The sequence below is a fragment of the Salipiger sp. ABN3_019 genome (genome assembly GCF_056158605.1).
The window spans coordinates 952,501-1,010,171 of record NZ_JBSWTP010000009.1 but is presented as its reverse complement, the minus strand read 5'-3'; the positions used below and the strand labels follow the sequence as shown (position 1 = coordinate 1,010,171).

Below are 57,671 nucleotides of genomic sequence, written 5' to 3'. Positions count from 1 at the left end.
CGAAACGCTCGACCTGCTGCATCTGGGCGATCTGCCCACACGCTTCGAGGACCGGCTCTATCTTGCGGGCCCTTCGGCGCTGCTCAAGAGCCTGCAGGCCGCCACCGGAACCACCGTGCTGATGCTCGCGCATAACCCCGGCATCTGCGATTTCGCCAATGCCGTTGTCGCGCGCGGCCCCAACCACCCGCGATTCGCCGACTACCCGACGGGCGCAACCTTGGTGGCGGATTTCGACATCGACGAGTGGACGGATGCGCGTTTGGGCAATGCGACGAGCCACGCCTTCACCATCCCACGCGAATTGGTCTGACCCTGCACGCAGGTCCCACGCGGGCCAAGGACAGTCCCGAAGATAAAGCGCCTGAAAATAAAGTGGCGCCCGCGATCCCCCTCCCAAAGGACCACGAGCGCCGCTGTAGCCGGTCACGGTTTGAAGAGACCATTCGAAAGGTCCGGGTCAGCCATATCAGATCGCGCATCCTCCCACGCAACGATCCGAACGCGGGCGACACTCGGACGACCTTTCGCGGATCGTCCCCTCATGAAACCGGCACAGATTGCATCCGATCAGAGACCGGAGGAGCCGCCGTGCGACTCCGTGTCACAGAACGTAACACAAATGATAAAAAAACGAGCCCCAAAATTAATGGGACTCGCTGAAATAATGCAGATTTTTTAGGCGTTAGTGCCCAAGGATCTGGCTAAGGAACAACTTCGTGCGCTCGTGCTGCGGATTGTTGAAGAATTCCTCGGGCTCGTTCTGTTCGACGATCTGTCCGGCGTCCATGAAGATGACCCGATTCGCGACCTGACGGGCGAATCCCATCTCGTGCGTGACGCAGAGCATGGTCATTCCCTCTTCGGCCAGTTCGACCATCGTATCGAGCACTTCCTTGATCATTTCCGGGTCGAGCGCCGAGGTCGGCTCGTCGAACAGCATGATCCGCGGCTTCATGCACAGCGAGCGGGCGATGGCCACACGCTGCTGCTGGCCCCCCGAAAGCTGGCCGGGATATTTGTTGGCCTGCTCGGGAATCTTCACCTTCTCGAGGAAGTGCATCGCCGTTTCTTCCGCCTGTTTCTTGGGGATCTTGCGAACCCAGATCGGCGCCAGCGTGCAGTTCTCGAGGATGGTCAGATGCGGGAAGAGGTTGAAGTGCTGGAAGCACATGCCGACCTCGGAGCGGATCTTGTCGATGTTCTTGAGATCCGAGCTCAGCTCGATCCCGTCGACCATGATGCTGCCCGCCTGATGCTCTTCAAGGCGGTTGATGCAGCGGATCATCGTCGACTTGCCCGAGCCCGAAGGTCCGGCGATGACGATCCGCTCACCGCGGTAGACGGTCAGATCGATGTCGCGCAGAACATGGAAAGTCCCGTACCACTTGTTCATGTTCGTGATCTGGATGGCCACCTCATCGGAGACCGTCATCTGGCTGCGATCGACTTCGCGTGTTGCAAGTTCAGACATGTTGGTCTCCTTAGCGGTGCTCTCTGCGGAGCTTTTTCTCGAGGAAGAGCGAATAGCGGCCCATGCTGAAGCAGAAGATGAAGAAGCACAGACCGATAAAGACGAAGAGTTCCCAGTAGACACCGTTCCAGTCGGTGGTCGCCCGGATCGAGTTGGACAAGCCGATGGGGTCCAGCAGGCCGATGAAGACGACCAGCGTGGTATCCTTGAACAGGCCGATGAAGGTGTTCACGATCCCCGGGATCGAGATCTTCAGCGCCTGCGGCAGGATGATCAGCCGCATGGATTTCCAGTAGTCCAGACCCAGCGCATCCGCAGCCTCATACTGCCCTTTGGGAAGGGCGGCGAGACCACCGCGGACCACCTCGGCGATATAGGCGGCCGAGAACAGGGTAACCATGATGATGACGCGCAGCATCAGGTCAAAGTTGGTGCCCGGCGGCAGGAAGTAGTTCAGCAGCAGCGAAGCGGTGAACAGCCAGACGATCAGCGGCACGCCGCGGATGATCTCAATAAAGGCCACCGAAAACTTGTTGATGATGAACATGTCCGACTGACGCCCGAGCGCCAGCAGGATGCCCAGCGGCAGCGACAGGACGATGCCCGACACGCCGATGATCGTGGCCAGCATGAAGCCGCCCATGTTCTGCGTCGGCACGCTCTGCAGCGCCAGCGGCAGCACGGAGGCAAGCCCCGATGCCAGCGGACCGGCGACGAAGAGCCAGTAGAGCACCGGAACGATGATGGTCAGGATCACCGCCCCCAGCGAGCCGATCTTCGGCGCGGCAAAGGTCATGATCGCCCAGCCGATGACGAAGCCGAGGATGGCCGCGATCGGCCCCCAGAGCGACCCGCCCCAGAGCAGCCAGAACAGCGCGAAGGGCGCAAGCGCGGTCACCCAGAGCGCCTTGCGCGGCACCGAGCTGAACAGCACCGGCGCGACCGCCACGAGGAACAGCAGGAAGGCGAGGATCGGGCGCCAGTAGAGGTCTTTGGGATAGAAGCCAAAGATCAGCTGCGGCCAGCGCTCGGCCAGCACCGCCCAACAGGCCACCGAGGCATCGGCCCCGTAGAGCTCGTCGCGGATGGCGCGACATTCACTGAGGCTCGAGGCATCCCAGATGCCGCGCAGGGCCCAGGGCAGCAAGTGGCTCAGGGCGGCATAGATGACCCAGAGCGAGAGCAGGGTGAGCAGGATGTTGAGCCAGCCGGAGAACAGGTTCTCGCGGATCCATTTCACCGCACCGACTTGCGTCAGCGGCGGGTCCTGCTGGTCAATCATCGAGTCCCGGACATAGGCGACGGTTTGTGCGTGTGTATCGCTCATGTCACCGCTCCTTCAGCTTCACGGAGGAGTTGTAGATGTTCATCACGCCCGAGATCAGCAGGCTCAGCACCAGATAGAACAGGCCCAGCAGCAGCATGCCTTCGAGCTCACGGCCGGTCTGGTTGATGGTGATGCCGCCCAGGGTCGAGCGCACGTCCATGTACCCCACGGCGATGGCGAGCGAGCTGTTCTTGGTCAGGTTGAGGAACTGCGAGATCAGCGGCGGGATGATCACCCGCAGCGCCTGCGGCAGGATCACGAGGTTCATCGTGGTGCCCGGACGCAGACCCAGCGCATAGGCGGCCTCGGTCTGGCCTTTCGAGATGGCGAGGATACCGCCACGCACGATCTCGGCGATGAACGCGCCGGTGTAGAGCGACAGCGCCAGCCACAGGGCGATCAGCGAGTTGCGCAGATGCACGCCGCCGTCGAAGTTGAAGCCGCCCAATTCAGGCTTGTCGAGAGACGCGCCCAGCAGGAGCAGCACCACGATCACCGGCACAAGCACCGAGGCGATCTGGAAAGGCAGCGTCATGGGGCGCTTGCCGGTTGCTTCCTGAATATGGGTCGCGCGCGTGCCAAGCACCTTGGCACCGACGCCCCCGGCGATCAGCACGGCGAGGATCAGCAGCCAGTCCCAGACCGAAGAGGTGGGGATGACCTCTCCGCCCTCACCTGCCTCAGCGTCCCCCGAGGCGTCGTCTGCTGCGGTGGAGGTGGCGGCATTGGTCTGACCGGTCTGCACGCCGGCCCCGCCGGTGGCGATGCGGCTGGCGCCATAGGTTCCGGCCATATTGGTGCTCGGGCTCGCGGCTGCGGCGGGCGCTTCCGCTTCGGGCGCAGCAACCTCGTTGCCGCCCAGAGAGCGGCTGAACACCACATTGGGAATATAGACCCCGCGGTTGGTGATCGCGACGCTGTCGCCCAGAATCATCGAAGACCCGTCTTCGCCGCGGAAGTCCCGCGGTGTCGGCATGGATTCGGTCATCAGCGCGAAGATCAGCACGATCCACAGCAGCAGCGGCACGTTGCGGAAGCCTTCCACGTAGACCGCGGTCAGGCGCGAGACGACCCAGTTGTTCGACAGGCGCAGAACGCCCGCGATCACCCCCAGCACGGTGGCGAGGGCACAGCCCAGAACGGCCACCAGCAGGGTGTTCAGAATGCCCACCAGCGCCGCACGTCCGTGGGACATCTGGTTGTTGTAGTCGATAAGCTGCTGGTTGATGTCATAGCCTGCAGGCTGGCCGAGGAAACCGAAGTCGAAATCCTTGCCCAATGCCTCGAGGTTATGGATCGTGTTCGAAATCAGCCACGACAGCAAAAGCGCAATCAGGATCATTGCCACCACCTGGATGGTCATCGATCGATAGCGCGTGTCGAAAATGAGCTGACTCAGCCGGAAGCCTCGCTCCGGCGGATCCGTCATGGTCGCCATAAATGTCTCCCCGGACATTTGCTGTGTGGGCTACCGCAGCGGTTGATCCGCCGTCCGTCCCCTCACGCAAACGCGATGTTTTTCTTGTTTAGGTGGAAAGGGGCGCAGGTTTCCCTGCGCCCCTCGCCGTAGTCTATCTTAGCGGAACGGCGGGCTGTAGAGCAGGCCACCTTCGGTCCACTGCGCGTTCAGACCGCGCGACAGGCCGATCGGGGTTGCTTCGCCGATGTTCTTCTCAAAGAGCTCACCGTAGTTGCCGCCCGCCATGATGGCGCGCTTGGCCCATTCTGCGTCGAGGCCGAGCATCGCGCCCAGTTCACCTTCGGTGCCGAGCAGACGGTTGATCTCGGGGTTGTTCGTCGGAGCCGAGGACAGCTCTGCGATGTTTGCCGAGGTCACGCCGTATTCTTCAGCGGCGACCAGTGCGTTCAGAGTCCAGCGGGCGATGTCGCCCCACTCGTTGTCGCCGTGGCGAACCAGCGGGCCGAGCGGCTCTTTCGAGATGATTTCCGGCAGGATCACGTGATCGGCCGGGTTCTCGAACGTGGCGCGGGTCGCTGCGAGGCCCGAGGCGTCGGTGGTGTAGACGTCACAGGCGCCAGCCAGATACTGCTGCTGCGCTTCGGCGTTGGTCTCGATCGGAACCGGCTCGTAGCTGATGTTGTTGGCGCGGAAGAAGTCCGCGAGGTTCAGCTCGGTGGTGGTGCCGGTCTGGATGCAGACGGTGGCGCCATCGAGTTCTTTCGCCGAGGCGATGCCCAGCGACTTCGGTGCCATGAAGCCCTGACCGTCGTAGTAGTTCACGCCGATGAATTCGAACTTCAGGTCGACATCGCGCGAGAAGGTCCAGGTGGTGTTACGCGCCAGAACGTCGATCTCGCCCGAGGCCAGCGCGGTAAAGCGGGTCTGGCCGGTGGTCTGGGTGAACGACACAGCCATCGGGTCGCCCAGCACGGCTGCGGCGAGCGCGCGGCAGTACGCCACGTCGAAACCCTGCCACACGTTGTTTGCATCGGGTGCCGAGAAACCGGCCAGACCCGTCGACACACCGCACTTCAGCTCCCCAGCCGCTTTCACGTCGTCCAGGGTCGCAGCACCTGCAGCGCCAGCCGCGAAGGCGGCAGCCGTCAGAGCGCCCAGAGTTACGGTTTTTTTCATGTTAACCTCTTCCTGTTGCCCGGCCCCTTGTGGACCGGCTCTTGATCCTTGCTGGATCGGTTTGTGCAGCCAGGGGCTCCCTCCCTGTGCTGGGGGGAGTTTGGGAGGAAACTTTCGGCAAGGTCAAGCCGGTGCGGCGCGAAAAAGGCATGCAAATGCCTGCATCTTACGCAACAACTCGGGAAGAGATATACGTTTAGGCAGTCCCGCAGAGGGCAAAGAAGCGGTGCGCGTGCAGAAAGGCATCGCGTTTGATCTCAGCGGCTTCCGTGGCCTCTGCGTCCTCGCCCCAGAGTTCCGCCTGAAAGCTCTCGTCCAGCCGCGACAGCGCCCAGATTTCCTCGGCGTCATGCGCCTTGCCGGTGGCGGCGAATCCTAGCACCAGCGAGCCGGTGAGCGCCACGAGATCGTGGAAGGCCGCCAATTCGAACGGGCTGAGCGCATGGGTACGCTCGCGCAGCACCCGCAGCGCGGGCTCGGGCTGCGGCGCGTGCATCAGTCCCTGCCGCGTTTCGAGCCGCGCGCCAAGTTCGCGCTCGGCCCAATCCAGCAGCGGATCCCATTGCGCCTGTTGGCGCTGCACCAGCACGTCGGGGCTGTCGGCGCGGTAGCACAGCAGATCGCTGTCGCCGTATTCGGCCAGCATATCCGCCACATCCGCGTGCTGCGTCGCCACCTTGTCGATGGCGCTGTTGGCGGTGCGGGTGAAGGGCATGGTCGCGGGGTCGATCTTCTCGTCCTGCGCGCGCCACTCCTCGGCCATGGCCTCGGCGATGGCGCGGCTCGGCACCACCAGCGCGGCCTTGCCCGGCGTGCGCAGCGGGCGCCCGTCAAGGTGCACGGTGAAACCACCTTCGGCCTCTTCGACCGTGGCGTCCTTGTAGAAGCGGCGGGGGGCCCATTCGCTCATGCGGCTTGGCTCCAGAGTTGGTCCAGCAGCGCCGGAAGCGCGCGGATATCGTCGATGATGCTGCGCGCCGAGGCAAGGCGCGCGCGGTCGTGATAGCCCCAGCTGACGCCGATCCCGTGGATCCCGGCGGCGGCGGCCATATCCATGTCAAAGCTCGTGTCGCCCAGCATCACCGCGTCGCGGGCATCCACGCCCGCTTCGGCGAGCGCGGCCTGCAGCATGGCGGGATGCGGCTTCGACGGGTGATCGTCGGCGCATTGCTGGGTGACAAAGAGGTTGCGGATGCCGTGCCCGTCGACCAGCTTGTCGAGCCCGCGGCGCGACTTGCCGGTGGCGATGCCAAGCAGCCATTCGGGCCGCGCATGCAGCGCCTCCAGCATCTCGCGCACATGCGGATAGAGCGGCGAGCTGACCGGCGTGCCCGATTGCGCGCGCAGGCGCATGTAGGTGGTCTTGTAGCCCTCGACCATTGCCTCGACGGTGCGCGCATCGGCCTGCGGTGCCAGTTGCGCCACGGCCACCGGCAGCGACAGCCCGACGATGCCGAGAATCTCTTCGCGGCTCGGCGTCTCGATCCCGACCTCGGCGAAGGCGCCGCGCATCGACGCGAGAATATCCGCCTGACTGTCGACCAGCGTGCCGTCGACGTCGAAGATGATCAGTTTCAGGTCCATCGCTCAGTGCAGCTCTTCGAAGGGATCGTCCGCTGCCAGATCCTCGGTCCAGCCGAAGGTCTCCCAGCTTTGTGTCATATGCTCGGGCAGCGGCGCGGTGACGGTGACCGGCTTCTTGGTCACCGGGTGCAGGAAGGTCATCGAGCGGGCGTGCAGATGCAGCTTCTTCGAGATGATGCCGCCCAGTTGCGCGCCCCAGCCATCGCCGAGGTTTTCCTGACCGGAGCCGCCGTATTTGCCATCGCCGATGATCGGATGGCCGATCTCGGCCATATGCGCGCGCAGCTGGTGGGTGCGCCCGGTCACCGGCTCCATCGCCACCCAGCTTGCCCGCCCCGCGACCCGGTAGAGCGTGGCATAGAGCGTATGGGCGCGCTTGGCGCCGGGGGTGCTGTCGATCTCGCGCGGGTGGATGGCGCGCATCTTCTCGCCCTCGCCGCCCTTGCCGTGACCGCCAGCCTTCACCAGCCCGTATTTGATCTCGCCGAGATACGGCGTCGGCACACCGGCCACCAGCGCCCAGTAAATCTTGCGCGTTTCCTTGTGGCGGATGGCCGCGGTGAGCGCCTGCGCCATCTCGCGGGTCCGCGCCAGCAGCAGCACGCCCGACGTGTCCTTGTCGAGCCGGTGCACGAGGCGCGGCTTCTCGTCGAAGCCGAACTTCAGCGCTTCCGCCAGCCCGTCCACATGGCGTGTCTGCTTGCTGCCGCCCTGCGTCGGCATCCCCGGCGGCTTGTTCAGGGCGATGATGTGATCGTCCTTCCACAGCACGCAGGACTGGATCAGCTTGCTGTCGGCCTCCGAGACCTTCGGCTTTGCCGGGGCGGTCTTGGCCATTTCCTCGGGCTCGGGCAGCGGCGGCACGCGCACCTGATTGCCCACCGCGAGGCGGGTCGAGGCTTTCACCCGGCCACCATCCACGCGAATCTCGCCCTTGCGGCACATCTTCTCGATGCGGCCCTGCGGCACATGCGGGAAGTGGCGCTTCATCCAGCGGTCGAGGCGCTGATCGCCATCGCCCGGCCCCACGGTCACGGTCTGTACTCGGCTCATGCGAAGAAACTCCTGGTGATCAGCAGGCCAGCAAAGAGCGCTGCAAGCGAGACAGCCACTGAGACCGCCACATAGGCCCCGGCGACGGCCACGTCGCCACGCTCATAAAGCGTTGCGAAGTCGAGGGAAAACGCGGAAAACGTGGTAAAGCCCCCAAGCACGCCGGTCATCAGGAAGGGCGCGAAACGGTTGGCCGAAAGATTGCCCAGCAGCACCACGACGACGCCCATGGCGAAGGAGCCGACGATGTTCACCGTCAGCGTACCCCATGGGAATCCCTTGCCAAGCAGGCGCGCCATGGCAAGCCCGGTGAGATAGCGCCCGCTGGCACCCAGCGCTCCGCCGAGCGCGACCTGTAAAACCGTGAGGATCATGCGCGGGAAATGTCCTGCATGTGGGGAATTGTCAAGTTTCCGGGGCCGCGGCGCAAAGTGGGGGCGTTGCCGCTGCCCTGCCGGAAGAGGGGGGCTCTGCCCCCTCGGCGCTGCGCGCCTCACCCCCGGGATATTTGCGCCAAGAGGAAGATCAGGGCTTTCGCTCGCGGCGCAGCTTCTCGAAATAGTCGACGCGCTTTTTCAGGTCGCGCTCGAAGCCGCGTTCGACCGGCGCGTAGTAGCTGCCGCGCTCCATGGCCTCGGGGAAGTAACCCTGCCCCGAAAACCCATCCTCGGCGTCATGGTCATAGGCGTATCCGCTGCCATAGCCCTGATCCTTCATCATCGCGGTCGGCGCGTTGAGGATATGCTTGGGCGGCATCAGCGAGCCGGTGCGCTTGGCGGCGCTTCTGGCGGCCTTATAGGCCACATAGGCGGCGTTGGATTTGGGGGCCAGTGCGAGGTAGATCACCGCCTGCGCGAGCGCCAGTTCGCCCTCGGGGCTGCCCAGCCGCTCGTAGGTCTGCCAGCTGTCGATGCAGATCGCCTGCGCCTGCGGATCGGCCAGACCGATGTCCTCGACGGCCATGCGGGTCAGGCGCCGGGCAAGGAAGCGAGGGTCCTCGCCGCCCTCCAGCATCCGCGCGAACCAGTAGAGCGCGGCATCCGGGTCCGAGCCGCGCACCGCCTTATGCAGCGCCGAGATAAGGTTGTAATGGCCATCGCCGCTCTTGTCGTATTGCGCGGCGCGGCGCATGAGCCGGGCCGAGAGCGCCTCGGGGGCCAGCGGCGCGTCAACCTTCCACGCCATGATCTGCTCGATGAGGTTGAGCAGCGCGCGGCCATCGCCATCGGCCATCTCGAGGAGCGCCGCACGCGCGGCAGCATCAAGCGGCAGGCTGCGATCCAGTTCCCGCTCGGCGCGCTGCGCGAGGCTTTCAAGATCGGCAAGGCCCAGACGTTCGAGCACCAGCACCTGCGCACGCGACAGGAGCGCCGCATTGAGCTCGAAACTGGGGTTCTCGGTGGTGGCCCCCACAAGCAGGATGGTGCCGTCTTCCATATGCGGCAGGAAGCCGTCCTGCTGCGCCTTGTTGAACCGGTGAATCTCGTCGACGAAGAGCAGCGTGCCCTGCCCGTTGGCGTGGCGGTGGCGCGCCGCCTCGAAGACCTTGCGCAACTCGGGCACACCGCTGAAGATCGCGCTGATCTGCACGAAATGCAGGTCCGTGGCATCGGCCAGCAGCCGCGCGATGGTGGTCTTGCCCACCCCCGGCGGCCCCCAGAAGATCAGGCTGGAGAGCGCCCCCGACGCCAGCATCACCCCAAGCGGCGCCTCGGGGCCGAGCACCTGTTGCTGGCCGATCACCTCGCCCAGCGCCTTGGGGCGCAGGCGGTCCGCCAACGGACGAGGTCCGGACTGTGCCGGCGTCGCAGCCCCGGCGGGGTCATCGAATAGATCGGCCATCTGTGTCGGCCCCTCCCATGGCCATGTTTTGCTCGTCCCGCGTCAGGCCCTGAAGCGCAGCGAGATGCGGCCATTGCCGCGCTGCGCGTCGATCTGGATGCGCGGCGCCGCGTCCTTCAGCAGCCCGTCAACATCGCCGGGCAGCGCGATCTGATGGCCGTTCACTGCCCGCAGCAGATCTCCGCGCTGCAGGCCGATCCGCGCGCCCCATGGGCCGGGATCGACCACCACGACGCCGTCGCTCCCCGCAAGCGGCAGGCCGAGCTCGGTCTGCACCGCCGGGTTCAGCCGTGCCAGCGTCAGCCCCGGCAGCACCGCCCGCTCGTCCAGCGTGACGCGCTGCTGCGGCGGCTCGTCGGGCGCGGCGATCATCGCGACCTTGGCTTCTTTCTGCGCGCCGTTATGAAGATAGGTGATCTGCGCCTTATGGCCCAGCCCCGTCACCGACATGCGGTAGAGCATCTCTGCCGGCGTGTTCACCGGCTGGTCGTCGACCTCGAGCACCACATCCCCCACGTCGAGCCCGGCCTTGGCGAAGGGGCTGGCCTCATGCAGCTCCGAGATTAGCACACCGCCGGGCAGCCCCATGCCAAGACTTTCCGACAGATCCGCATCCACGCTCTGCCCGGTCATCCCGGCCCAAGGCCGCTCGAAGGAGGTGTTGCCCGCCTGCGCCTGTTCGACGAATTGACTCACCAGCGCCGAGGGGATGGCGAAGCCGATGCCGTTCGAGCCGCCCGAGCGGGTGAGGATCGAGGTGTTCACGCCGATGAGCTGGCCCTTCACGTCGATCAGCGCACCGCCAGAGTTGCCCGGGTTGATCGGCGCATCGGTCTGGATGAAATAGCCGCGCGCGTTGCCGGTGGCTGTGCCCGAGCGGGCAAGGCCCGACACGATGCCCGAACTGACGGTCTGACCCACGCCGAAAGGGTTGCCGATGGCCAGCGCCAGTTCGCCCACCTCGACGGAATCGCTGTCGCGCAGCGGCAGGAAGGGCATGCCCTTGGCGCCGTCGAGCTTCAGGATCGCCAGATCGGCTTCCTCGTCGGCCAGCAGAACCTCGGCGTCATACTCGGCGCCATTGTTGAGCACCACGCGGATGTCGGTCGCCTGCCCCACCACGTGGAAATTCGAAACGACGATGCCATCCGCCGACAGGATCACCCCCGAGCCCAGCGAGTTCTGCACCCGCGGCCGCCCGCGAAAATCGCTGAAGAGGTTGCCGAAGAGCGGATCGCCCGCGAAAGGGCTTCGCGCCTCGACCACGCGGCTGGCGTAGATATTGACCACCGCCGGGGTCGCCTTTTTCACCAGCGGCACAAATGAGAGGGAAATCTCCGCCTTGCTTTGCGGCACCTTGGCCGAGGTCTCGGCAAGCGCCGGCACGGCTGTCAGGGCAAGGCTGAGGGCGGGAACGATCAGGATGTTTCGCAGCATGTAGCGGTCCTCCAGTACCTCTTGGGATATGTCGAGCGGATCTTTGGAATGCAAGTCACGCCCCGGTGCGCGCGCCGTGCGCTTTGCGTGTGCGAGGCGCGGCCAAGACCGGAGCTGCTAAGACTGGAAATGCCGCGCGCGCCGTGTCAGAAGCCGCCGCGTCAGTCATTGGAGTGCCCTCATGCAGATCGTCTCGCTCATCGCCCGCCCCGGCACGCTGGATACCGCGCTGGTCGACAGCCTGCGCAACGCCTTCGGCGGTGGCCCCGTCACCGTGCTGTCGGATGGCGAAGCGGCGGAGTTCCCGATCGAGACCGCGCCCGGCAACTTCGAGGAGGTGCGCGCCTCGCTCGCCGATCAGGCAGACGTGAACCTGCTGCCGGGCAAAGGCCGCCGCAAGAAGATGCTGCTGGCGGATATGGACAGCACGATGATCCAGCAGGAATGCATCGACGAGCTGGCCGAGGAAGCCGGGGTCGGCGCGCATGTGAAGGAGATCACCGCGCGGGCGATGAACGGCGAGCTCGACTTCGAAGGCGCGCTGACCGAGCGGGTGGCGCTGTTGAAGGGCTTGCCGGAGAGCGTCATCGACAAGGTGCTCGAGACCCGCATCACGCTGATGCCGGGCGGCCCTGCCCTCGTGGCGACGATGAAGGCCAACGGTGCCTATGCGGCGCTGGTCTCGGGCGGCTTCACTGCCTTCACCGGCAAGGTGGCGGCGCAGGTTGGCTTCGACGAGAACCGCGCCAACACGCTGCTGGTCGAGGACGGCAAGCTCACCGGCATCCCGGCACGGCCCATCCTCGGGCGCGAGGCAAAGGTACAGGCGCTGGAAGAGATCACCGCGCGGCTCGGCATCACCGAGGCCGACGTGCTCGCTGTGGGCGACGGCGCGAATGATCTGGGGATGCTGGGCCGCGCCGGGTTTGGCGTCGCGCTGCATGCCAAACCCTCGGTGCAGGCGGAATGCGCGCTGCGGGTGAACCTTGGCGATCTGACCGCGCTGCTGTTCCTGCAGGGCTACGCCCGCGACGAATTCGCCGGCTGAGAGCTGGGAGGAGGGGGCGCTGCCCCCTCGCCGCTGCGCGGCTCACCCCCGGCGTATTTTCAAAGAGAAGAAGACCCCGCGGTCACGCCGCGAAGAGCGTGTCCAGCGGCCGGATTTCCCCGGTGAGATGGCCTGCGAAATTGCGCAGCTCGGGGTTCAGAAAACGGTGCACGTCGGGATGCGCCGGGTCCGCCACGCCAAGACGCACCAGCAGCGCGGCCATCACGCATTCCGCTGCGCGCGTCGCGCCATCGATGATCTTGACCGCAACGCCCAGACCGCGTTCCGGCAGGATGGCGACGAAATAGCCCTCGGCCCCGGTCTTGATCGCCAGCGGCTCCAGCGCGGCGCGCATGAGCAAGGTGCAGGCACGGCCCTCGCCCGCCACAAGATCGGGATAGGCATACATCGCCTCCACCAGCTGCGCGCCGGCGCGGCTGAGCGTATCGCCGCGCTGCTGCGCGCTGGCGAACCACGCCATGGCCCGCGCCATGCCTGCCATCGTGGTGGCGTGGTTGGGGGCCGAGCAGCCGTCGATGCCGAAGCAGGGGCTACCCGCGCCGGTCACCTCCTCGAAGGCATCGCGCACCGCCACCTGCACTGGATGCTCTGGCAGCACATATTCGGGACCGGCCCCCAGATACTGGCTGAGCGTCAGGAAGCCCGCGTGCTTGCCCGAGCAGTTGTTGTGCAATTGGCAGGGGCTTTCGCCCTCGCGGATCATCTGCAGCTTCAGAGCCTTGTCGCGGCTCGGCTGGGCGCCGCAGCGCAGGTCCGCCTCCGAAAGTTCCAGATCCGCCAGCCACGCTTCGACCGCCGCCACATGAATTGGCGCGCCCTGATGCGAAGCGCAGGCGAGTGCCAGCTGCGGCGGGGTCAGATGCCATGCCTCGGCAGCACCCGAGGCGACCAGCGGCAGCGCCTGAATCATTTTCGACGAGGAGCGCGGATAGACCACCGCATCCGGATCGCCCCAAGCGTGTACGATGCTGCCGGAGGCGTCACAGATCACCGCGTGCCCCATATGCAGGCTTTCCGCGAGCGGCCCGCGACGGACCTCCACCAGAGGTACGGCGGCGGTGATGGGCTCTTGACGCATGGGGGTCCTCACAAACGAGCGATAATCTGCCATCGGGGCTTTCTCGCCCCGCGTGTTTCGGTCTATTGTCCCGCCGTCGAGCACGAATGGTCGCGCCGGTCAAGGGACCGGAACAGGTTGGAGGCGCGCCACACATCTAGAGGCAAGCACGGCTGGAGGCTGCAGGTATGAAGTCAATTCTCGGTGGGGTTCTGGGCGCAGCGATGGCGCTGACCGCAACGGCGGGTGTCGCGCAGGAAGAAAGCACCAACCGGGTGAATGCGATCACCGACTGGTCGGTGTTCGAAGGCAACAGCCCGCGCGAATGCTGGGCGGTGACCACCTACAAGGAAAGCGTCAACACCAAGGACGGCCGCGTCGTCTCGGTGAAGCGCGGTGATATCCTTTTGATGGTCTTCTACCGCCCCGAGGCCAATGTCATGGGCCAGGTCGCCTTCACCGGTGGGTACCCGTTCGCGGGCGGCTCGACCGTCGAGGCGAATGTCTCGGGCGAGACCTTCGAGCTCTACACAGAGGGCGAATGGGCATGGCCCGCAACGCCGCAGGACGATGCCAAGATCATCGCGGCGATGAAGCGCGGCGCCGATGCCACGCTGACCGCGCGGTCAAGCCGTGGCACGCAGACCAAGGACACCTTCTCGCTGCTGGGCTTCACCGCCGCGGTCGAGGATGCGGAGAAGCGCTGCACCAACTAAGCCGGTAGCGCGGGAGTATTTGGAGAAAGATGAAAGGCACCCCGAAGCGCTTTCATCTTTCCGAAAATACTCAAATTCCGGCGCAGCCACGCACAGGCCGGTTGAAATTTCAGGGGCCATCCACAGATGAGCTTCACCGAGGGAACGCGCCTGCGCGTTCCCTTTGACTTTTTGCAGGCGAATCCTGTATGGAGAGGCCTTCTTTTTCCGAGGATGACGAGATGACCGCCAGCGCGCCGATCACCCAGGACGTGGTGACGATCCCCCGCAAGCAGCCCGAAGAGGGCAAGGTGAACCTGATCGGGCTCACCCGTGACGCCCTGCGCGCCGCCCTGATCGAGGCTGGCACGCCGGAGAAACAGGCGAAGATGCGGGTCGGCCAAATCTGGCAGTGGGTCTATCACTGGGGCGTCCGCGACTTCTCGGCGATGACCAATCTCTCCAAGGATTACCGCGCGCTGCTCGACGAGAAATTCGCGATCTCGCTGCCCGAGATCGTCTCGAAGCAGGTCTCGGCGGATGGCACCCGCAAATATCTCGTGCGCATCGCCGGCGGCCACGAGGTCGAGGTGGTCTACATCCCCGAGGAAGATCGCGGCACGCTCTGCATCTCCTCTCAGGTCGGCTGCACCCTCACCTGCTCGTTCTGCCACACCGGCACGCAAAAGCTGGTGCGCAATCTGACCGCCGGCGAGATCATCGGTCAGGTCATGCTGGCGCGCGACGATCTTGGCGAATGGCCCGAGCCGGGCACCGGCACCGGCGAGAGCGGGCCGCGCCTGCTGTCGAACATCGTGCTGATGGGCATGGGTGAGCCACTCTACAACTTCGACAACGTGCGCGACGCGATGAAGATCGCCATGGACGGCGAGGGCATCGCCCTGTCGCGCCGCCGCATCACCCTGTCGACCTCGGGCGTCGTACCGGAGATCGCCAAATGCGCCGAAGAGATCGGCTGCCTGATGGCGGTCAGCTTCCACGCCACCACCGATGAGGTGCGCAACAAGCTGGTGCCGATCAACAAGCGCTGGAACATCGAAGAACTGCTGAACGCGCTGCGTGAATATCCGCGGCTGTCGAACTCCGAGCGCATCACCTTCGAATATGTGATGCTCAAGGATGTGAACGACACCGATGCCGACGCGCGCCGTCTGGTGAAGCTGATCTCGGGCATCCCGGCCAAGATCAATCTCATCCCGTTCAACGAATGGCCCGGCGCGCCCTACCAGCGCTCGGACTGGGAGCGGATCGAGCGGTTCGCCGACATCATCTACAAGGCTGGCTACGCCTCGCCGATCCGCACCCCGCGCGGCGAGGACATCATGGCCGCCTGCGGTCAGCTGAAATCGGCCACCGAACGCGCCCGCAAATCGCGCAAGCAGATCGAGGCCGAAAGCGGCATCGGCGGCGCGGCTTGACTTACCTGATTTAATTAATCAGGATTACCTCACCCAGCCAGTCCCGCCTCCGGGACAGCCCGGATCGACGGCCCCATCGGGGCGACTGGCTGGGAGAGGTTCCATGCGACATGAACGGTTCGACCTGGTGGCGTTGCGCCCCGCGGAAGCGCGGGTGGTGCGGCTGCTGAGGCTGTGGCGCGAGAATGACGAAGCCACCGCGCAGCTCGAATTGCGCGACGCGCTCGGCTTCACGCGCGTCCGCGCCTGCCTGCGCGCCTTGGGTGATTTCGCGGATTTGCTCACCACGCACGGGTGGCACGCTCCGCTCATCCTCCCGCCGGAGGCGACCGGCCTCTCCGACGATGAGCGCGCCATTGCCCGTTTTGTGCTGACCGCCACCGAGCAAGACCGCGATCTGGCGCTGGCCGAGGCCACCATGCTGGTCACACCCATCCATATTCTGACGCTGACCAACGCCGCCGAGCGGCTTGGCCTGCCGCTGCTCTGCGAGGAATGCCGCGCGCGCCTCGACTGCCGCCTGAACTGATCCCCCATCACGGACGCGTGCCAAGTGAAAGCGTGCCCTTGACCTTCCAGTGACTGGAAGCCTTATGTTGTGAGGCGACCAAGATTGGAAGGAGTTGCATCATGGCCGACGGAAGCCTGCGCTTCGAAGTGACGAAGATGACCTGCGGCGGCTGCGCGGGACGCGCGCAGAAGGCGCTGGCCGGGGTCGAGGGCGTCACCGACGCCTCGGTGAACCTCGCAACCAAGATGGCGCATGTGGAAGGTAGCGCCGGGGTGCCCGCGCTGCGCGCGGCGCTGGACAAGGCGGGCTACCCTGCCGGCGAGTCGACCATGCGCCTCGGCATCGAGGGCATGAGCTGCGCCTCCTGCGCGGGCCGTGTCGAGCGGGCGCTGGCCGATGTGCCCGGCGTGCTCTCGGCGAACGTGAACCTCGCCAGCGAGACCGCCGAGGTGAAGCTGCTGAGCGGCTCTGCCGAGGCCCCGGCGCTGATCCACGCGGTCGAAGGCGCGGGCTATAAGGCCAGCCTCGCCAGCGACGACAGCGCCGAGCAGGAAGCCCGCAAGAGTGCCGAGCAAACGGCGCTGAAGCGCGACCTGATCGTTGCCGCCGTGCTGACCGCGCCGGTGTTCATTCTGGAAATGGGCGGCCATTTCATCCCCGGTTTTCACGAGCTGATCGCCGGGACCATCGGAATGACCACCTCTTGGCTGATCCAGTTCGTTCTGGTCACCACGGTGCTGGTCTGGCCGGGGCGGCGGTTCTACCAGATCGGCCTGCCGCTGCTGCTCAAGGGCGCGCCGGACATGAACTCACTGGTGGCGCTCGGCACATTGGCGGCCTGGCTCTACTCCACCGTCGCGCTGTTCCTGCCCGGGCTACTGCCCGAGGGCACGCGGGCGGTCTATTTCGAGGCGGCGGGCGTGATCGTCACGCTGATCCTGCTGGGCCGCTTCCTGGAGGCGCGCGCCAAGGGCCGCACCGGGGCGGCGATTAAGCGGCTGGTCGGGCTGAAACCCTCGACCGCGCGTGTCGAGCGGGAAGGCGAGATCACCGAACTGCCCATCGCCGAGGTGGTGCAGGGCGATGTGCTGCACGTCCGTCCGGGCGAGCGCATTGCCGTCGATGGCGAGGTGCTGACCGGGCGCTCTTATGTCGATGAGAGCATGATCACTGGCGAGCCGGTGCCGGTGGAGAAATCGGAAGGCGCCACCGTGGTTGGCGGTACGGTCAATGGCGCGGGCGCGCTCAGCTTCCGGGCCACCGCGGTGGGCGCCGACACTATGCTGGCGCGGATCATCGCCATGGTCGAAGAGGCGCAGGGCGCCAAGCTGCCGATCCAAGCGCTCGCCGACAAGGTGGTGATCTGGTTCGTCCCCGCCGTCATGGCCGCCGCCGCGCTCACCTTCCTTGCGTGGCTGATCTTCGGCCCCTCCCCTGCCCTGACCTACGCGCTCGTGGCCGGGGTCTCGGTGCTGATCGTCGCTTGCCCCTGCGCCATGGGGCTCGCCACGCCGACCTCGATCATGGTCGGCACCGGGCGGGCCGCCGAGCTGGGCGTGCTCTTCCGCAAGGGCGACGCGCTGCAGCGGCTGGAAAGCGTCGGCATCGTCGCCTTCGACAAGACCGGCACGCTGACCGAGGGGCGGCCCGAACTGGTGCGCACCTCCGTCGCTCCGGGTTTCGACGAGCATGAAGTGCTGCGCCTTGCCGCCAGCGCCGAGCAAAGCTCGGAGCACCCGATCGCGCGGGCGCTGGAGCGCGCCGCCGAGGGCACCCTGCCACAGGCCGAAGAGGTCGAGGCCATCGCCGGCCACGGCCTCAGTGCCCGCGTCGAGGGACGGCGTGTGCTGGTCGGCGCCGCCCGGCTGATGGCGCGCGAGGGGATCGACCTTGGCGCGCTGAGCGCCGCGCACGACGAGATCGCCGGGGCCGGGCAAACGCCGGTGCTGGTCGCCGTCGACGGGCAGGTCGCCGGAGCGCTGGCCGTGGCCGACAAGGTCAAACCCGGTGCCAAGGCCGCCATCGCCAAGCTGCACGACATGGGGCTGAAGACCGCGATGATCACCGGCGACACCCGTGCCACGGCGCAGGCCATCGCCGCCGAGCTGGGCATCGACCATGTGGAGGCCGAGGTGCTGCCCGAGGGCAAGCGCGACGCGGTGCGAGCGCTACGCGACGCGCATGGCGCTGTGGGCTTCGTCGGCGATGGCATCAACGACGCCCCGGCGCTGGCCGAGGCCGAGGTCGGCCTCGCCATGGGCACCGGCACCGATGTCGCCATCGAAAGCGCCGATGTGGTGCTTGTCTCGGGCGACACGCGGGGCGTTGTCGAGGCCGTGCACCTGAGCCGCGCCGTGCTGCGCAACATCCGTCAGAACCTCTTCTGGGCCTTCGGCTACAACGTGGCGCTGATCCCGGTGGCGGCTGGGGTCTTTTACCCGGCCTTCGGCACGCTGCTTTCGCCGATGCTGGCGGCGGGCGCGATGGCGCTGTCGTCGGTCTTTGTCCTAAGCAACGCGCTGCGTCTGCGCAGGCTCGCCCCGGCCATGGCGCAGGAGCGTGCCGCGCGCCCGGCGCAGTCTGCCGCACCGCAGGAGGCCGAGGCATGAATATCGGAGATGTCGCCACCCGCGCCGGGCTGCCGCCCAAGACCATCCGTTATTACGAGGATATCGGCCTCGTGACGCCGCACCGGGGCGCCAACGGCTACCGTGCGTTCACCGAGCAGGACGTGCACAAGCTGGCCTTCCTCGCCCGCGCGCGGACGTTGGGTTTTACCATCGAAGACTGCCGCGCGCTGCTGGCGCTCTACGAAGACGAAAGCCGCGCAAGCGCCGAGGTGAAGCATATCGCCGAGGACCATCTGGCGCAGATCGACGAGAAGCTGGCGCAGTTGCAGCAGATGCGCGACACGCTGGCGCATCTCGTCCACGCCTGCCACGGCGACGACCGCCCCGATTGCCCGATCCTCAGCGATCTGGCCTCAGAGCCCTGCAAAGCACCGTCCGAGCCCTAGGGCGCTTGGGTCTCAAGCTCGAGCAGCGCCCGGCGGGTCGCCTGCCAAACCGGCATCACCGCGTCGAGGCTGCCGGGCGGCAGCGTCTCACTCGACCGGGCGCGCTCTTCCTCGACGCGCAAGGCGGCGTGCAGGGCACTGGCACCAAACACCGCGGCGGATCCCGCGATCCGGTGGACCTTCTCGGCATAGCGCGTCGGGTCGATCCCGGCGCGCATTTCCTTTGCCAGTTCGCGCAGACCGTCTTCGGTCTCGGACACGAAACGGTCGCGCAGCGAGGCGAAAAGCTCTGCCCCCAACGTCGTCGCCGCGGCGTCGAGCGCCACGTCGTCCAGCACCGGGGTGTCCTGCGGATCCATATCCGCCGCACTCTGTGCCTCGGGGAGCGGAGCAGCAACCGGGGCGATCCCCGCAATCGCTTCGGTCAGCGCCCGCCATGTGATCGGCTTGGTAAGGGTCACTTTCATGCCCGCCTCGCGGAAGCGCGCGATATCGGCGGGCAGCGCATGGGCGGTGAGCGCGACGATGGGCGTTTCGGCGTTCGGCCCGCCCCCGGCGCGCAGACGGCGCGTGGTTTCGACACCATCAAGGCCGGGCATCGAGATATCCATCAGCACAAGGTCAAAGGCCTCTTCCGCCGCGATCTTCAGCCCCTCCGCGCCGTCGCGTGCCTCGATCACCGTATGCCCCATCTTGCGCAGCATGGCGTTCGCCACGAGGCGGTTCACCGGATTGTCCTCGACCACGAGGATGCGTGAAGGGGCCATCTGAGGGTTCTGCACCGGGGCTGGCGGCAGCGCCTGAAGTGGCGCACGTTCGGCAGGCAGCGCAACGCTGAAGCGCGTGCCCATCCCCGGCGTGCTTTCGACCGAGACCTCGCCGCCCATCGCATTGACCAGCCGCCGGACGATCCCCAGCCCCAGCCCGGTGCCCTCTGCCGCGCGCATGTAAGAGGAGTTGAGCGTCACGAAATCCTCAAAGATGCGCTCCTGCTGGTCCTCGGCGATGCCGATGCCATTGTCCGCCACCTCGAAATTCAGCGTGCCGGTCCGGTCGGGACAATCCAGCGTGAGGTGAATTTCGCCATTCTCGGTGAATTTGATCGCATTGCCCATGAGGTTGACCAGCACCTGTCTCAGGCGCGTCGGGTCCCCCATCATCAGCGGGCAGCCCCCTTCGGGCAGCGAGACCTGCAGCATGTTGCCGCGCGCCGCCGCCGTGGGCCGCAGCACGTCCACCACTTCCCGCGCAAGCTCCACCGGATCGAAGGGGGCGCGGGCAAAGCTGAAACGCCCGGTCTCCAGCCGCGTATGGTCGAGCACGTCGTTCACATGCTGCAAAAGCACATCCCCGGCACGGCGCAGGATCTGCAGATATTCGCGCTGGTCACGGTTCAGTTCCGTTTCGGTCAGCAGTTCCAGCGCACCGATCATACCGTTCAGCGGCGTGCGCATTTCGTGGCTCATGATGGCGATGAAATGCGCCTTGGCCTTTTCGCCCTCAACCGCCTTGTCGCGCGCCTCGACCAGTTCTTCCTCGGCGCTGATGTCGCGGGTGATGTCGCGGAAATAGACCGCGCGCAGCATGTCGCCCTCATGTTCCGTCTCGGTCACCGAAAGCTCCATCGGGTAGCGCGTGCCATCGGCGCGCAGCCCCTCGCAGCGCACCCGGCCTCTCCCGGCATGTCTCGAAAGGGTCAGATCACGCGCCTCCGGGCTGCCGGGCGGGAACAGCAGTTCGGAGGCCGGACGGCCCAGCGTCAGATCGCGGCCATGGCCGGAAATGCATTCCGCCGCACCGTTGAACTGCAGGATCCGCCCCGCGCCATCGGTCACCACGATCCCGTCAAGCGCCGTCGAGACCACCGCTTCGAGCCGGTGATTGGCGCGGGCCCGGCGCTGCGCCTGATCGCGGGCCACATGCATCAGCTGCCAGAGCGCCACCACGCCGAGCGCAAGCGCCAGCACGAGGATCAGCGCCATTCCCGAAAGCCGCACCAGAGAGTTCATCACCCTGCGCCGCTGGGTGTCGGAGGCCGCCGAGAACGCCCGTACCCCCGACAGAGAGACCTCGCGGATCGCCAGCCGCACCGGCTCTGCTTGCTCACGCAGCTCCGGCAGCGCCGCCAGCAGGTCTTCCTCGGGGCCGTCGATCAGCGGCACGGTGTCTTGCAGAAACTCGCGCACGGTGCGCATCGGCCCTTCTGCGGTGGGCGTGTTGACGATATCGGCGTAGAGCGCGCCGCGAGAAATCGTCTGGTATCGGCTGTAAAAAATGTCGAACGCCAGCCGCAGCGCCTCTGGGTCGGTATAGCCTTCGGGCTTATCAAGCTCGGCCTGCAGGCTGCCGAACTCCACCTCCATCTGCGCCAGAGACCACTGGCCGTTGTCCGAGTTGGCCGTGGCGAGCCCTTGAATCTGCCGCGCCGCGTCCACCGTCAGCAGCACCAGCGCGGCAAGGCACAGCACGATGAAAGGCGCGCTCAGCGCCGCCCAGCGTTTCCGGTTCGGCAGGCTGCTGCCGGAAGAAGGGTCGCTCGCGTCGCTCACGGTTCGATTTCGATCCTTCGCAATTGCCAGATGCTGCGAGAGAAGATGATCTCGCTACGATACTCGGGATTGTCGTCATAAGGGTAGACCACCCAGAGCGGCCCCTTGTCGCGTACGCTCATCGGCTTGCCGTTGCGGGCCCATGCGATGATCGGCCCATCGGGTTCGGCATCGCTGACCGGGATCTCGACCCAATACTCGTTGATCGCCACGGCACGGAGACTGCCCTCTTCGACCCCAAGCGCATCAAGCAGCCGGTGCAGCGAAACACCGGTGAAGGTCTGCTCTCCCTCGGTCCAAATCGTCTCGGTGGTGAAGCTGGTCTCGCCAAGTGCCTCGAGCATGGGCAGATCGAAGGACGCCCCCTCGGGCACGTTTCTGACTGACAGAGGCCCACCTACGGTCAAAAGCACCGGGCCGCTTGGTGTGCGCAGCGTTTGCGCCCAAGCGGTCGAGCCGGAAAAAGCCCCGAAAAACAGGCAAACGAACATCAAAACCACCCAGCGGCACATCAGTGGCCAACCTCCTTGCGAACTTCGTTGCCGGTCAATATCATACGTCGCTGTTACCCAAGCGCAAAGACGTACCAGATTGCCAGTGCCCAAACTAGTTTTCGAAACTAAGCGGTAAGAATTTTGCGCCAGAACTTGCTTGCTGCAAGCAGAGGTCTTGGCAGGAGGACACATGCGTATTCTGGTCGCTGATGACCACGATCTCGTCCGCGAGACGATCGCCGCCTTCCTCCGCTCGGAAGGTATCGACGAGGTGTTCACCGCCGCAACGCTGGACGAGGCGATCGCGCTGGTCGAGCGTGGGCTGGCCTTCGATCTGATCCTGCTCGATTACAACATGCCCGGCATGGCTGGTCTTTCGGGCCTCGACCGGATGCGCGACGTCTGCGGCGGCGTGCCCGTCGCCCTGCTCTCGGGCACCGCAACCGCCGATATCGCTCAGGCCGCGATCCGCTCGGGCGCCGCCGGGTTCATTCCCAAGACCCTGCCGTCCAAAACCATCGTCAGCGCCGCGCAGGTGATGGCGGCGGGCGAGATCTTTGCCCCCTACAGCTTCATGACGCAGGCCCCCGACGGCAAGGCCGCCGAACTGACCCCGCGCGAACGCGAGGTGTTGCGCGGGCTCTGCGAGGGCAAATCCAACAAGGAAATCGCCCGCGACCTCGATCTGCAGGAAGTGACGATCAAGCTGCATGTGAAGACGCTCAGCCGTAAGCTGGAGGCGCGCAACCGCACCCATGCAGCGATGATCGCCAAAGAGCTGAACCTGGCCTGAGCGGCGCGCTGGGGGGCTCTGCGCCCTAGACCCGCGCCCTAAATCCAGCCGCCCTAAATCCAGCGCAGGCGGCGCAGGATCAGCAGTTGCAGCCCCACCACCACCGCCAGACCGCCGCAGAACATCCAGAAGGCCATGGGCTCTCCCGCGCCCGGCATCCCGGCGACGTTGATCCCAAAGAGCCCCGTGAGAAAGCCCAGCGGCAGGAACAGCGCCGACAGCACCGACAGCATATACATGTTGCGATTGAGCCGGTCCGACAGTTGCCCGGCCAGTTCATCGCGCACAAGCGCCATCCGCTCGCGCATCGCATCCGCGTCTTCGACCACACGCTCGATCGCGTCCAGTTCCTCTTCCATCTGGCGCAGGTCGTCGGCTTCTAGCCAATTGGGATGGCTGGTTTGCAGCACCTTCAGCGCGTCGCGCTGCGGCAGCAGGTAACGGCGCAGGATGATCGCACGGCGGCGCAATTCGACCAGTTGCTGGCGCATGGCGTCATGGGTCTCTTCCAGCACATCCTCTTCAAGCTGGTCGGCCTCCTCTTCGATGCCGCGCCAGAAAGATTCGATCCGGTAGGTCAGGCGCTCGACCAGCAGCGACAGAAATTCCGCGCAATCCTTCGGTCCGCCCCCAAGCTCGAGCGCATGTGCAATATCGTCCACCGCCCTCACCTTCCGCCGCGACAGGCTGACGATGCGCTGCTGGTCGATCCAGAGGCGGATCGAGACCATGTCTTCGGGGTCGTCGCCCTCGATCGTGTTGATCCCGCGCAGGATGACGATCAACCCGTCGCCAATCCGCGTGATGCGCGGCCGGGTCTCTTCGGCGACCAGCGCGTCGATGATCGTCGGATCGAGATACGACAAATTCTCGACGATCCATCCCGGAGCATCCGCGTGTGAGGCTTTGAGATGAACCCAGCCCAAAGTCTCGCTGCGCAGCACCTCGGGGGCCTCAGCGGGCGTTAATCTGCGCCCCGCGTTCGGCCCGTCGAGGACGAATCCGGTTTCGATAAGATCTGCGGGGCGCGGCACAAGGTTTTGCATGGCGAAAAGGTACATTGGCCGCCGCAAAGGGCAAGTCCCGCCAGGTCATGAAATGTTACTTAAATTTCATGCAGTTGTCGCGTCACCGCCACCTTCCCCGCGCATCTGTTCATTTTCGCACAGCATCTGGTTCTTTTTTGGAAACCCCGGGGTTTTCGAACTCATCTTCACGAAAATGGACAGACTAAAACTAAACCCGGCAGTTCAATTGCTCCTATTTTGTGCAGTTTATGAACTCATTGGGATTTGCGTGCTCACTTTCAAGTGCACGCTTTCGCGATCCGCTGTGAGCGCTCCCGTGATTTGCTAAATGGCCGTGGAATAACGATTTATCACTCATCCCGAAACGAAACGGGACGCGGCGACGCCTGACGCCACCGCTGATCCAGGAGTAAAAAGGAACGTCGTTATGAAAACTCTTATCGCATCCGCCCTCGTTGCAACCGCAGCTCTGACCGGCGCCGCTTCGGCTGCTACCGCTACCGCAGCTCCCGCACAGAAAGAGCTGCAGCAGCTCGTGCCCGGCACCAACCTGTCCGGCCTGACCGACGCCGAGCTCATCTCGGTTGTGCAAACCGTGGATGACCTCGACAACGCCTCGCAGAAAGCAGCCGTCGCAAAGGCACTGATCGAGACGCTGAATTGATCGCCTGCCACGCCCGTCGCGGCGTGAGCTCGCCGACCAGACGGATGGGCCAGCCGCTCTGACCGGCCCGTCCGCCAAGCCCCCCGCGCCCAAACGCGCATCAAAGCACAATGGCATCGCAGAATGCCCGCTTCAAAGTTACGGAAGGAACCTCCCATGAAAACGCTTATCGCATCCACTCTCATCGCCACCGCAGCCCTCACCGGCGTCGCCTCCGCAGCCCCCTCCGCCGCCGCAAACGCCGCGCGCGTGATCGAGGCGAACGTGCCGAACGCCGACCTCTCGGGCCTGAGCGACCAGCAGATCGTCGCCGTGGCGCACACGCTGCAGCAGACCGAAGGCGCAGCCAAGAAAATCGGCGTGACCGAAGCGCTGATCCAGTCGCTGAACTAAGCTCCGCCGGTCGCGGCCTGAAGGCCGCGCCAGCACAGCTTCACAGCACCAGACGCAACGCGCCCCCGCAGAGCCCTGCGGGGGCGCAGTTGTGTTTGAGGCCTATCAGTCCGGCGACGATGCGGCCTGCGCCCTCTGCCGCCCGCAGCGCTCCCCCACGAAGGCGGCCTGGCACATCCCTTCACCAACGAAAAAGGGCCGCCCTGGGGCGACCCTTTCCCGATCTGCTACCCGGCGTAGCTGCCGGGCGCGCATGCATCACTCGAGGATTTTCGAGACGACGCCCGAACCCACGGTCCGGCCACCTTCACGGATGGCGAAACGCAGGCCGTCTTCCATCGCGATCGGTGCGATCAGTTCGACGGTGAACTTCAGGTTGTCGCCCGGCATGACCATCTCGGTGCCCTCGGGGAGGGTCACGGTGCCGGTCACGTCGGTGGTGCGGAAGTAGAACTGCGGACGGTAGTTCGCGAAGAACGGCGTGTGACGGCCACCTTCTTCCTTGGTCAGGATGTAGACCTCACACTCGAACTTGGTGTGCGGCTTCACCGAACCCGGCTTACACAGAACCTGACCACGCTCAACGCCTTCACGGTCGATGCCGCGCAGCAGGGCGCCGATGTTGTCGCCTGCTTCACCGCGGTCGAGCAGCTTGCGGAACATTTCCACACCGGTGCAGGTGGTCTTCTTGGTGTCGCGGATGCCGACGATTTCCAGTTCGTCGCCGACGTTCACAACGCCACGCTCCACACGGCCGGTCACAACGGTGCCGCGGCCCGAGATCGAGAACACGTCTTCGATCGGCATCAGGAACGGCTGGTCAACGGCACGCTCCGGCTGCGGGATGTACTCGTCCACAGCAGCCATCAGTTCCTTGATCTTCTCTTCGCCGATTTCCGGATCGCGGCCTTCCATTGCGGCCAGAGCCGAGCCTGCGATGATCGGAATGTCGTCGCCCGGGAAGTCGTACTCGGACAGCAGCTCGCGGACTTCCATTTCCACCAGCTCGAGCAGTTCCGGATCGTCCACCTGGTCGACCTTGTTCAGGAACACGACCATGGCGGGGATACCCACCTGGCGGCCCAGAAGGATGTGCTCGCGGGTCTGCGGCATCGGGCCGTCAGCTGCGTTCACAACCAGGATCGCGCCGTCCATCTGCGCCGCGCCGGTGATCATGTTCTTCACGTAGTCGGCGTGACCAGGGCAGTCCACGTGTGCGTAGTGGCGTGCTTCGGTCTCGTATTCCACGTGCGCGGTCGAGATCGTGATGCCGCGTGCTTTTTCTTCCGGCGCGCCGTCGATCTGGTCGTACGCACGGAAGTCACCGAAGTATTTGGTGATCGCTGCGGTCAGCGTGGTTTTGCCGTGGTCAACGTGACCGATCGTGCCGATGTTGCAGTGCGGTTTGCCGCGCTCAAACTTTTCCTTTGCCATGATGGCCTCCTTGGTCGGTGGCGGTGCGTGCGTGCACGCACCCTACTTGGGTAGGGTGCGGGGCCGAGCCCCGCACCGCTGCTTATGCGTATTTCGCCTGGATCTCGTCCGAGATGTTCTGCGGAACCGGATCGTAGTGGTCGAACTGCATCGTGAACTGCGCGCGGCCCGAGGACATCGAGCGCAGGGTGTTGATGTAGCCGAACATGTTGGCCAGCGGCACGAAGGCCTGAACTGCGACGGCGTTGCCGCGCGGCTCCTGACCCGACACCTGACCACGGCGGGAGGTGAGGTCACCGATGATCGAACCGGTGTACTCTTCCGGCGTGATCACTTCGACCTTCATCATCGGCTCGAGCAGCTTCGCGCCAGCCTTGCGCAGACCTTCGCGCATTGCCATCCGCGACGCGATTTCGAAGGCCAGAACCGAGGAGTCCACGTCGTGGAACTTACCGTCGATCAGCGCGACCTTGAAGTCGATCACCGGGAAGCCTGCCAGCGGACCGGAGTCCATGACCGACTTGATGCCCTTTTCGACGCCCGGGATGTATTCCTTCGGAACAGCACCGCCGACGATCTTGCTCTCGAACGAGTAGCCTTCGCCCGCTTCGGTTGGGCTGATGACCAGCTTGACCTCTGCGAACTGACCCGAACCACCCGACTGTTTCTTGTGGGTGTAGGTGTGCTCGATCTCGTGACCGATGGTCTCGCGGTAAGCCACCTGCGGCGCACCGATGTTCGCCTCAACCTTGAACTCGCGCTTCAGACGGTCAACGAGGATGTCCAGGTGAAGTTCGCCCATGCCCTTCATGATGGTCTGACCGAACTCGAGGTCGGTCTCCACGCGGAAGGAGGGGTCTTCTGCGGCCAGACGGGCCAGACCCTGGGACATCTTCTCTTGGTCAGCCTTGGTCTTCGGCTCGACCGCGATCTCGATAACGGGATCGGGGAAGGTCATGGTTTCGAGAACGACCTGCTTCTGCGCGTCGCAGAGGGTGTCACCGGTGGTGGTCTCTTTGAGGCCGGCCAGCGCGATGATGTCGCCTGCGAAGGCTTCTTCGATCTCTTCCCGGTTGTTCGAGTGCATCATCATCATACGACCGATGCGCTCTTTCTTACCCTTGGTCGAGTTCATGATCGAATTGCCCTTCTTCATCGTACCGGAGTAGATACGGGTGAAGGTGAGCGAGCCCACGAAGGGGTCGTTCATGATCTTGAACGCGAGGCCCGAGAAGGGCTCTTCGTCCGAAGCACGACGCTCGATGTTCCGGGTCTCGGTCTCGTCATCCGGCGAGAAGCCCATGTACGGCGGAACGTCGAGGGGGCCGGGCAGGAAGTCGACCACAGCGTTGAGCAGGGGCTGAACGCCCTTGTTCTTGAACGCCGAGCCACCCAGAACCGGAACGAAGGACAGCGACAGCGTGCCCTTACGGATCAGGTTCCGCAGGGTGGGAACGTCGGGCTCTTCGCCTTCGAGATAGGCTTCCATCGCCGCATCGTCCTGCTCAACAGCATTCTCGATGAGGTGCGAACGCCACTCGTCTGCCACGTCTTTCAGGTCGTCGCGGATCGGCTGACGCACCCAGGATGCGCCGAGGTCTTCACCCTGCCAGACCCACTCTTCCATGGTCACGAGGTCGACGATGCCTTCGAGCTGGTCTTCTGCACCGATCGGGAAGTTGACGGGGACCGGGGTTGCGCCCGTACGGTCCTTGATCATCTTCACGCAGTTGAAGAAGTCAGCGCCGATCTTGTCCATCTTGTTGACGAACACGATGCGCGGCACCTTGTAGCGGTCAGCCTGACGCCACACGGTCTCGGTCTGCGGTTCCACACCGGCGTTGCCGTCGAGGAGACAGATCGCACCGTCGAGCACGGCCAGCGAACGCTCGACTTCGATGGTGAAGTCAACGTGGCCGGGGGTGTCGATGATGTTGTAGCGGAATTTCGTGTCCGAGGTACCTTCCTCGGTCGGATCTTCCTGCCACTGCCAGAACGTGGTGGTCGCGGCGGACGTGATGGTGATGCCGCGCTCCTGCTCCTGCTCCATCCAGTCCATGGTGGCTGCGCCATCGTGGACTTCGCCGATCTTGTGCGAACGGCCGGTGTAATACAGGATGCGTTCCGTCGTCGTGGTCTTGCCCGCGTCGATGTGGGCCATGATCCCGAAGTTGCGGTAACGCTGGAGGGGATATTCGCGTGCCATGTTGGTTTGCCTTTCCGGAGCTTACCAGCGGTAGTGGCTGAACGCTTTGTTCGCGTCGGCCATCTTATGGGTGTCTTCGCGCTTCTTAACAGCGGAGCCACGCGATTGCACGGCGTCCAGAAGCTCACCCGCGAGACGCTCTTCCATCGTGTTCTCGTTACGCGAACGCGATGCGGCGATCAGCCAGCGGATTGCCAGGGCTTCGCGGCGCTCGGGGCGCACTTCGACGGGAACCTGGTAGGTGGCACCACCAACGCGGCGCGAACGAACTTCGACGGCCGGCTTGATGTTGTCGAGAGCCTCGTGGAACACTTCCACGGGCGCGCGCTTTACCTTGCCTTCAACGCGCTCGAGGGCGTTGTAGACGATGCGCTCTGCGACCGACTTCTTGCCGTCGATCATCAGGTTGTTCATGAATTTGGTCAGAACCCGGTCGCCATACTTGGCGTCGGGCAGGACTTCGCGTTTTTCGGCGGCGTGACGACGAGACATTTATATATCCTCTTACTTCGGACGCTTCGCGCCGTACTTGGAGCGGCGCTGCTTCCGGTCTTTGACGCCCTGGGTGTCGAGGACACCGCGCAGGATGTGATAACGGACACCCGGAAGGTCTTTCACACGGCCGCCGCGGATGAGCACAACAGAGTGCTCCTGCAGGTTGTGCGATTCACCCGGGATGTAGGAGATGACTTCGTAGCCGTTGGTCAGACGCACCTTGGCCACCTTACGCATTGCCGAGTTCGGCTTCTTAGGCGTGGTGGTGTAGACGCGGGTGCAGACGCCGCGCTTCTGCGGGCACTGTTCCAGGTGCTGCGACTTCGAACGTTTGACTTTCGGCTGCCGCGGCTTGCGGATCAGCTGTTGGATCGTGGGCATATGGGTTGTTCCCCGTAATTCTCACATATGTGTGCACGGGGAGCCCCCCATGCGGTTCAAGCAAAAGGCGCCCTACGCGTCCGCAGGTCACCGGTTTTGTCCGTGCCGCAACCGACCCAGAGGGCAGTAACGACAAAATACCGCATACGTCCCCGGACATGGGTGACGTCGCGGTGGGTCTGCAGAGGATCGGGGCCTGTGACGCCGATCTTGACCACGCTAGTTCTGTAGAATGCGGCGGACGCACTTGGGCCTACCACCGGATTGAGGCGCGTATAGGGGGAGTCGCCCGGCTTGTCAACACGACCCGCCGCTTGTCAGCCGGTGGCGGCGATGCCAAGCATATGCGGGACACCCAAGAGGAGCCATTCGCCCATGCAGATCATCGGCCTGTGCCGTTTTTCCTACCCCGCCGAGGGCGGCTTTCAGGTCGAACATGACAGCATCGAGGCCCGCACCGCCTATCTCTACGCGCCCGCGCGGATGGAGGAAAGACTGCGCCATTTCGAATGCATCTGCCTGCCCGGGCTGAAGGCGCAGAGCGATGGCGACTTCACCTTCCTCATATTGGTCGGCGAGGCGATGCCCGCGATCTACCTCGAACGGCTGCGCGCGCTCATCGCCGATTTTCCGCAGGCCCGCATCGTCTCTCGTCCGCCCGGTCCGCACCGGCAGGTGTGTCAGCAGGTGATCAACGCGGCGCGGGACATGAGCCAGCCCTGCCTCGAGTTCCGCCATGACGACGATGACGCGGTCGCCGTGAATTTCGTCGAAGGGCTGCGCGCCGCCGCCCTCGACATCTCTGCCCTGCGCGCACGCCACCGCCTTGTCGCGCTCGATTGGAACCGAGGCTATGTCGCCCGCCCCGACGCCGAAGGCCTCTGCGCCGAGCCCTGCATGACCCCTTTCTGGGGGGTGGCGCAGGCGGTCGCCGTGGCGCCGGGCGTGCGGCAGAGCATCATGAACTTCGGCCACCAAAAGCTGATCCAGTTCATGCCGACGCTCAGCTTCACCGACAGCCCGATGTATCTGCGCGGGCACAATGATCACAACAACTCGCGGCAAAAGAAACACGTGAAACCGGTCGATCTGCCGCGGCTCGATGCCCAAGGCGAAGCCGAGATCAAACGCCGCTTCGCCGTCGACTGCGATCACATCCGCCGCGTCTTCGCCTGAGCGCCCCGCCCTGCCCCACGCAGCTGGCGCTCACGCCAAAGGGTAAAACTGCCCATCGCCGCGATGACCGCCGCCCCCATTAGGGTGAGCGGCGCGGGCACTTCGCCCCAGACCACCAGCCCCAGCAGCAGCGCCCATATGAGCCCGGTGTAGCGGAACGGCGCGATGAACCCCACGTCGCCCACGCGCATCGCCATCACGCTCAGCGTGTAGCCCGCGACGATGAGCACGCTGGTCCCCAGCATCAGCAACGACAGCCGGCCGTCCAGCGGCTGCCAGTCCTCGCCCAGAGACCAGAGGCCCGCAAGCAGCAGCACCGACATGGCCGACGACAGGGTGACCTGCATCGAAGGCACTGAGGGCGACAGGCGCCGCGTGGCCAGATCGCGCAGCGTGACCGAGCCGACCGCCGCCAGCGCCAGCAGGGAATAGGCGTTAAACCCTTCGGTGCCGGGCCGGACGATCAGCAGCATCCCCAGAAAGCCGCCCGCGATCGCCAGCCAGCGACGCCAGCCAACCGGCTCGGAAAAGAACACCGCGCTGCCCAGGGTCACCGTCAGCGGCACCATCTGCAAAAGCGCCGTGGCATTGGCCAAGGGCATGTTGCGCAAGGCAGTCAGGAAAAAATAGGCCGAGCCGCATTCGGCCACCCCGCGCAGCGCCATCAGGGCAGCGTCGCGCCGGCCCGGACGGTAGCGGAAAGCCCCGAGGCGAACGGCAAGCAGCGCGATGCAAAGGCTCGCGACGATCCCGCGCAGCACCAGAACCTGTGACAGCGGCAGGGCCGAGCCGATGGCTTTCACGCAGGCGTCGCTGAAGGTGAAGGCGGCCATATTCCCGATCATCAGGAGCACGCCGCGGCTGTTGTCCGAAAGGCTCTTCATGCGCCCTGCGCTAGCACCGCCGCCGCGCCGCCACCACGAGGAAACGATACTGCGCACGAAAACATCCGCCGCCGTGTCTTCTTCTCTTTGAAAATACGCCGGGGGTGAGCCGCGCAGCGGCGAGGGGGCAGCGCCCCCTCCCCTGCCCCTTAGCACCACCAGAGCACAAAAAAGCCCCCGCGCCGAGGCGCGGGGGCCGATCTTGTCCGGACCTTTCGGCCGCTGCGATTACTCGCGGCTTTCCGGCGTGTCCACGACCAGCGTGTCGAACTCGTCGCCACCGATCACGTCGCTCTCCGCCGAGGCTTCGGGCGCGGCCAGCAGCGCGGCCTGTTCGGCCTCGTCGCGGCGCACTTCGATCACCTTGTTGTCGCGCTCCGTCGCGATGCGACGCACCCGCTGGGTCGCGCCACCGGTGCCCGCCGGGATCAGGCGGCCCACGATGACGTTCTCCTTGAGGCCGACCAGCTTGTCCTTCTTGCCCTGCACCGAAGCCTCGGTGAGGACGCGGGTGGTCTCCTGGAAGGAGGCCGCCGAGATGAACGAACGGGTCTGCAGCGACGCTTTGGTGATGCCGAGCAGGATGGGCTCGCCCGTCGCCGGACGGCCGCCCTTCTTCTCGATCTTCTCGTTGGCCGCGTCGAACTCCGCCTTGTCCACATGCTCGCCTTTGAGCAGCGTGGTGTCGCCGGAGTCGTGGATTTCCCACTTCTGCAGCATCTGACGGACGATGACCTCGACGTGCTTGTCGTTGATCTTCACGCCCTGCAGTCGATAGACGTCCTGGACTTCGTCGATCATGTAGTTCGCCAGAGCCTCGACACCCATGATGGCCAGGATGTCATGCGGCGCCGGGTTGCCGTCCATGATGTAGTCGCCCTTCTGGACGTAATCGCCCTCGACCACCGGAATGTGCTTGCCCTTGGGGATCATGTATTCCTTGGGCTCCAGCGTGTCGTCGACCGGGTCGATCGCGATGCGGCGCTTGTTCTTGTAGTCCTTGCCAAAGCGCACATAGCCGTCGATCTCGGCGATGATGGCGTGGTCCTTCGGACGACGCGCTTCGAAGAGTTCGGCCACACGCGGCAGACCACCGGTAATGTCCTTCGTCTTCGCGCCTTCACGCGGGATACGCGCCAGAACGTCACCGGCCTTGATCTCCTGCCCGTCTTCGCACGACAGGATCGCGTCGACCGACATCGGGTAGGTGATCGGGTTGCCAGCCGCGTTGCGGACGGGCTCGCCATCGGCATCCATCAGGATGATTTCCGGCTTGAGCTCGTTGCCCTTCGGTGCCGCACGCCAGTCGATCACGATCTTCTGGGTCATGCCGGTGGCATCGTCGGTCTCGTCGCGCACGGCCACACCATTGGTGAGGTCCACATGCTTGGCGACACCGTCGGCCTCCGCCAGGATCGGCAGGGTGTAGGGGTCCCACTCGAACAGCTTGTCGCCGCGGGCGACCTTCTGGCCTTCCTTGACGAACAGCTTGGTGCCGTAGCCGAGCTTGTGGCTCGCACGTTCCTTGCCGTCCTCACCCATGATCCGCAGCTTCATGTTGCGGCCCATGATGAGCGTCTCGCCGATGGAATTCTCGAGGGTCGAGGCGTTCTCGAACTCGATGATGCCTTCCTGCGAGGCTTCCTGGAAGGACTGCTGGCCACCCTGAGCAACGCCGCCGATGTGGAAGGTCCGCATCGTCAGCTGCGTGCCCGGTTCACCGATCGACTGCGCGGCGATGATGCCGACAGCTTCACCGGTGTTGACCATGGTGCCGCGTGCGAGGTCACGGCCATAGCACATGGCGCAGACGCCCTCTTCGGCCTCACAGGTCAGCGGCGAGCGGATGCGCGTGGACTGCACGGCCGCCTCGTCGATCACGTCGGCCATACGCTCGTCGATGAGCTGACCGGCACGCACCAGCACTTCGCCGGTAACGGGGTGCGGGATGTCATCCGCAGCCACACGGCCGAGGATACGCTCTGCGAGCGAGGCGACAACCTCACCGTCGTTGACAGCCGCTTCTGCGGTGATCGCGCGGTCGGTGCCACAGTCGTGCGCACGCACGATGCAGTCCTGCGCCACGTCCACCAGACGACGGGTCAGGTAACCCGAGTTTGCCGTCTTCAGAGCGGTATCCGACAGACCCTTACGGGCACCGTGGGTCGAGTTGAAGTACTCGAGAACGGTCAGGCCTTCTTTGAAGTTCGAGATGATCGGGGTCTCGATGATGTCGCCGTTCGGCTTCGCCATCAGGCCGCGCATCCCGCCCAGCTGCTTCATCTGGGTGACCGAGCCACGCGCACCGGAGTGGGCCATCATGTAAACCGAGTTCGGCTCCATTTCCGACCCGTCCTCGGCGCGCTTGTTGGCCGAGATGGTGTTCATCATGGCGTCGGTCACCTTGTCGTTACACTTCGACCAGGCGTCCACCACCTTGTTGTACTTCTCGCCCTGGGTGATCAGACCGTCGAGATACTGCTGCTCGAAGTCCTTCACCTGATCGCGAGTTTCCTCGACCAGTTCCCACTTGTTGTCGGGGATGACCATGTCGTCCTTGCCGAACGAGATGCCGGCACGGAACGCTTCTTTGAAGCCCATCGACATGATCTGGTCACAGAAGATGACCAACTCTTTCTGACCGCAGTAGCGGTAGACGGTGTCGATGACCTTCTGCACGTCTTTCTTACGCAGCAGCGTGTTGACCAGATCGAACGGAGCCTTGGCGTTCATCGGCAGCAGCGCGCCGAGGCGCACGCGGCCCGGGGTCGTCTCATAGCGTTTGACGACCTCGTTGCCCTCTTCGTCGATCTGCTTGACGCGGCATTCGATCTTGGCATGCAGGTGCACCTCACCGGAGGTCAGAGCGTGCTCCACCTCTTCGATGTTCGAGAACTTCATGCCCTCGCCCTTCATGCCTTCGCGCATGATGGTGGTGTAGTACAGGCCAAGGATCATATCCTGCGACGGAACGATGATCGGGCTGCCGTTTGCCGGCGACAGAACGTTGTTCGTCGACATCATCAGCACGCGTGCTTCAAGCTGCGCTTCGAGCGACAGCGGCACGTGAACGGCCATCTGGTCACCGTCGAAGTCAGCGTTGAACGCCGAGCAGACGAGCGGGTGCAGCTGAATGGCCTTGCCTTCGATCAGCTGGGGTTCGAACGCCTGAATGCCCAGACGGTGCAGCGTCGGCGCACGGTTCAGCAGAACCGGGTGCTCGCGGATCACCTCGTCGAGGATGTCCCACACCTCGGGACGCTCTTTCTCGACCAGCTTCTTCGCCTGCTTCACGGTGCTCGACAGGCCTTTGGCCTCGAGGCGCGAGTAGATGAAGGGCTTGAACAGTTCGAGCGCCATCTTCTTCGGCAGGCCACACTGGTGCAGCTTGAGTTCCGGACCGGTCACGATGACCGAACGGCCCGAGAAGTCGACGCGCTTACCCAGAAGGTTCTGACGGAAGCGGCCCTGCTTACCTTTCAGCATGTCCGACAGCGACTTCAGCGGGCGCTTGTTGGCACCGGTGATGACGCGGCCACGACGGCCGTTGTCGAACAGAGCGTCGACGGCTTCCTGCAGCATCCGCTTTTCGTTGCGGACGATGATGTCCGGCGCGCGCAGTTCGATCAGCCGCTTGAGGCGGTTGTTCCGGTTGATCACGCGGCGGTAGAGGTCGTTCAGGTCCGAGGTCGCGAAGCGGCCACCGTCCAGCGGCACCAGCGGGCGCAGCTCGGGCGGGATGACCGGGATCACGGTGAGGATCATCCACTCGGGACGGTTGCCCGACTCGAGGAAGGATTCCACCACCTTCAGACGCTTGATGATCTTCTTGGGCTTGAGCTCGCCGGTCGCTTCCTTGAGGTCGGCGCGCAGCTGCTCGGCCTCGGCTTCGAGGTCGATGGCGGCCAGCATCTCGCGGATCGCTTCGGCACCGATGTTGGCGCTGAACGCGTCGGCGCCGTACTGGTCCTGCGCGTCGAGGAACTCGTCCTCGGTCATCATCTGGCCGTAGGTCAGATCGGTGAGACCGGGCTCGATCACCACGTAGTTTTCGAAGTACAGCACGCGCTCGAGGTCACGCAGCGTCATGTCCAGCATGAGGCCGATGCGCGAGGGCAGCGACTTCAGGAACCAGATGTGCGCGCAGGGGGCTGCGAGCTCGATGTGGCCCATGCGCTCGCGGCGCACTTTCTGCAGGGTCACCTCGACGCCGCATTTTTCGCAGACAACGCCGCGATACTTCATGCGCTTATATTTGCCGCACAGGCATTCGTAGTCCTTGATCGGGCCAAAAATGCGCGCGCAGAACAGGCCGTCACGCTCGGGCTTGAACGTACGGTAGTTGATCGTCTCGGGTTTCTTGATCTCGCCGTAGGACCACGAGAGGATCCGCTCGGGCGACGCCAGCGACACTTTGATCTCGTCGAAGACCTTCGGCGGGGTCAGCGGGTTGAACGGGTTGTTCGTCAGTTCCTGGTTCATGTCGTCTTCCTAAATGACAGGGCTTGGAGAGAGGAGCCGCGCGGGACCGATGCCCCGCGCGGTGGCTGGAAGGGCCGTTATTCCTCGTCCTCCGCGTCCAGGAGTTCCATGTTCAGGCCGAGGCCGCGGACTTCTTTCACGAGAACGTTGAAGCTCTCGGGAACGCCCGCCTCGTAGTTGTCCTCGCCCTTGACGATGCTTTCGTAGACCTTGGTCCGGCCTGCCACGTCGTCCGACTTCACGGTCAGCATTTCCTGCAGGGTGTAGGCGGCGCCATAGGCTTCCAGAGCCCAGACTTCCATCTCCCCGAAACGCTGGCCACCGAACTGCGCCTTACCACCCAGCGGCTGCTGCGTGACAAGCGAGTACGGGCCGGTGGAACGCGCGTGGATCTTGTCGTCGACAAGGTGGTGCAGCTTGAGCATGTATTTCACGCCCACCGTCACCTCACGTGCGAACTGATCGCCGGTGCGGCCATCGAACAGCACCGACTGACCGGACTGGTTGATGCCCGCGCGCTGCAGCGCGTCGTTCACATCGGCTTCCTTGGCGCCGTCGAAGACCGGCGTCGCGATCGGCACACCGCGGGTTGCATTCGAGGCGGCTTCGAGAAGCTGATACTCCTCCATGCCCTCGATGCCCTCGGCGTAGACCTCGGCACCATAGGCATGACGCATCGCCTCGCGAACCGGGGTGATGTCGCCGGAACGGCGGTATTCCTGCAGGCCCTCGTCGATCTGGTTGCCCAGAGCGCGTGCGGCCCAACCCATGTGGGTTTCAAGAATCTGACCGACGTTCATACGCGACGGCACGCCCAGCGGGTTGAGGCAGAAGTCGACCGGGGTACCATCCGCAAGGAACGGCATGTCCTCGATCGGAACCACGCGCGACACAACACCCTTGTTGCCGTGACGGCCGGCCATCTTGTCGCCCGGCTGCAGCTTGCGCTTCACCGCGACGAAGACTTTGACCATCTTCATCACGCCCGGCGGCAGGTCGTCGCCACGACGGACTTTCTCGACCTTGTCCTCGAAACGGGCGTCGAGCGCGCGCTTCTGCGCCTCGTACTGCTCGTGCAGGGCCTCGACGATCTGCGCGTCTGCTTCCTCGGCGAGAGCAAGCTGCCACCACTGGCCACGGCTCAGGCTTTCGAGAAGCTCTTCGTTGATCTCCGAGTTCGGGCGCACGCCCTTCGGACCCTTCACCGCGGTCTTGCCCAGGACGAGGTCCTTGAGACGGGCATAGATGTTGCGGTCGAGAATGGCGAGCTCGTCGTCCCGGTCACGGGCCAGACGTTCGACTTCCTCACGCTCGATCTGCAGCGCACGTTCGTCTTTTTCCACGCCGTGACGGTTGAAGACGCGAACTTCCACGACGGTGCCGTAGTCGCCCGGCTTCACGCGCAGCGAGGTGTCACGCACGTCCGAAGCTTTCTCACCGAAGATGGCGCGGAGGAGTTTCTCTTCCGGCGTCATCGGGCTTTCGCCCTTCGGAGTGATCTTGCCGACAAGAATGTCGCCCGGCTCCACATCCGCACCGATATACACGATACCGGCTTCGTCGAGGTTGCGCAGAGCTTCCTCGCCGACGTTGGGAATGTCGCGGGTGATCTCTTCCGGCCCAAGCTTGGTGTCGCGGGCGGCAACTTCGAATTCCTCGATGTGGATCGAGGTATAGACGTCGTCACGCGCGATGCGCTCGGAGATCAGGATCGAGTCTTCGTAGTTGTAGCCGTTCCAGGGCATGAAGGCGACGATGATGTTCTTGCCGAGCGCCAGTTCACCGATGTCGGTGGACGGGCCGTCTGCAATCACTTCACCTTTGCCGACCTTGTCACCCACTTTCACCAGCGGACGCTGGTTGATGCAGGTGTTCTGGTTCGAACGCTGGAACTTGCGCATGCGGTAGATGTCAACGCCCGGATCGCCCGGCTCGAGACCATCGGTCGCACGGATCACGATACGCTGCGCATCAACTTGGTCGATGATGCCGCCGCGCTTGGCCATGATCGCCGCGCCAGAGTCGCGCGCCACGACTTCTTCGATCCCGGTGCCGACCAGCGGCGCCTCGGATTTCAGGACGGGCACGGCCTGACGCTGCATGTTCGCGCCCATCAGTGCGCGGTTGGCGTCGTCGTTTTCGAGGAACGGGATGAGCGAGGCACCGACCGAGACCAGCTGCTTCGGCGAGACGTCGATCAGGTCGACGCTTTCGCGCGGCGCGAGCGTATAGTCGCCCGACTGGCGGGTCGACACGAGGTCGTTGATGAACTTGCCGTCTTCATCCAGCGTCGCGTTGGCCTGCGCCACGGTGTGACGCATCTCTTCGGTCGCCGACATGTACTGAACTTCGTCGGTCACCTTCGCATCGATAACTTTACGATACGGGGTTTCGATGAAGCCGTACTTGTTGACGCGGGCAAAGGTGGCCAGCGAGTTGATCAGACCGATGTTCGGGCCTTCCGGCGTCTCAATCGGGCACATCCGGCCGTAGTGGGTCGGGTGCACGTCGCGCACCTCAAAGCCAGCGCGTTCGCGGGTCAGACCGCCCGGCCCGAGGGCCGACAGGCGACGCTTGTGCGTCACTTCCGACAGCGGGTTGGTCTGGTCCATGAACTGCGACAGCTGCGACGAGCCGAAGAATTCGCGCACGGCAGCAGCGGCGGGCTTCGCGTTGATCAGGTCCTGCGGCATGACGGTGTCGATCTCGACCGACGACATACGCTCTTTGATCGCGCGCTCCATGCGGAGCAGGCCGACGCGGTACTGGTTTTCCATCAGCTCGCCGACGGAACGGACGCGACGGTTGCCGAGGTGGTCGATGTCGTCCACTTCGCCACGGCCATCACGCAGTTCGACCAGCGCCTTGATGCACTTGACGATATCGTCACGGTCCAGCGTGCGCTGAGTGTCCGGCTTGTCGAGCGCCAGACGCATGTTCATCTTCACGCGCCCAACGGCCGAGAGGTCGTAGCGCTCGCTATCGAAGAACAGCGTGTCGAAGAGGGCCGAAGCGGCCTCGACGGTCGGCGGCTCACCCGGACGCATGACGCGGTAGATGTCCATGAGCGCGCTGTTGCGGTCCATGTTCTTGTCTTGCGCCATCGTGTTGCGCATGTAGGCGCCGACGGTGATGTTGTCGATGTCGAGAACGGGGATCTCGGTGACGCCCGCGTCGACCAGCTCTTTCAGGGTGCCGCCGGTGACGTCGCCGTCTTTGTCGACTTCCCAGGTCAGCTCATCGCCAGCTTCGACGTAGATCGCGCCGGTTTCTTCGTTGATGATGTCCTTGGCGACGAATTTGCCGACGATCTGCTCGAACGGCAGCAGCAGGTTCTTCACCTTGCCTTCGTCGATCAGCTTCTTCACCGCGCGCGGGGTCACCTTTTTGGTGGCCTCGGCGATGATCTCGCCGGTGTCCGCATCCACGAGGTCGTGGGTCGGGCGCGTGCCGCGCACCCGCTCGGGGAAGAACTTCGTCACCCAGCCTTCGCCACGACGCAGCGTGTAGGTCACGGTGTCGTAGTAGGCATCCATGATCTCTTCTTGGCCAAGGCCCAGTGCGTAAAGCAGGGTCGTGACCGGAAGTTTCCGGCGGCGGTCGATACGTGCAAAGACGATGTCCTTGGCGTCGAATTCGAAGTCGAGCCAGGAGCCGCGATAGGGGATGATGCGGCAGGCGAAGAGCAGCTTGCCCGAGCTGTGGGTCTTGCCTTTGTCATGGTCGAAGAAGACGCCCGGCGAGCGGTGCATCTGGGACACGATCACGCGTTCGGTGCCGTTCACGATGAACGTACCGTTCGGGGTCATCAGGGGCATGTCGCCCATGAAGACGTCTTGTTCCTTGATGTCCTTGACGGACTTCGCACCGGTGTCTTCGTCGATATCAAACACGATGAGGCGCAGGGTGACCTTCAGCGGAGCGCTGTAGGTCATGTCGCGCTGCATGCACTCTTCGACGTCGTACTTGGGCTTTTCCAGTTCGTAGTTGACGAACTCGAGAACGGCGGTCTCGTTGAAATCCTTGATCGGGAAGACCGACTGGAAGACGCCCTTGATGCCTTCACCGTCGGTGGGCTGCAGCTGGTCGCCGGATTTCAGGAAGAGTTCGTAGGAGCTTTTCTGAACCTCGATGAGGTTCGGCATCTCCAGAACCTCGCGAATTTTACCGTAATATCTGCGGAGACGTTTCTGGCCAAGAAAGCTTTGCGCCATAGGTCTGTTCACCTTTCGCTTCTCACTGGACGCGCATGCTGTCGGGCACCAGCAGCACATCCATCCGAGACGGCAGTGTTCCGATCCATTCCTGGCCCCTGTCCCACCAGAGGCCTCCCGATCCTGGAACTCGCCTGAGAGAGGCCCCGGCCCTTCGGCAGAAGGGGCCTCTCTGAGACGGGTTCGGCTGGACCCGGAAAACTCCGGATCCAGCCTGTAGTCTCAATTGCTCCGGGCAGACCCGGACAGCAATTACTTGAGCTCGATTTCCGCGCCTGCTTCTTCGAGCTTCTTCTTGATCTCTTCGGCTTCGTCCTTGGAGACGCCTTCTTTGACAGCCTTGCCGCCGGCTTCCACCAGCTCTTTGGCTTCTTTCAGGCCCAGGCCGGTGATGCCGCGGACTTCTTTGATCACGTTGATCTTCTTGTCGCCTGCCGACTTGAGGATCACGTCGAATTCGGTCTTTTCTTCCTCAGCTGCTGCGTCGCCGCCAGCTGCCGGACCAGCCATCATCACTGCGCCGCCTGCTGCGGGCTCGATGCCGTACTCGTCCTTGAGGATGGTTTTCAGTTCTTGTGCTTCGAGCAGCGTCAGACCGACGATTTGCTCTGCAAGTGCTTTAAGATCAGCCATTTTACGTATTCCGTCTAGCTAGATGTGTTCCAACGTGCGGGTCTTCAACCCCACGAAGATCTGGTGGGATGCCGTTACGCCGCTTTCTCTTCGATGGTCGAGAGAATTGAGGCGATGTTCGATGCAGGTGCGCCAATTGCACCGGCGATGTTCGAAGCAGGCGCGCCGATGCAGCCGACGATGGAAGCAATAAGCTCATCGCGCGACGGCATTTTCGACACGGCCTCGACACCGGCCCGGTCCAGAGCCGTTCCGCCCATTGCGCCGCCGAGGATCTCGAACTTCGAGTTTGCCTTGGCGAAGTCCTCAACCACCTTGGCAGCTGCCACGGGGTCTTCGGAGTAGGTCAGAACGGTCATGCCCTCGAGGTATTCCGAAATGCTTTCGCATTCCGAGCCCTTGAGAGCGATCTTGGCGAGCCTGTTCTTGGCGACGCGAACCGACGTGTCAGCCGCGCGGGCGCGGGCACGAAGATCCGTCATCTCGGCAACCGTGAGACCTTCGTAGCGGCTAACCACCACGACGCCAGAGCTTTCAAAGATCTGGCCGAGTTCCTCGACCACTTTCTCTTTCTGGGCTCTATCCACAGTTTCACTCCAAGTTATGGAGGGGATTCGACCCCTCCGGCTCGTTCTGCCGGGTCTCCCCGGCCTCAAGGTCCGATCGGGTCGTCACATCGCGCCACCGGAACACAAGGCCCGGAACGTTATGTCTCTTCCCGTCTCAGGCAGGATTTAAGAGAAAACAGATCAACGATCCGCCACTCACCCACCGTCTCGGACGAAATCGAGGGCCGCCACGAATTGTGCGCTGCCCTCGTCTGCTCCGCTTACCGGGTTTTACGCCCCTTGCCAAGGGCGGATCGCCCCAAATGCGGAGACGCGCAGTCTACCACCGGTTCCGCAAGATGCAATCACGCAGGTGTCTAAGATGCGAACCAGCGCCACGGCTGGCAATTCGCGCCTCACTGCGCCGTCTCCCCTGCCCCACCGAGGCTTGGCGGCGGGCGAGGCCAACACCGCGCCCAAATGCAAAAGGCCCCACCGTTCCCGGCGGGGCCTTCGCAATCAGATCGGATCAGATCACTCGACGTTGGCCGAGGTCACGTCAACCGACACGCCCGGGCCCATGGTCGAGCTGAGCGAGATCTTCTGAACGTAGGTGCCTTTTGCACCGGTCGGCTTCGCCTTGGCGACCGCGCCAACGAAGGCACGGATGTTCTCGGCGAGCTTGGCTTCGTCGAAGGACGCTTTGCCAACGCCGGCGTGGATCACGCCAGCTTTTTCCACCTTGAACTGAACCTGGCCACCTTTCGCGTCCTTGACCGCCTGAGCGACGTCCATGGTCACGGTGCCGACCTTCGGGTTCGGCATCAGGTTGCGCGGGCCGAGCACTTTGCCCAGACGGCCGACGATCGGCATCATGTCCGGGGTCGCGATGCAGCGATCGAAATCAATGGTGCCGCCCTGAATGGTTTCCATCAGGTCTTCGGCGCCCACGATGTCTGCGCCAGCGGCCTGAGCTTCTTCAGCTTTCGGGCCACGTGCAAAGACTGCGACGCGCACGGTTTTGCCGGTGCCGTTGGGCAGGCCGACAACGCCGCGGACCATCTGGTCTGCGTGACGCGGGTCAACACCGAGGTTCATCGCGATCTCGACGGTTTCGTCGAATTTGGCCGAGGCGTTTGCCTTGATCAGAGCGACCGCTTCTTCAACGGTCACGTCTTCTTTGCCGGCAAAGGCTTCACGGGCGGCGCGGGTGCGTTTTCCGAGTTTTGCCATCTTACTTAACCTCGATGCCCATCGACTTGGCCGAGCCAAGGATGATCTGCATTGCCTGCTCGACGTCGTTCGCCGACAGGTCCTTCATCTTCGCTTCGGCGATCTCACGCACCTGAGCGACGGTGACGGTCGCAACGGTCTCGCGGCCGGGGTTCTCGGCACCACGGGGACGGTTACGCTTGCCAACGGGCTTCAGACCGGCAGCCTTCTTCAGGTAATAAGACGCGGGGGGCGTCTTAATGTCCATGGTGAAGGACTTGTCCTGATAGTAGGTGATCTCGGTCGGGCAGGGTGCGCCAACTTCCATGTCCTGCGTCTTGGCGTTGAACGCCTTGCAGAATTCCATGATGTTGATGCCGCGCTGACCCAGTGCCGGGCCCACGGGCGGCGACGGGTTGGCTTTGCCTGCAGGGATCTGCAGCTTCATCTTGCCAGCAAGTTTCTTGGCCATCTGGCCTCTCCTTTTTCCATGCCCGACGGACGCGTCCGCCAAGCGTTCTATGGTGTGGTCTGGTCCGGACAGCGCGCTGCCCTCGCCTCCCACCTGTTGGCGGGGTCACCCCCGCCGAGACGCTCAGCCCTGCTTCGAGACCTGAGTGAATTCCAGCTCGACCGGGGTTTCCCGGCCAAAGATCGACACCGACACGCGCAGGCGCTGGTTGTCGTCGTCCACGCCTTCGACCATGCCATCGAAGCCCTCGAACGGGCCGTCGTTGACCTTGACCTTCTCGCCCACCTCGAAGTGGATGAGCGTGCGGGGCGCTTCTTCGCCTTCCTGAACCCGGCCGAGGATCGCCTGAACTTCGGCGTCGCGCATCGGCATCGGGCGGCCCTGCGGACCAAGGAAACCGGTGACCCGGTTGATCGAGTTGACCAGGTGATACCCCTGATCAGACATTTCCATATGCACGAGCACATAGCCCGGCATGAAGCGGCGCTCGGTCGTGACCTTCTTGCCGCGGCGGATCTCGATGACCTCCTCGGTCGGCACGAGAACCTCGTCGATCTGGTCCTCAAGCGCCTGCTCGGCCACCGCCTGACGGATCTGCTCCGCGATCTTCTTCTCGAAGTTCGACAGAACGCTCACCGAATACCACCGCTTCGCCATCGGGCCCCTCTTCGTTTCTCGGCCACCTTGCCAGCGGCCTGTTCAGATGCGCGCCCGAAGGCGTGCTGCAGGTTCGTCGCGGATGCGCCGCGCCCCAAAAGAAAACCGGCGTGCAACCGAATCGCTGCACGCCCGCTCTGGGTAAGTTGGTCGTGCACTACCGCCACCGGGCGCCGATTTCAAGGGCTGCCCGCCGGCAAGCCCTCTGCGCCATGAAGGCGCTTCCTCTTGGCTGAAATATCCCGGGGGAGTCCGCAGATGCGGACGGGGGCAGCGCCCCCTGCCCCGGCTCAGCCGAAGAAGGACAGCAGGCCTTGCAGACCCGTGCGGATCAGGATGTCGACCAGCGCGAAAAAGATCGCGGTCAGCGTCGCCATGACAAAGACGGTGATCGTGGTCAGCACCACTTCGCGACGGGTCGGCCAGGCGATCTTGCCGATCTCGGACCGCGTCTGCTGGATGAACTGGAGCGGGTTGGTCATGCAGGTCTGCCTTGCGGGAAATCCTCGGTTGGCGGGTCGTATACGCCCGGTCGGCGCGTGTGACAAGCAGAGTCCCGCTCGCGAGATCTGTTGTAGCTGTGGCGTGGACCTGCAGATGATGCGCACGCCTTGAGGCAGAGAGAGCGATCGTTCGGTCGCCTGAACGATGAGTTGCTGATGACAAACTCCTGAACGCGCATGGCCGAACGTGATGGAACTGGATCAACGCCGCCGCGTTCGCGCGCGCCTCGCTCGGCCCAGCCCAAACATCAAGGCAGGTAACGGAAAACACACGGAAAATTTCGACACCTCGGCGGCGGAACGCTTTTCCGACCGGCGGGGTTGGGTGGCCAGAAGCGAAAAGGCGACGACCCGCCACCCGCTACGAGAAACTCTTTATGGAGGACTATACGATGAAACGCATTCTTACCATTACCGCCCTCTCTTCGGTTCTTGCCACCGGCGCGCTTGCCGCGACGGAAGAGCAGACCAACCTGATCAACCAGTATGCGCCCGACGTCAATGTCGAGATGCTGAGCGACCAGCAGGTCATCGAAGCCTTCGCCATCGCCAACAGCGGCGACTCGGACATCCACAAGGGTGAGAAGATCGAAGCCATCGCCATGCGCGACGACGAGCCGATGACCTTCTCGGCGGAGCAGATGGCGCAGATCGAAGAATATCTGCCCGCCGAAACGGTGATGATGATGACCGGTCAGCAGCGCGGTGACGCTCTGGCGATCATCAACGGTGCAGATACCGATGACGATGTGAAAGCTCAGCTCATGGCTCTCGCCGATGACGCCACCCCGATGCTGACCCCGGCAGAAGTGTCGCGTGTCGAGACGCTGGCGCCCGACGCCGATCTGACCATGCTGACCGCCGAGCAGGTGAGCCAGATCCGCGCCCTCATCTACACCGATGAGAACGACGCGCAGCTCAAAGGCCGCATCATGGATGTTGTGTCGTAAGACGACTGCTTAACAATATGCGGTAGGTGATCTTGATCACCTCCGCATAGCCATAAGGGCCGCGCCGGAAATCTCCGGTGCGGCCCTTTGCGTTCAACCTGAGGTTTTCCATCAATTTTCAAGCGCAACTTCGCCTCATGAAGCACGGCAGAAGGCCCCTTTGCATTGAACTTGGGTGATTTTTGCTGACTGCGCGGACAATCGTGGCGCATGATGCGCCGCAAGATTGTCTGCAAGTTTTGTAAAAAGCGGCCGCATTTGAGACCTTTGATTGAACAGTACACGTCTATTCGGCTGCACCTTCTCGGGCCCCTGTGTCTTCAGGATCGCGAGGGCCGTGATTGCACGCCGCAAAGTCAGCCCGCGCAGGCGGTGCTGGCGATGCTGGCGCTCGCGCCGCGGGGCACCATCCGGCGCAGCCGCCTGCAGAGCCTGATGTGGTCCAACAAGGAGGCGCATTTTGCCTCGCAAAGCCTGCGCAGCGCGCTTTATGCGCTGCGCCGTGATCTCACCAAGGCCGGGGGCGAAGGGCTGCTGCTCTCTGACAGCGCCAGCATCACCCTGAAGACGGAAGATCTTTGGATCGACGTGCTGGCCTTGGACCAGCCAGACGAAGTGGCCCGCCTGCGCGAGCGCTACGGTGCTGCGGTTCCCGAACTGCTCGAAGGGCTCGACCTGCGCTCGGCGGATGACGAGTTTGAAGATTGGCTGCGGATTTAGCGCAGCCATTGGCGCGAGCGTCTGCTCGAGGCCCCAACGGCAGAAGCAGCCTCGCCTGCGCCCTCCAAAGACCCCGCCCCCCATCGCGGCGCAGTGATCGGACTTCTGCCCAGTGCCAGCCAGCCCGCAGACAGCATGTTGCGGTTTCAGGGCGACACGCTGCTCGAACAGCTGATCTTTGGCGTGCAGCACCTCGTGCCGACGACGATCAACGACTTTCGCGAGACCCTGCCCGGAACCGCACCCGGAGACAGCCTGCACAATCGCCCGGACATCCTTCTGCGGATGAGCAGCAGCTGCTTCGGCAATAGCGCGGGTCTTCGGCTTCAGGCGTTTCACGGCGGCGACAACAGCCTGCTCTGGTCGCTCTCCTCGCCCCCGATCGACAAAACACAGATGAGCGTCGAAAGCACCGCGCTCGCCCGTTTCGTCGGCGAAGCCATGGACCGCATTTGCCATACGCTGACCTCGCCGCACGGGCTGCGGCGCGACGCGGTGATCTCCCCGTTCCACGCCATCGTCGAGATGTTCCGTCTCGATCACAGCGCGCTCGACGCGCTCAAAGGCGAGTTGCAACACGCCTATGGCATCACGCGGAGCACCACCTACCTCAGCATTCTCGCCTATCTGAACACCTTCACCGTGGGCGAGCATTGGCAGAGCTTCTCGCCGCAGGTGGCCGAGGAAACCGCCGATCTGGTCGCCCGCGTCGAGGCCGAACAGCCGTGGAATGGCGTCGCCATGGCGCTGGCGGGGCACGCCAAGGCCTATGTGCTGCACGACATGCTGGGCGCCGAGTTGCTGCTGAAGCGGGCGGTCGAAATCAATCCCTATATGGCGATCAGCTGGGACCACCTCGCGCTGCACGCGCTCTACACCGCGCGCTACGATCTGGCCTCCACCGCCTCGCGCCGGGCCGAGACGCTGGGACACTGCAGCCCGCTTGCCTTCACCTACGAGCAGACGCGCTGCATGATCGACACGCTCGAGGCGCGCTTCGACAGCGCGGCGGCACTGGGCCAGCGCATTCTGGCACGGCGGCCCCGCTTCGGCGCAGCGCTGCGTTACACCGCCATCAGCCTCGCGCATCTGGGAAAGCTCGACGAGGCGCGCGTCCTCATCGGACGCATCCGCGAGATGGACCCGGATTTCTCGCCCAGTTGGGTGGACCGGAATTGCATGGCGGTGAATGATGAAAACGGACGTCTCATTTTGTCCGCGGGTTTGAAAAAAGCGATTTGCTAAAGATCGGGAGAGGGACATGTCTATATTTGGAGAGACACTTCGCAAGAGTTGGCTGCTTGCTGTCGGTGACAGCTTTGAGTTGAGCGCCCCCGCCGAGGCTCCGCCGGGACTGGTGGCTGGCGGCGCGGCGGTTCTTGGGGCCAATGCCGCTGGCAGCGGCGGCGCTTCGGCGGTTCTGAACCGGAACCGCAACAGGAACCGCAACCGCAATCGCAACAGGAATCGTAATCGCAACCGCAACAGGAACCGCACCAACGTCGAGGGCGGCAGCGCCTCTTACGAATACGGGGACATCCTGCTGCCGTGGCGCGAGATCGAGCGGCTGCACCAATTGCGCGACTATTGGATCGACCTGCCAATCGGCCTGCCCCCTGCCCTCTCGGTTTTCCATGCCCAGACGCTGGAGCTCTTCGACAAGCAGGCGCTGCGCGACACCGACGCGCACCGGGGGCGCAAAGACGAGATCCTGCGCGAGGCCGAACTGGAGCTTTCGGGCTACCTGCGGCCATTGGGGATCGAGAACCTGTCGGGCTATGATCACACGGTGGCGCTTTTCCTGATGGTGGCTCGGCTCGCCGAGGAGGTGGGCATGCGCTACAAGGAGCGCTTCAACGTACCCCGCCCCAGTGCCATCGAACCGCGTCTCCGGCCCTATATCCCGGTGCCCGCGCATGCCTCATGGCCATCGAACCATTCGCTGCAGTCGTTCTCTATCGCCTTCGTCTTCAGTCGCGTGCTGCCCGAGCATCCGGGCATCGTAGAGCTGTTCCGCAGCGCCCGGCGCATCGCCGAGAACCGCGAATGGGCCGGCATTCACTACCCCGCCGACACCAAGGCCGGGCATGATCTCGCGCGGATGCTGACGCCGGTGTTCGAGGTGGTGCTGGAAGAGCAGATGCTGCGCGCCCGCGCCGAGTGGCTCTGAGGAGGTAGGGTCATGGCACGCATCACCCCGCCTGCAAGCACCCGTGGCTCGGGCCGCTACGATGGCTACCACGCACTTTGGCATCTCTTCACGCTGGGCCTCATGGACGCCCCGGACGGCTTTGACAGCAGCGCATGGGACGCGGCAGAGAAGCGCATCAAGCAGGGCGACGAGCCCATCCGCGTTGCGCTGATCGACGTCTCGGTGGCCCCGTCGCACCCCAACCTCGAAGGGGCCATCGCGTGGGACCTCGCGGTGGATTTCTTCTCGAACCGGCTCGGCACCTTTCCCGATCCTGCGGGCTCTCGGCTGTCAACGCTGCTGGCCGCCGCTACCCCTGTCGGCAACGCGACCGCGCAGGCGCTTCTGGATGAGATGACGGCGCATATGGCGGCGGAATACACCGCTGCGCAGTCGGCAACCGACACCAGCCAGCGCATCTTTCCCGCCACCTCCGCCGCCTTCTCGGGGCATGGCACCGCTATGGCTGGGCTGATCGGCGCGCGCCCCGTTGCCGCCGAGGACGTGAACCTTGTGGGCACGCACCTTCGGCCCCTGCCGAACGGCCCCGATCTGCAGGTGGACAGCCCGCTTGCGGGCCACGGCCTGCCCTATATCGGCATCGATCCGACCTGCGAAATCGTTCCGATCTCGACCAGCTTCGATCCCGACCCCGAACAGTTCCTCGCCGCGATGCTCTATGCGCATCTGATCGACGCCGATCTGATCGTGCTGGCCCGCGACTTCCCCGATCCGTGGCGCAGCCCTGTGACCGACCTTCCCGCGACCAGCGATGGCACCAGCGCGCCCCGCGAGCGGCACCTTCTGCGCAAGACCTACCCGGTGAGCTACTCGAAGCAGGAGGCCACACTCTGGGCCGCGCTGCATGATCTGGTGCCGCGGATGTCACTCAAGCGTCCGATCCTGTGCGCCAGCGGCAATGGCGGCGACGGCACCCGGCTTTATCCCGGCTCTCTGGCGGCTGACGACAATGGCATCATCCTCGTCGGCGCGCACACCAGCGAGGGCCTGCGGGCGGGCTATTCCAACACCGGCTCGGCGAGCGTTCCGATCACGCTTTACGCGCCGAGCGGCGACAGCGAGCGGCTGGACCAGCAGAGCGTGCGGCTCGACAAGCTGGCGCCGGATTTCTACGCCAACACCCACTCGCCCAGCTATCTGGAGGATGGGGAGACCTACTCTCCGCTCGATGTGATCAGCACCGATGTGCCGGGCGCCGCAGGCTATAACGGCAGCCCCTTCCCCGAGATCCTGCCCTCCGAGGACACATTGCCCGACTACCGGTCGTATTACTGCCGGTTCAGCGGAACCTCGGCGGCAACCGCGATCGCGGCGGGGATGCTGGCACTGGCGATGAGCGCGGGAAAGATCGCGCCAGGCGACGGGGTGGCCGCCAAGCAAAAGCTGCGCGGCACAATGGATCCCACCGATGATGACGCCGCAGAGCCCAAACTGAACTGGGCGAACATCTAGGCGGCATTAGACGGCATGGGCACAGAGGGGCACAGCGGCACAAAGGTGCGGTTCCCGCCATGATTGCAAGATCATCCGGCGCTGCCTAGGCTGACGCAATCTCGGCAAACGGAAGGTATGTCATGCGCGACCGCAGCTTTGGCAGAACGATCTGGAACCTGATCCTCGCGGTGTTCAATGCCACGCTGATCCTTCTGGCCCTGTGCCTGTTCCTCGCCTTGCAACTGACACATCGCGCGCAGGAGATCACCGACAGTTTCGCGCGCAATCTCGTCTCGCTCGACCCGTTGCGCGCCGAGATCGGGGAGATGACCTCGGAGGTGAGCGGGCTGCGGAGCGATCTGGAGGCCTTGCGCGAAGATAGCTCGGATCTGACCTCAGACGCGGCACAGCGGATCACCGCGCGGCTCGACAAGCTGGAAGGCCGGCTCGACACCGCGGCGCAGCGCATCGACGGGCTGATCTCGAGCCCCGAGAAACTGGTCGATCAGGCGATCGACCGGGCCGCCGAAGAGATCAAGCTGGGGATCGGCGAGTGGCGCAGATGCACCCCCGCCGACGCCCTGTCGCTGGCGGGGCCAGAGGCGCTCACACCGCCTCGAACACCAGCCCCATCGAATCCCGCAGGGTGATCGGCCCGCCAAGGTAGTCATCGCCAATGCCGGGGCTGCGCAGCACCAACCGCCAGTCGCGTCCGCGCTCCGCCTCCGGAAGCAGTTTCAGCGGCTCGATCTCGTCGGTTTCGCGGCCTTCCATGTGGCAAACGGCGAATACCTTCCGCCCCTCAGGGCCGTTGCGCAGCGCGGCAAAAACGGTGCGCCCATCGAGCGGCTCGAGATAGCGGAACTGGTCGGCCTCGCCGAAATTGCCGCGCAGCCACGGGTTCGACTGCCGGAAGTCGCGCAATTTGCGCATGAAGCCGGTCTGGTTCGGATCGAGATACGACAAGTAATGCGAGACGTTGCAGTATTCGTGCATGTCGTCCATCCACGCGCAGGCGATCTGCTTGAGCAGCCCCACGGTGAACCGTTCCGGTCCGGCCAGCGGCGGCTCGACCGCGTTGAGCAGCGCGGCAATTGTGTTGAGATCGTATTCGGTCACCTCGACCAGCGCCGGAAGGAACTCGAAGAACCGCGCCAGATCCTCGCGGGTCTCAAAGCCCAGTTCCTTCAGCCGCCGGAAGTTGCCGGGGATCGAATAGCTGTAACTGTCGACCTGCCATTTAAGGCTGATCGCCTCTTCGGCCACGACCTTCACCCCGTATTTGTCATCCTGATTGCGGATGAACCCCCAACTGGCGCGCGCCGTGGCGTTGAGGAAATCCATCGGCACACCGGGGAACACCGCATAGGTCAGGATCGACACCGCCGGGTTGTCATAGGCCTTGTCGAGGATCTCCATCTTGGTGTCGCCAAGCCGGGTGTTGATGTTGAGCTTGGGATTCACCTGCGTGCCCCGGCGCAGCGTGTCGTGGTTGGCCGTGCCCGAGATCCAATTGGCGCCATGCGCGAGGATCTCTTTGATGCGCCAGTACTTCGACAGCCAAAACGTGTAGATGAACGGCGTGTTGTGGGCGAAGGTCAGCGGCCCCCATTGGAAGACGTCCGGATCATGGGTCTGGTTCTCGATCACCGCGCGGTAGGTCGAGCTCAGCTCCCAATCCTCGTCGGGCCACGGACGGCCATCCTCAAAGACGAACCACGGCTGGTAGCTGGTCCCGGCGACCTCCTGTTCGAGCCCCGACATCTCGGCAAGATAGTCATCGTCGTGGCGCAGCGTCTGTGCCGCCCAGTCCCACCATTTGAAGTCCTGCGCGCCGTCGACCCGCACGCCGTCCGCGCCGAAGTTCACCTTGCGCCGCTGCATCTCCAGAAGGATGCCGCGCACATAGGGGTTCAGATAGTCGAGGTTCTGGCCGTACATGTTGGGCCCGGCGAAATAATGGCTCGACAGCACATCAAGCCCCTGATTGTCCGAATGCCCGAACACCACGTCGAGGATCAGCTTCTTGGGCTTACCCGGAAAGTTGTGCAGCGCCGCGGCAAGATCGACCAACTCGTCGGGCCGCGCGGTTTCCAGCAGCACCGGGTTCACCGTCGCCATGCCCGAGATCACCACGTCGTAACCCCAGTTGGTGGTGTTGGGGCGGGTCAGCGTCGCCTCGACCCGCTCCTCGCTCGCCGCGCCTTCGGTCCAGAAGGGCGGTCCGGCCTCATAGACCGTCGTCGGCTCCACCGGGAGCGGCTGCACCGCGTCATAGCCCATGAAGAGCTCATCCGCCGGCTCAAGCGGCAGCCCATGCGCCACACGCTCGGCGAGACGCTGGATCTGCCGGGTCAGGCTGGCCAATGTGCCGCCTGCAGTGGCGGTGGGGATATGCAGTTGCAGGATGCTGGTGGGCGGCGTGAACTTATGCGGCGCATCGCCTTTGAGGGCCTCGAAATACCCCTTGTCGGTGCGCGCCTCCTGCATCGCGGCCACGTCATAGACCTCGGCGGGCGCAAAGGCGCCATAGGGCACCGACATGGCCAGCGGGTCGAGGATACGGGTGTAGTTATGATCCGCGTCGCGCCAGACCAGCGCATAGAAATCGCCGGTCACCTCGCGCGTGCCCGCCTTCACCCCGCTGGCCACGCAGAAGGCGAACGCCTCGCAGCGCTGCACAGGCAAGAGCACCCGCTCGAAGGCGATCTCGCTATGCGAGACTGAAAGATCAAGCTCGGCCCCCGCTTCGGGCCGCAAAAGCTCGATGAAGATGTCGCCGTCCGCGATGCTCCAGTCCTGCAATTCAGGAACGAAGAAGCCAAAGACCACCCGGTCTCCCTCGACCTGAGCCCCAAGACGCCGCGCGATGCTGCGCCCGGCGCTGAAGCGGTCCTCGGCGGTGGTGAGGATGCGCTCGCACCAATCGGCAAGCTCGGCGGTCGCTTCGGCCTCGAAGGCGGGCGGGTCCATGCGGTCGTACACGTGGCGTCTCCTGTGGTCTTGCGGTCCGGGTCTGGGGCCCTGATGCGGATCAGGTGTCTTCGGGGGTGAAAATCAGCGTCGACAAGGGCGGCAGCATCATGCGGGCTGAGGCTGGCTGCCCCTTAAGCCCGGGCTGGTCGGCACGGACGCGCCCCATGTTGCCCGCGCCAGACCCACCATAGGCCGTCGCATCGCTGTTGAAAATCTCGCGCCACGCCCCGCCCTTCGGCATCCCGACGGCAAAGCCATCCTGCGCGACGGCTGAGAAATTGCAAACCACCACCACCGGCGGATCACCCGGCGCCCCCTTGCGCAGCCAGGCAAAGACGTTTTGCTCGGCCGCATCGGCGTCCAGCCACTCAAAGCCTTCGGGCACACAGTCGTAGCGATGCAGCGCGGGCATCTCGCGGTAGAGACGGTTGAGGTCGCGCACGAGGCTTTGCATTCCGGCGTGGCGCGGCTGATCCAGCAGGTCCCAGTCCAGTTGCCCCTCAAAGGCCCACTCGCGCGACTGCGCGAACTCCTGCCCCATGAACAGCAGCTTCTTACCGGGATGCCCCCACATGAACCCATAGTATGCGCGCAGGTTGGCGAATTTCTCGGCCAACTCCCCCGGCATCTTGCCCAGCATAGAGCCTTTGCCATGCACCACCTCGTCATGGCTGAGCGCCAGCACGAAGTTTTCGGAGAAGGCATAGGTCAGCCCGAAGGTCACCTGATGATGGTGATGCTGGCGATAGATCGGATCGAGCGCGACATAGCTCAGCGTGTCGTGCATCCAGCCCATGTTCCACTTGAACCCAAAGCCAAGCCCGCCATCCTCGACCGGGCGCGAGACCTTGGGAAAGGCGGTGCTCTCCTCGGCGACGGTCATCGTGCCGGGCATCGCGCCATAGACCTCGGTGTTCATCCGGCGCAGCAGGTCGATCGCTTCGTAATTCTCGCGACCGCCGTCCTTGTTCGGCACCCACTCGCCATCATTGCGCGAATAGTCGCGGTAGAGCATCGAGGCCACCGCATCCACGCGCAGCCCGTCCACATGGTATTCCTGCACCCAGTAGCTGGCATTGGCGATGAGGAAATTGGCCACTTCGCGGCGGCCAAAATCATAGATCAGCGTGTTCCAGTCGCGGTGAAAGCCCTCGCGCGGATCACCGTACTCATAAAGCGGCGTACCATCGAACGTCGCCAGCCCATGCGCATCCGACGGGAAATGCGCCGGCACCCAGTCGAGCAGAATGCCCAGACCTTTCTGATGCGCGGCATCCACCAGATCGCGGAACTCATGCGGCGGCCCGTGCCGCACCGTCGGCGCGTAAAGCCCGGTCGGCTGGTACCCCCACGAGCCGTCGAAAGGATGTTCGGCCACCGGCAGAAGCTCGATATGGGTGAAGCCCATGTCCGCCGCATAGTCCACCAGCTTGGCCGCCGCTTCCTTGTAAGAGATCGGGCGATCGTTCTGCGTCCCGTCGCGCCACCAAGAACCGAGGTGCACCTCATAGATCGAGATCGGCGCCTCCCGCGCGTTCCGCGCCGCGCGGCTCTCCATCCAAGCGCCGTCGTCCCAGCCGTAGCCAGAGATATCCCGCACCACGCTGGCATTGTCGGGCCGCAACTGGCCACCAAAGCCCACCGGATCAGCCTTCAGAGGAAGCACCTGCCCCGAACCATCAACGATCTCATACTTGTAGAGCGTCCCCTCGGCCAAGTCGGGCAGAAAGGTCTCCCACAGACCGCTTCCGCGTTTGCGCAGAACGTCGCGTCGCCCATCCCAGTCGTTGAACGGCCCGACCACCGAAACCCGCTGCGCATGCGGCGCCCAAAGGGCAAAATGCGTGCCCTGCACGCCTTCATGCTCCATCACATGCGCGCCAAGCGCCTCCCAGAGCCGACGATGCGTGCCCTCTGCGATCAGATGCACATCCAGATCGCCCAGCACCGGTCCGAAGCTATAGGGGTCACGATAGCTGATGGTCTCCCCCGCCGCCGTCGTCTTGCGCAACACATAGCCGCCCTGCCCCGCGATCTCGCCGGTGAAAATCTCTTCGGCCCCCTGCACAGGCTCAAGCTCTACGGTTCCGCCGGGCGCGATGGCAAACATCCGGTCCGCGCCGGGCGCGAACACCGAGATGGCCACACCGCCGCGCGCCGGACGCGGCCCGAGCATGGAGAAAAGATCATCCGCCGTTCCCTCGGCGATGGCACGTGCTTGGGCCAGCTGCATGGTGAAAGGTCTCCCTTGCTCGGCTTTGCAGGTCCCGCGCGCATGGGGCGGCGCGGGTGCCCCTAGACCTAACGCATTCCCCCGCGCGGTCAAAAACGCGCGGCCCGATCATTCAAGAGAGGCGAGCTCCTGCTCGGGGGCGGTGTTTTTTGACGAATATATTGGCGCTACGGCGCGTGGCTGCACGCATTCGGCGCAAGGCGCAGGAGGTGGCGTGGTATTGCTGGCGCATGAGAAAGCCAGCCGCGCATCGGGCCCGAAGCCGTGCGTGCCTCAGAAACGCAAAAAGCAGCCTAACTGGCTGCTTGTCGTGTGTTTGGATATTTAGGGTCGACTGGTTGCGGGAGTAGGATTTGAACCTACGACCTTCAGGTTATGAGCCTGACGAGCTACCGGGCTGCTCCATCCCGCGACAGAGTCGATTTGGATCGTTTTGAGAGATACGTTTTGTTTGGAGTTTGTGGGTTTTACTAGGTTTGGCGGTGACCTACTCTCCCACGTCTTGAGACGCAGTACCATTGGCGCGGCAGCACTTAACGGCCGGGTTCGGAATGGAGCCGGGTGTTTTGCTTGCGCTATGACCACCAAACCGAGAAAAACCCACAACGTCGCGCGCAGCGCGGCGGGTCGGCGGAAGCGACCTGCGGAGCAGGTTGCGGGCCGACACCCCCGAATGCTGGGAGCGACAGATACCAAGTCAAGTATTGTGTAGGGGTTGTATGCTTCGATTGATCTTGGAACAGCCTTGCTGTTCCTGGATCGGATCAAGCCTATCGGGCCATTAGTACCGGTCAGCTGAATGCATTGCTGCACTTACACCTCCGGCCTATCGACGTGGTGGTCTTCCACGGCCCTCAGGGATACCTTGTTTTGAGGGGGGCTTCCCGCTTAGATGCCTTCAGCGGTTATCCTGTCCGATCATAGCTACCCAGCACTGCCGTTGGCACGACAACTGGTCCACCAGTGGATCGTTCACCCCGGTCCTCTCGTACTAGGGGCAACTCCTCTCAAGTATCCTACACCCACGGCAGATAGGGACCGAACTGTCTCACGACGTTCTAAACCCAGCTCACGTACCTCTTTAAATGGCGAACAGCCATACCCTTGGGACCTGCTCCAGCCCCAGGATGAGATGAGCCGACATCGAGGTGCCAAACACTGCCGTCGATATGGACTCTTGGGCAGTATCAGCCTGTTATCCCCGGCGTACCTTTTATCCGTTGAGCGATGGCCCTCCCACTTGGGACCACCGGATCACTATGGCCGTCTTTCGACTCTGCTCGACTTGTCAGTCTTGCAGTCAGGCTGGCTTCTGCCATTGCACTCAACGAGCGATTTCCGACCGCTCTGAGCCAACCTTCGCGCGCCTCCGTTACGCTTTAGGAGGCGACCGCCCCAGTCAAACTACCCGCCACACAGGGTCCCGGAACCCGATAAGGGATCGCGGTTAGACATCAAGCAATGCAAGGGTGGTATCTCAAGGGAGGCTCCACGGACACTGGCGTGTCCGCTTCGAAGCCTACCACCTATCCTGCACATGCATGGCCTGATGCCAGTGTGAAGCTGTAGTAAAGGTGCACGGGGTCTTTCCGTCTAACCGCGGGAAGCCTGCATCTTGACAGGCAATTCAATTTCGCTGAGTCGATGTTGGAGACAGCGGGGAAGTCGTTACGCCATTCGTGCAGGTCGGAACTTACCCGACAAGGAATTTCGCTACCTTAGGACCGTTATAGTTACGGCCGCCGTTTACCTGGGCTTCAATTCAGAGCTCTCACCCCTCCTTTTAACCTTCAGGCACCGGGCAGGCGTCAGACCCTATACGTCGTCTTGCGACTTCGCAGAGCCCTGTGTTTTTAGTAAACAGTCGCCACCCCCTGGTTTGTGCCCCCAGCCAAAACTTGCGTTGAAACTGGGCCTCCTTCTCGCGAACTTACGGAGGTATTTTGCCGAGTTCCTTCAACATCGTTCTCTCAAGCGCCTTGGTATTCTCTACCAGTCCACCTGTGTCGGTTTAGGGTACGGTCTTAAAGTGGGGCTATTTCCAGGAACCGCTCAGCCGCCCTTCCAATCCGATAAGGAAGAACGACCTCTGCAATCCGTCACCACCACATGGCCCAGGAATATTGACCTGGTTCCCATCGACTACGCCTTTCGGCCTCGCCTTAGGGGCCGGCTTACCCTGCTCAGATTAGCTTTAAGCAGGAACCCTTGGACTTTCGGCGAGAGTGTCTCTCACACTCTTTGTCGCTACTCATGTCATCATTCTCGCTAGTGATCTCTCCACCGGATGCCTTACAGCCCGGCTTCACAGAAAGGACTTGCTCCTCCATTACATCCCGAAGGATGCAGAAGAGGAGTAGTCCTATGTCACACTACGCTCCGCTACCATGCGCTATGCGCATCCTCGGCTTCGGCTCATGGCTTGAGCCCCGTTACATCTTCGCCGCAGGACAACTTAATTAGACCAGTGAGCTGTTACGCTATCTTTAAAGGATGGCTGCTTCTAAGCCAACCTCCTGGTTGTTTTGGTCGTCCCACCTGCTTTCCCACTTAGCCATGAATTGGGGGCCTTAGCCGGAGGTCAGGGTTGTTTCCCTCTCCACTACGGGCGTTAGCACCCGCAGTGTGTCTGCCATCTAGTACTCCCTGGTATTCGGAGTTTGGTTAGGATCAGTAAGCCTGTGGGGCCCCATTACCCATCCAGTGCTCTACCCCCAGGGGTATTCGGATGACGCTCTACCTAAATAGATTTCGCGGAGAACCAGCTATCTCCGAGTTTGATTGGCCTTTCACCCCTAGGCACAACTCATCCCGACCTTTTTCAACAG

General features: G+C 63.8%; 46 protein-coding genes, 1 tRNA gene and 2 rRNA genes (2 of these 49 only partly in view). 17 read left to right on the top strand and 32 right to left on the bottom strand.

Annotation, left to right across the window (positions count from 1 at the left end):
* Positions 1-313, top strand: the 3' portion of a protein-coding gene (locus ACXAD2_RS12975) for a SixA phosphatase family protein (RefSeq protein WP_475170585.1). It extends 176 nt beyond the left edge of the window; only the last 313 of its 489 coding nucleotides appear in the window; the start codon falls outside the window, past its left edge; the stop codon is at positions 311-313.
* Between the two features lie 372 nt (positions 314-685).
* Here ACXAD2_RS12975 and ACXAD2_RS12970 read toward each other — a convergent pair whose 3' ends face one another.
* The 10 genes from ACXAD2_RS12970 to ACXAD2_RS12925 all read right to left on the bottom strand — a co-directional run bounded on the left by ACXAD2_RS12970 (position 686) and on the right by ACXAD2_RS12925 (position 11,313).
* On the bottom strand, positions 686-1,474 hold the full coding sequence (locus ACXAD2_RS12970) for an amino acid ABC transporter ATP-binding protein (protein WP_318246668.1): 789 nt from the start codon (positions 1,472-1,474) through the stop codon (positions 686-688).
* A 10-nt stretch (positions 1,475-1,484) separates the two neighbouring features.
* Positions 1,485-2,801: an amino acid ABC transporter permease gene (locus tag ACXAD2_RS12965; protein WP_475170583.1), complete on the bottom strand. Its 1,317-nt coding sequence runs from the start codon at positions 2,799-2,801 to the stop codon at positions 1,485-1,487.
* A gap of 1 nt (position 2,802) precedes the next feature.
* Positions 2,803-4,239, bottom strand: coding sequence for an amino acid ABC transporter permease (locus ACXAD2_RS12960; RefSeq protein ID WP_475170577.1), 1,437 nt, complete (start codon positions 4,237-4,239; stop codon positions 2,803-2,805).
* A gap of 138 nt (positions 4,240-4,377) precedes the next feature.
* Positions 4,378-5,397 carry an amino acid ABC transporter substrate-binding protein gene (locus ACXAD2_RS12955; protein ID WP_475170575.1) on the bottom strand — a complete coding sequence of 340 codons (1,020 nt, stop codon included), beginning with the start codon at positions 5,395-5,397 and terminating at the stop codon, positions 4,378-4,380.
* A gap of 196 nt (positions 5,398-5,593) precedes the next feature.
* Positions 5,594-6,307 carry an ATP12 family chaperone protein gene (locus ACXAD2_RS12950; RefSeq protein WP_475170572.1) on the bottom strand — a complete coding sequence of 238 codons (714 nt, stop codon included), beginning with the start codon at positions 6,305-6,307 and terminating at the stop codon, positions 5,594-5,596.
* A complete protein-coding gene (locus ACXAD2_RS12945) occupies positions 6,304-6,981 on the bottom strand; it encodes an HAD-IA family hydrolase (protein ID WP_475170569.1) in 678 nt (225 codons plus the stop codon). The genes ACXAD2_RS12950 and ACXAD2_RS12945 overlap by 4 nt, the downstream gene beginning before the upstream one ends.
* A 3-nt stretch (positions 6,982-6,984) precedes the next feature.
* Positions 6,985-8,034: an RluA family pseudouridine synthase gene (locus ACXAD2_RS12940; RefSeq protein WP_475170566.1), complete on the bottom strand. Its 1,050-nt coding sequence runs from the start codon at positions 8,032-8,034 to the stop codon at positions 6,985-6,987.
* Positions 8,031-8,408, bottom strand: coding sequence for a fluoride efflux transporter CrcB (gene crcB, locus ACXAD2_RS12935; protein ID WP_475170563.1), 378 nt, complete (start codon positions 8,406-8,408; stop codon positions 8,031-8,033). Before crcB ends, ACXAD2_RS12940 begins: the two co-directional genes overlap by 4 nt.
* Positions 8,409-8,559: 151 nt before the next feature.
* Entirely contained in the window at positions 8,560-9,876 is a 1,317-nt protein-coding gene (locus tag ACXAD2_RS12930) for a replication-associated recombination protein A (protein ID WP_475170562.1), read from the bottom strand.
* Positions 9,877-9,918: 42 nt separating this feature from the next.
* Entirely contained in the window at positions 9,919-11,313 is a 1,395-nt protein-coding gene (locus ACXAD2_RS12925; RefSeq protein ID WP_475170559.1) for a trypsin-like peptidase domain-containing protein, read from the bottom strand.
* A gap of 181 nt (positions 11,314-11,494) precedes the next feature.
* Here ACXAD2_RS12925 and serB point away from each other — a divergent pair, with 181 nt between their 5' ends.
* The gene (serB, locus tag ACXAD2_RS12920; protein ID WP_475170557.1) at positions 11,495-12,361 is read left to right on the top strand and encodes a phosphoserine phosphatase SerB; all 867 of its coding nucleotides are present in this window, start codon (positions 11,495-11,497) and stop codon (positions 12,359-12,361) included.
* Between the two features lie 82 nt (positions 12,362-12,443).
* Here serB and ACXAD2_RS12915 read toward each other — a convergent pair whose 3' ends face one another.
* Entirely contained in the window at positions 12,444-13,460 is a 1,017-nt protein-coding gene (locus ACXAD2_RS12915) for an asparaginase (protein WP_475170555.1), read from the bottom strand.
* A 167-nt stretch (positions 13,461-13,627) separates the two neighbouring features.
* Between ACXAD2_RS12915 and ACXAD2_RS12910 the strand changes: the two genes are divergently transcribed.
* The 5 genes from ACXAD2_RS12910 (at position 13,628) to cueR (ending at position 19,100) form a co-directional block, all read left to right on the top strand.
* On the top strand, positions 13,628-14,155 hold the full coding sequence (locus tag ACXAD2_RS12910; protein WP_475170553.1) for an invasion associated locus B family protein: 528 nt from the start codon (positions 13,628-13,630) through the stop codon (positions 14,153-14,155).
* A 221-nt stretch (positions 14,156-14,376) separates the two neighbouring features.
* The gene (gene rlmN, locus ACXAD2_RS12905) at positions 14,377-15,573 is read left to right on the top strand and encodes a dual-specificity RNA methyltransferase RlmN (protein ID WP_224906488.1); all 1,197 of its coding nucleotides are present in this window, start codon (positions 14,377-14,379) and stop codon (positions 15,571-15,573) included.
* 103 nt (positions 15,574-15,676) lie between these two features.
* Positions 15,677-16,102 (top strand): hypothetical protein, encoded by a 426-nt coding sequence (locus ACXAD2_RS12900; RefSeq protein WP_475170550.1) that lies wholly within the window; start codon positions 15,677-15,679, stop codon positions 16,100-16,102.
* A gap of 101 nt (positions 16,103-16,203) precedes the next feature.
* A complete protein-coding gene (locus ACXAD2_RS12895) occupies positions 16,204-18,693 on the top strand; it encodes a heavy metal translocating P-type ATPase (protein WP_475170548.1) in 2,490 nt (829 codons plus the stop codon).
* Positions 18,690-19,100 (top strand): Cu(I)-responsive transcriptional regulator, encoded by a 411-nt coding sequence (gene cueR / locus ACXAD2_RS12890; RefSeq protein ID WP_066102732.1) that lies wholly within the window; start codon positions 18,690-18,692, stop codon positions 19,098-19,100. The genes ACXAD2_RS12895 and cueR overlap by 4 nt, the downstream gene beginning before the upstream one ends.
* Here the strand turns inward: cueR and ACXAD2_RS12885 are convergent.
* Positions 19,097-21,649: a hybrid sensor histidine kinase/response regulator gene (locus ACXAD2_RS12885; RefSeq protein WP_475170544.1), complete on the bottom strand. Its 2,553-nt coding sequence runs from the start codon at positions 21,647-21,649 to the stop codon at positions 19,097-19,099. The genes cueR and ACXAD2_RS12885 overlap by 4 nt on opposite strands.
* Positions 21,646-22,140: a putative pterin-binding protein gene (locus ACXAD2_RS12880; protein WP_475170542.1), complete on the bottom strand. Its 495-nt coding sequence runs from the start codon at positions 22,138-22,140 to the stop codon at positions 21,646-21,648. The genes ACXAD2_RS12885 and ACXAD2_RS12880 overlap by 4 nt, the downstream gene beginning before the upstream one ends.
* A gap of 193 nt (positions 22,141-22,333) precedes the next feature.
* Between ACXAD2_RS12880 and ACXAD2_RS12875 the strand changes: the two genes are divergently transcribed.
* Entirely contained in the window at positions 22,334-22,936 is a 603-nt protein-coding gene (locus ACXAD2_RS12875; protein WP_164184442.1) for a response regulator, read from the top strand.
* A gap of 53 nt (positions 22,937-22,989) precedes the next feature.
* Here the strand turns inward: ACXAD2_RS12875 and ACXAD2_RS12870 are convergent, their stop codons facing one another.
* Positions 22,990-23,997, bottom strand: a complete 1,008-nt coding sequence (locus ACXAD2_RS12870; RefSeq protein WP_475170537.1) for a zinc transporter ZntB — start codon at positions 23,995-23,997, stop codon at positions 22,990-22,992.
* A gap of 394 nt (positions 23,998-24,391) precedes the next feature.
* On the opposite strand from ACXAD2_RS12870, the gene ACXAD2_RS12865 reads away from it, so the two are divergent.
* The gene (locus ACXAD2_RS12865) at positions 24,392-24,628 is read left to right on the top strand and encodes a hypothetical protein (RefSeq protein ID WP_224906295.1); all 237 of its coding nucleotides are present in this window, start codon (positions 24,392-24,394) and stop codon (positions 24,626-24,628) included.
* Positions 24,629-24,784: 156 nt separating this feature from the next.
* The gene (locus ACXAD2_RS12860; protein ID WP_066102743.1) at positions 24,785-25,021 is read left to right on the top strand and encodes a hypothetical protein; all 237 of its coding nucleotides are present in this window, start codon (positions 24,785-24,787) and stop codon (positions 25,019-25,021) included.
* Between the two features lie 258 nt (positions 25,022-25,279).
* Here ACXAD2_RS12860 and tuf read toward each other — a convergent pair whose 3' ends face one another.
* The 4 genes from tuf to rpsL form a co-directional block, all read right to left on the bottom strand.
* Positions 25,280-26,455: an elongation factor Tu gene (gene tuf / locus ACXAD2_RS12855; protein WP_066102746.1), complete on the bottom strand. Its 1,176-nt coding sequence runs from the start codon at positions 26,453-26,455 to the stop codon at positions 25,280-25,282.
* An 82-nt stretch (positions 26,456-26,537) separates the two neighbouring features.
* Positions 26,538-28,661: an elongation factor G gene (fusA, locus tag ACXAD2_RS12850; protein ID WP_475170535.1), complete on the bottom strand. Its 2,124-nt coding sequence runs from the start codon at positions 28,659-28,661 to the stop codon at positions 26,538-26,540.
* A gap of 21 nt (positions 28,662-28,682) precedes the next feature.
* Positions 28,683-29,153 (bottom strand): 30S ribosomal protein S7, encoded by a 471-nt coding sequence (gene rpsG, locus ACXAD2_RS12845; protein WP_066104045.1) that lies wholly within the window; start codon positions 29,151-29,153, stop codon positions 28,683-28,685.
* Between the two features lie 12 nt (positions 29,154-29,165).
* Positions 29,166-29,537: a 30S ribosomal protein S12 gene (gene rpsL / locus ACXAD2_RS12840; RefSeq protein ID WP_005862801.1), complete on the bottom strand. Its 372-nt coding sequence runs from the start codon at positions 29,535-29,537 to the stop codon at positions 29,166-29,168.
* Between the two features lie 375 nt (positions 29,538-29,912).
* Between rpsL and ACXAD2_RS12835 the strand changes: the two genes are divergently transcribed.
* Positions 29,913-30,713 carry a putative rhamnosyl transferase gene (locus ACXAD2_RS12835; protein ID WP_475170528.1) on the top strand — a complete coding sequence of 267 codons (801 nt, stop codon included), beginning with the start codon at positions 29,913-29,915 and terminating at the stop codon, positions 30,711-30,713.
* On the opposite strand, the gene ACXAD2_RS12830 is transcribed toward ACXAD2_RS12835, so the two are convergent.
* From ACXAD2_RS12830 to secE, 9 genes are all read right to left on the bottom strand, one after another.
* Positions 30,689-31,597, bottom strand: coding sequence for a DMT family transporter (locus tag ACXAD2_RS12830; RefSeq protein ID WP_475170524.1), 909 nt, complete (start codon positions 31,595-31,597; stop codon positions 30,689-30,691). The two genes, ACXAD2_RS12835 and ACXAD2_RS12830, sit on opposite strands and share 25 nt — an antisense overlap.
* Before the next feature lie 228 nt (positions 31,598-31,825).
* On the bottom strand, positions 31,826-36,079 hold the full coding sequence (rpoC, locus tag ACXAD2_RS12825; RefSeq protein WP_475170522.1) for a DNA-directed RNA polymerase subunit beta': 4,254 nt from the start codon (positions 36,077-36,079) through the stop codon (positions 31,826-31,828).
* Between the two features lie 77 nt (positions 36,080-36,156).
* On the bottom strand, positions 36,157-40,293 hold the full coding sequence (rpoB, locus tag ACXAD2_RS12820; protein ID WP_475174860.1) for a DNA-directed RNA polymerase subunit beta: 4,137 nt from the start codon (positions 40,291-40,293) through the stop codon (positions 36,157-36,159).
* Positions 40,294-40,545: 252 nt separating this feature from the next.
* The gene (gene rplL / locus ACXAD2_RS12815; RefSeq protein WP_066104030.1) at positions 40,546-40,926 is read right to left on the bottom strand and encodes a 50S ribosomal protein L7/L12; all 381 of its coding nucleotides are present in this window, start codon (positions 40,924-40,926) and stop codon (positions 40,546-40,548) included.
* Between the two features lie 74 nt (positions 40,927-41,000).
* Positions 41,001-41,513: a 50S ribosomal protein L10 gene (gene rplJ / locus ACXAD2_RS12810; RefSeq protein ID WP_066104027.1), complete on the bottom strand. Its 513-nt coding sequence runs from the start codon at positions 41,511-41,513 to the stop codon at positions 41,001-41,003.
* A gap of 495 nt (positions 41,514-42,008) precedes the next feature.
* Positions 42,009-42,707 carry a 50S ribosomal protein L1 gene (gene rplA / locus ACXAD2_RS12805; RefSeq protein WP_066104024.1) on the bottom strand — a complete coding sequence of 233 codons (699 nt, stop codon included), beginning with the start codon at positions 42,705-42,707 and terminating at the stop codon, positions 42,009-42,011.
* Between the two features lies 1 nt (position 42,708).
* The gene (gene rplK / locus ACXAD2_RS12800) at positions 42,709-43,158 is read right to left on the bottom strand and encodes a 50S ribosomal protein L11 (protein ID WP_066104020.1); all 450 of its coding nucleotides are present in this window, start codon (positions 43,156-43,158) and stop codon (positions 42,709-42,711) included.
* Positions 43,159-43,281: 123 nt separating this feature from the next.
* The gene (gene nusG / locus ACXAD2_RS12795; RefSeq protein WP_066104017.1) at positions 43,282-43,815 is read right to left on the bottom strand and encodes a transcription termination/antitermination protein NusG; all 534 of its coding nucleotides are present in this window, start codon (positions 43,813-43,815) and stop codon (positions 43,282-43,284) included.
* A gap of 290 nt (positions 43,816-44,105) precedes the next feature.
* The gene (gene secE, locus ACXAD2_RS12790) at positions 44,106-44,297 is read right to left on the bottom strand and encodes a preprotein translocase subunit SecE (protein WP_066104015.1); all 192 of its coding nucleotides are present in this window, start codon (positions 44,295-44,297) and stop codon (positions 44,106-44,108) included.
* Positions 44,298-44,710: 413 nt separating this feature from the next.
* Here secE and ACXAD2_RS12785 point away from each other — a divergent pair, with 413 nt between their 5' ends.
* From ACXAD2_RS12785 to ACXAD2_RS12760, 6 genes are all read left to right on the top strand, one after another.
* A complete protein-coding gene (locus tag ACXAD2_RS12785) occupies positions 44,711-45,268 on the top strand; it encodes a hypothetical protein (RefSeq protein WP_224907315.1) in 558 nt (185 codons plus the stop codon).
* Positions 45,269-45,478: 210 nt separating this feature from the next.
* Positions 45,479-45,988, top strand: coding sequence for an AfsR/SARP family transcriptional regulator (locus ACXAD2_RS12780; protein WP_475170509.1), 510 nt, complete (start codon positions 45,479-45,481; stop codon positions 45,986-45,988).
* Positions 45,989-46,081: 93 nt separating this feature from the next.
* Complete coding sequence (locus ACXAD2_RS12775) at positions 46,082-47,233, top strand: tetratricopeptide repeat protein (protein ID WP_475170506.1); 1,152 nt, start codon at positions 46,082-46,084, stop codon at positions 47,231-47,233.
* A gap of 16 nt (positions 47,234-47,249) precedes the next feature.
* Positions 47,250-48,158 (top strand): phosphatase PAP2 family protein, encoded by a 909-nt coding sequence (locus ACXAD2_RS12770; RefSeq protein ID WP_475170505.1) that lies wholly within the window; start codon positions 47,250-47,252, stop codon positions 48,156-48,158.
* 12 nt (positions 48,159-48,170) lie between these two features.
* Positions 48,171-49,652, top strand: a complete 1,482-nt coding sequence (locus ACXAD2_RS12765) for a S8 family serine peptidase (protein ID WP_475170502.1) — start codon at positions 48,171-48,173, stop codon at positions 49,650-49,652.
* 122 nt (positions 49,653-49,774) lie between these two features.
* Positions 49,775-50,284 (top strand): hypothetical protein, encoded by a 510-nt coding sequence (locus ACXAD2_RS12760; RefSeq protein ID WP_475170500.1) that lies wholly within the window; start codon positions 49,775-49,777, stop codon positions 50,282-50,284.
* On the opposite strand, the gene gghA is transcribed toward ACXAD2_RS12760, so the two are convergent.
* The 5 genes from gghA to ACXAD2_RS12735 all read right to left on the bottom strand — a co-directional run.
* Positions 50,241-52,619 carry a glucosylglycerol hydrolase gene (gene gghA / locus ACXAD2_RS12755; RefSeq protein WP_475170498.1) on the bottom strand — a complete coding sequence of 793 codons (2,379 nt, stop codon included), beginning with the start codon at positions 52,617-52,619 and terminating at the stop codon, positions 50,241-50,243. The two genes, ACXAD2_RS12760 and gghA, sit on opposite strands and share 44 nt — an antisense overlap.
* A 49-nt stretch (positions 52,620-52,668) precedes the next feature.
* Positions 52,669-54,843 carry a 1,4-alpha-glucan branching protein GlgB gene (glgB, locus tag ACXAD2_RS12750; protein ID WP_475170496.1) on the bottom strand — a complete coding sequence of 725 codons (2,175 nt, stop codon included), beginning with the start codon at positions 54,841-54,843 and terminating at the stop codon, positions 52,669-52,671.
* Positions 54,844-55,178: 335 nt separating this feature from the next.
* Positions 55,179-55,255, bottom strand: a tRNA-Met gene (locus ACXAD2_RS12745).
* Positions 55,256-55,317: 62 nt separating this feature from the next.
* A 5S ribosomal RNA gene (rrf, locus tag ACXAD2_RS12740) occupies positions 55,318-55,432 on the bottom strand.
* A gap of 171 nt (positions 55,433-55,603) precedes the next feature.
* Positions 55,604-57,671 (bottom strand): 23S ribosomal RNA (locus tag ACXAD2_RS12735) (it continues 763 nt past the right edge of the window).

Coding starts and splice junctions, on each gene's coding strand:
- rplK (WP_066104020.1), bottom strand. CDS start 43,158: ATGGCCAAGAAACTTGCTGGCAAGATGAAGCTGCAGATCCCTGCAGGC.
- ACXAD2_RS12900 (WP_475170550.1), top strand. CDS start 15,677: ATGCGACATGAACGGTTCGACCTGGTGGCGTTGCGCCCCGCGGAAGCG.
- ACXAD2_RS12760 (WP_475170500.1), top strand. CDS start 49,775: ATGCGCGACCGCAGCTTTGGCAGAACGATCTGGAACCTGATCCTCGCG.
- ACXAD2_RS12765 (WP_475170502.1), top strand. CDS start 48,171: ATGGCACGCATCACCCCGCCTGCAAGCACCCGTGGCTCGGGCCGCTAC.
- crcB (WP_475170563.1), bottom strand. CDS start 8,408: ATGATCCTCACGGTTTTACAGGTCGCGCTCGGCGGAGCGCTGGGTGCC.
- ACXAD2_RS12930 (WP_475170562.1), bottom strand. CDS start 9,876: ATGGCCGATCTATTCGATGACCCCGCCGGGGCTGCGACGCCGGCACAG.
- ACXAD2_RS12915 (WP_475170555.1), bottom strand. CDS start 13,460: ATGCGTCAAGAGCCCATCACCGCCGCCGTACCTCTGGTGGAGGTCCGT.
- ACXAD2_RS12830 (WP_475170524.1), bottom strand. CDS start 31,597: ATGAAGAGCCTTTCGGACAACAGCCGCGGCGTGCTCCTGATGATCGGG.
- ACXAD2_RS12895 (WP_475170548.1), top strand. CDS start 16,204: ATGGCCGACGGAAGCCTGCGCTTCGAAGTGACGAAGATGACCTGCGGC.
- tuf (WP_066102746.1), bottom strand. CDS start 26,455: ATGGCAAAGGAAAAGTTTGAGCGCGGCAAACCGCACTGCAACATCGGC.
- ACXAD2_RS12875 (WP_164184442.1), top strand. CDS start 22,334: ATGCGTATTCTGGTCGCTGATGACCACGATCTCGTCCGCGAGACGATC.
- ACXAD2_RS12960 (WP_475170577.1), bottom strand. CDS start 4,239: ATGGCGACCATGACGGATCCGCCGGAGCGAGGCTTCCGGCTGAGTCAG.
- ACXAD2_RS12945 (WP_475170569.1), bottom strand. CDS start 6,981: ATGGACCTGAAACTGATCATCTTCGACGTCGACGGCACGCTGGTCGAC.
- ACXAD2_RS12780 (WP_475170509.1), top strand. CDS start 45,479: ATGATGCGCCGCAAGATTGTCTGCAAGTTTTGTAAAAAGCGGCCGCAT.
- serB (WP_475170557.1), top strand. CDS start 11,495: ATGCAGATCGTCTCGCTCATCGCCCGCCCCGGCACGCTGGATACCGCG.
- ACXAD2_RS12785 (WP_224907315.1), top strand. CDS start 44,711: ATGAAACGCATTCTTACCATTACCGCCCTCTCTTCGGTTCTTGCCACC.
- ACXAD2_RS12970 (WP_318246668.1), bottom strand. CDS start 1,474: ATGTCTGAACTTGCAACACGCGAAGTCGATCGCAGCCAGATGACGGTC.
- ACXAD2_RS12955 (WP_475170575.1), bottom strand. CDS start 5,397: ATGAAAAAAACCGTAACTCTGGGCGCTCTGACGGCTGCCGCCTTCGCG.
- rpoB (WP_475174860.1), bottom strand. CDS start 40,293: ATGGCGCAAAGCTTTCTTGGCCAGAAACGTCTCCGCAGATATTACGGT.
- ACXAD2_RS12865 (WP_224906295.1), top strand. CDS start 24,392: ATGAAAACTCTTATCGCATCCGCCCTCGTTGCAACCGCAGCTCTGACC.
- rlmN (WP_224906488.1), top strand. CDS start 14,377: ATGACCGCCAGCGCGCCGATCACCCAGGACGTGGTGACGATCCCCCGC.
- nusG (WP_066104017.1), bottom strand. CDS start 43,815: ATGGCGAAGCGGTGGTATTCGGTGAGCGTTCTGTCGAACTTCGAGAAG.
- ACXAD2_RS12835 (WP_475170528.1), top strand. CDS start 29,913: ATGCAGATCATCGGCCTGTGCCGTTTTTCCTACCCCGCCGAGGGCGGC.
- cueR (WP_066102732.1), top strand. CDS start 18,690: ATGAATATCGGAGATGTCGCCACCCGCGCCGGGCTGCCGCCCAAGACC.
- rplA (WP_066104024.1), bottom strand. CDS start 42,707: ATGGCAAAACTCGGAAAACGCACCCGCGCCGCCCGTGAAGCCTTTGCC.
- glgB (WP_475170496.1), bottom strand. CDS start 54,843: ATGCAGCTGGCCCAAGCACGTGCCATCGCCGAGGGAACGGCGGATGAT.
- ACXAD2_RS12950 (WP_475170572.1), bottom strand. CDS start 6,307: ATGAGCGAATGGGCCCCCCGCCGCTTCTACAAGGACGCCACGGTCGAA.
- rpoC (WP_475170522.1), bottom strand. CDS start 36,079: ATGAACCAGGAACTGACGAACAACCCGTTCAACCCGCTGACCCCGCCG.
- ACXAD2_RS12965 (WP_475170583.1), bottom strand. CDS start 2,801: ATGAGCGATACACACGCACAAACCGTCGCCTATGTCCGGGACTCGATG.
- rpsG (WP_066104045.1), bottom strand. CDS start 29,153: ATGTCTCGTCGTCACGCCGCCGAAAAACGCGAAGTCCTGCCCGACGCC.
- fusA (WP_475170535.1), bottom strand. CDS start 28,661: ATGGCACGCGAATATCCCCTCCAGCGTTACCGCAACTTCGGGATCATG.
- ACXAD2_RS12770 (WP_475170505.1), top strand. CDS start 47,250: ATGTCTATATTTGGAGAGACACTTCGCAAGAGTTGGCTGCTTGCTGTC.
- rpsL (WP_005862801.1), bottom strand. CDS start 29,537: ATGCCCACGATCCAACAGCTGATCCGCAAGCCGCGGCAGCCGAAAGTC.
- ACXAD2_RS12870 (WP_475170537.1), bottom strand. CDS start 23,997: ATGTACCTTTTCGCCATGCAAAACCTTGTGCCGCGCCCCGCAGATCTT.
- ACXAD2_RS12880 (WP_475170542.1), bottom strand. CDS start 22,140: ATGTTCGTTTGCCTGTTTTTCGGGGCTTTTTCCGGCTCGACCGCTTGG.
- ACXAD2_RS12860 (WP_066102743.1), top strand. CDS start 24,785: ATGAAAACGCTTATCGCATCCACTCTCATCGCCACCGCAGCCCTCACC.
- ACXAD2_RS12925 (WP_475170559.1), bottom strand. CDS start 11,313: ATGCTGCGAAACATCCTGATCGTTCCCGCCCTCAGCCTTGCCCTGACA.
- rplL (WP_066104030.1), bottom strand. CDS start 40,926: ATGGCTGATCTTAAAGCACTTGCAGAGCAAATCGTCGGTCTGACGCTG.
- secE (WP_066104015.1), bottom strand. CDS start 44,297: ATGACCAACCCGCTCCAGTTCATCCAGCAGACGCGGTCCGAGATCGGC.
- ACXAD2_RS12910 (WP_475170553.1), top strand. CDS start 13,628: ATGAAGTCAATTCTCGGTGGGGTTCTGGGCGCAGCGATGGCGCTGACC.
- ACXAD2_RS12940 (WP_475170566.1), bottom strand. CDS start 8,034: ATGAGCCGAGTACAGACCGTGACCGTGGGGCCGGGCGATGGCGATCAG.